Annotated in this window: 59 protein-coding genes (1 of these 59 only partly in view); 38 read left to right on the forward strand and 21 right to left on the reverse strand. The window is 69.0% G+C overall.

Features of this window, described 5'->3' with window-relative positions; all coding sequences use genetic code 11:
• The 4 genes from OG764_RS40955 to galE all read left to right on the forward strand — a co-directional run.
• Positions 1–77, forward strand: partial view of an AAA family ATPase gene (locus OG764_RS40955; protein ID WP_328973975.1) — the 3' end only. 1,129 nt of this gene lie to the left of the window's left edge; the window shows 77 of its 1,206 coding nt (coding positions 1,130–1,206); its start codon lies off the left edge, out of view; the stop codon is at positions 75–77.
• Positions 78–94: 17 nt separating this feature from the next.
• Positions 95–1,732 carry a VWA domain-containing protein gene (locus OG764_RS40960; RefSeq protein ID WP_328973976.1) on the forward strand — a complete coding sequence of 546 codons (1,638 nt, stop codon included), beginning with the start codon at positions 95–97 and terminating at the stop codon, positions 1,730–1,732.
• 63 nt (positions 1,733–1,795) lie between these two features.
• On the forward strand, positions 1,796–2,878 hold the full coding sequence (locus OG764_RS40965; RefSeq protein WP_328973977.1) for a DUF6744 family protein: 1,083 nt from the start codon (positions 1,796–1,798) through the stop codon (positions 2,876–2,878).
• Positions 2,879–3,125: 247 nt separating this feature from the next.
• A complete protein-coding gene (gene galE, locus OG764_RS40970) occupies positions 3,126–4,118 on the forward strand; it encodes a UDP-glucose 4-epimerase GalE (protein WP_328973982.1) in 993 nt (330 codons plus the stop codon).
• Positions 4,119–4,134: 16 nt separating this feature from the next.
• On the opposite strand, the gene OG764_RS40975 is transcribed toward galE, so the two are convergent.
• From OG764_RS40975 to OG764_RS41000, 6 genes are all read right to left on the reverse strand, one after another.
• Entirely contained in the window at positions 4,135–4,833 is a 699-nt protein-coding gene (locus OG764_RS40975) for a hypothetical protein (protein ID WP_266449102.1), read from the reverse strand.
• Positions 4,834–4,906: 73 nt separating this feature from the next.
• Positions 4,907–5,674, reverse strand: coding sequence for a sugar phosphate nucleotidyltransferase (locus tag OG764_RS40980; protein WP_328973978.1), 768 nt, complete (start codon positions 5,672–5,674; stop codon positions 4,907–4,909).
• Between the two features lie 12 nt (positions 5,675–5,686).
• Complete coding sequence (locus OG764_RS40985) at positions 5,687–6,751, reverse strand: DUF2332 domain-containing protein (RefSeq protein ID WP_328973979.1); 1,065 nt, start codon at positions 6,749–6,751, stop codon at positions 5,687–5,689.
• An 11-nt stretch (positions 6,752–6,762) separates the two neighbouring features.
• Complete coding sequence (locus OG764_RS40990; RefSeq protein WP_328973980.1) at positions 6,763–7,428, reverse strand: RraA family protein; 666 nt, start codon at positions 7,426–7,428, stop codon at positions 6,763–6,765.
• A 15-nt stretch (positions 7,429–7,443) separates the two neighbouring features.
• Positions 7,444–8,664: an SIS domain-containing protein gene (locus OG764_RS40995; RefSeq protein WP_266449092.1), complete on the reverse strand. Its 1,221-nt coding sequence runs from the start codon at positions 8,662–8,664 to the stop codon at positions 7,444–7,446.
• Complete coding sequence (locus OG764_RS41000) at positions 8,661–9,584, reverse strand: dTDP-4-dehydrorhamnose reductase family protein (RefSeq protein ID WP_328973981.1); 924 nt, start codon at positions 9,582–9,584, stop codon at positions 8,661–8,663. Before OG764_RS41000 ends, OG764_RS40995 begins: the two co-directional genes overlap by 4 nt.
• 220 nt (positions 9,585–9,804) lie before the next feature.
• Here OG764_RS41000 and OG764_RS41005 point away from each other — a divergent pair, with 220 nt between their 5' ends.
• Positions 9,805–11,118 carry an XRE family transcriptional regulator gene (locus OG764_RS41005; protein WP_266449086.1) on the forward strand — a complete coding sequence of 438 codons (1,314 nt, stop codon included), beginning with the start codon at positions 9,805–9,807 and terminating at the stop codon, positions 11,116–11,118.
• A gap of 262 nt (positions 11,119–11,380) precedes the next feature.
• On the opposite strand, the gene OG764_RS41010 is transcribed toward OG764_RS41005, so the two are convergent.
• The 4 genes from OG764_RS41010 to OG764_RS41025 all read right to left on the reverse strand — a co-directional run bounded on the left by OG764_RS41010 (position 11,381) and on the right by OG764_RS41025 (position 14,928).
• Positions 11,381–11,626: a hypothetical protein gene (locus tag OG764_RS41010; RefSeq protein WP_266449083.1), complete on the reverse strand. Its 246-nt coding sequence runs from the start codon at positions 11,624–11,626 to the stop codon at positions 11,381–11,383.
• A 253-nt stretch (positions 11,627–11,879) separates the two neighbouring features.
• Complete coding sequence (locus OG764_RS41015; protein WP_328973880.1) at positions 11,880–12,755, reverse strand: PhlD; 876 nt, start codon at positions 12,753–12,755, stop codon at positions 11,880–11,882.
• Positions 12,756–13,029: 274 nt separating this feature from the next.
• Positions 13,030–14,031, reverse strand: coding sequence for an MBL fold metallo-hydrolase (locus OG764_RS41020; RefSeq protein ID WP_328973881.1), 1,002 nt, complete (start codon positions 14,029–14,031; stop codon positions 13,030–13,032).
• 117 nt (positions 14,032–14,148) lie between these two features.
• Entirely contained in the window at positions 14,149–14,928 is a 780-nt protein-coding gene (locus OG764_RS41025) for an MmyB family transcriptional regulator (RefSeq protein WP_266449075.1), read from the reverse strand.
• Between the two features lie 538 nt (positions 14,929–15,466).
• Here OG764_RS41025 and fabG point away from each other — a divergent pair.
• The 10 genes from fabG (at position 15,467) to OG764_RS41075 (ending at position 23,989) form a co-directional block, all read left to right on the forward strand.
• Positions 15,467–16,177 carry a 3-oxoacyl-ACP reductase FabG gene (gene fabG / locus OG764_RS41030; protein ID WP_328973882.1) on the forward strand — a complete coding sequence of 237 codons (711 nt, stop codon included), beginning with the start codon at positions 15,467–15,469 and terminating at the stop codon, positions 16,175–16,177.
• A gap of 357 nt (positions 16,178–16,534) precedes the next feature.
• Complete coding sequence (locus OG764_RS41035) at positions 16,535–16,885, forward strand: hypothetical protein (RefSeq protein WP_266449070.1); 351 nt, start codon at positions 16,535–16,537, stop codon at positions 16,883–16,885.
• Between the two features lie 346 nt (positions 16,886–17,231).
• Positions 17,232–17,585, forward strand: coding sequence for an SH3 domain-containing protein (locus OG764_RS41040; RefSeq protein WP_328973883.1), 354 nt, complete (start codon positions 17,232–17,234; stop codon positions 17,583–17,585).
• A gap of 94 nt (positions 17,586–17,679) precedes the next feature.
• Positions 17,680–18,024, forward strand: a complete 345-nt coding sequence (locus OG764_RS41045; RefSeq protein ID WP_266449065.1) for an SH3 domain-containing protein — start codon at positions 17,680–17,682, stop codon at positions 18,022–18,024.
• Between the two features lie 275 nt (positions 18,025–18,299).
• Positions 18,300–19,562 (forward strand): MFS transporter, encoded by a 1,263-nt coding sequence (locus OG764_RS41050; RefSeq protein WP_266449062.1) that lies wholly within the window; start codon positions 18,300–18,302, stop codon positions 19,560–19,562.
• A 45-nt stretch (positions 19,563–19,607) separates the two neighbouring features.
• The gene (locus tag OG764_RS41055) at positions 19,608–20,888 is read left to right on the forward strand and encodes a glutathione synthetase (RefSeq protein ID WP_328973884.1); all 1,281 of its coding nucleotides are present in this window, start codon (positions 19,608–19,610) and stop codon (positions 20,886–20,888) included.
• A 5-nt stretch (positions 20,889–20,893) separates the two neighbouring features.
• Positions 20,894–22,126 carry an MFS transporter gene (locus tag OG764_RS41060; protein WP_328973885.1) on the forward strand — a complete coding sequence of 411 codons (1,233 nt, stop codon included), beginning with the start codon at positions 20,894–20,896 and terminating at the stop codon, positions 22,124–22,126.
• Positions 22,123–22,968: a tryptophan synthase subunit alpha gene (gene trpA, locus OG764_RS41065; RefSeq protein ID WP_328973886.1), complete on the forward strand. Its 846-nt coding sequence runs from the start codon at positions 22,123–22,125 to the stop codon at positions 22,966–22,968. Before OG764_RS41060 ends, trpA begins: the two co-directional genes overlap by 4 nt.
• 80 nt (positions 22,969–23,048) lie before the next feature.
• Positions 23,049–23,465 (forward strand): hypothetical protein, encoded by a 417-nt coding sequence (locus OG764_RS41070; RefSeq protein ID WP_328973887.1) that lies wholly within the window; start codon positions 23,049–23,051, stop codon positions 23,463–23,465.
• The gene (locus tag OG764_RS41075; protein WP_328973888.1) at positions 23,462–23,989 is read left to right on the forward strand and encodes a hypothetical protein; all 528 of its coding nucleotides are present in this window, start codon (positions 23,462–23,464) and stop codon (positions 23,987–23,989) included. Before OG764_RS41070 ends, OG764_RS41075 begins: the two co-directional genes overlap by 4 nt.
• Positions 23,990–23,999: 10 nt before the next feature.
• Here OG764_RS41075 and OG764_RS41080 read toward each other — a convergent pair whose 3' ends face one another.
• Positions 24,000–25,274, reverse strand: coding sequence for a DUF1173 family protein (locus OG764_RS41080; protein ID WP_328973889.1), 1,275 nt, complete (start codon positions 25,272–25,274; stop codon positions 24,000–24,002).
• Between the two features lie 146 nt (positions 25,275–25,420).
• Here OG764_RS41080 and OG764_RS41085 point away from each other — a divergent pair, with 146 nt between their 5' ends.
• On the forward strand, positions 25,421–25,765 hold the full coding sequence (locus OG764_RS41085; RefSeq protein ID WP_266449043.1) for a hypothetical protein: 345 nt from the start codon (positions 25,421–25,423) through the stop codon (positions 25,763–25,765).
• 109 nt (positions 25,766–25,874) lie between these two features.
• Here OG764_RS41085 and OG764_RS41090 read toward each other — a convergent pair whose 3' ends face one another.
• The gene (locus OG764_RS41090) at positions 25,875–26,378 is read right to left on the reverse strand and encodes a hypothetical protein (protein ID WP_266449040.1); all 504 of its coding nucleotides are present in this window, start codon (positions 26,376–26,378) and stop codon (positions 25,875–25,877) included.
• A 588-nt stretch (positions 26,379–26,966) separates the two neighbouring features.
• On the opposite strand from OG764_RS41090, the gene OG764_RS41095 reads away from it, so the two are divergent.
• The gene (locus OG764_RS41095) at positions 26,967–27,200 is read left to right on the forward strand and encodes a hypothetical protein (protein ID WP_266449037.1); all 234 of its coding nucleotides are present in this window, start codon (positions 26,967–26,969) and stop codon (positions 27,198–27,200) included.
• A 10-nt stretch (positions 27,201–27,210) separates the two neighbouring features.
• On the forward strand, positions 27,211–27,846 hold the full coding sequence (locus OG764_RS41100; protein ID WP_266449033.1) for a hypothetical protein: 636 nt from the start codon (positions 27,211–27,213) through the stop codon (positions 27,844–27,846).
• A 50-nt stretch (positions 27,847–27,896) separates the two neighbouring features.
• On the opposite strand, the gene OG764_RS41105 is transcribed toward OG764_RS41100, so the two are convergent.
• The 4 genes from OG764_RS41105 to OG764_RS41120 form a co-directional block, all read right to left on the reverse strand.
• On the reverse strand, positions 27,897–28,178 hold the full coding sequence (locus OG764_RS41105; protein WP_266449031.1) for a hypothetical protein: 282 nt from the start codon (positions 28,176–28,178) through the stop codon (positions 27,897–27,899).
• A gap of 179 nt (positions 28,179–28,357) precedes the next feature.
• Positions 28,358–28,546 (reverse strand): hypothetical protein, encoded by a 189-nt coding sequence (locus OG764_RS41110; protein ID WP_328973890.1) that lies wholly within the window; start codon positions 28,544–28,546, stop codon positions 28,358–28,360.
• Positions 28,547–29,132: 586 nt separating this feature from the next.
• Complete coding sequence (locus OG764_RS41115) at positions 29,133–30,413, reverse strand: integrase (RefSeq protein WP_328973891.1); 1,281 nt, start codon at positions 30,411–30,413, stop codon at positions 29,133–29,135.
• Entirely contained in the window at positions 30,410–30,841 is a 432-nt protein-coding gene (locus tag OG764_RS41120) for a hypothetical protein (protein ID WP_328973892.1), read from the reverse strand. The genes OG764_RS41115 and OG764_RS41120 overlap by 4 nt, the downstream gene beginning before the upstream one ends.
• Positions 30,842–31,328: 487 nt before the next feature.
• On the opposite strand from OG764_RS41120, the gene OG764_RS41125 reads away from it, so the two are divergent.
• From OG764_RS41125 to OG764_RS41135, 3 genes are all read left to right on the forward strand, one after another.
• The gene (locus OG764_RS41125; RefSeq protein ID WP_328973893.1) at positions 31,329–31,649 is read left to right on the forward strand and encodes a ribonuclease E inhibitor RraB; all 321 of its coding nucleotides are present in this window, start codon (positions 31,329–31,331) and stop codon (positions 31,647–31,649) included.
• A gap of 43 nt (positions 31,650–31,692) precedes the next feature.
• Entirely contained in the window at positions 31,693–33,954 is a 2,262-nt protein-coding gene (locus OG764_RS41130; protein WP_328973894.1) for a hypothetical protein, read from the forward strand.
• Between the two features lie 715 nt (positions 33,955–34,669).
• Positions 34,670–35,407, forward strand: coding sequence for a hypothetical protein (locus tag OG764_RS41135; RefSeq protein ID WP_328973895.1), 738 nt, complete (start codon positions 34,670–34,672; stop codon positions 35,405–35,407).
• A gap of 68 nt (positions 35,408–35,475) precedes the next feature.
• Here OG764_RS41135 and OG764_RS41140 read toward each other — a convergent pair whose 3' ends face one another.
• Positions 35,476–35,640: a hypothetical protein gene (locus tag OG764_RS41140; RefSeq protein WP_328973896.1), complete on the reverse strand. Its 165-nt coding sequence runs from the start codon at positions 35,638–35,640 to the stop codon at positions 35,476–35,478.
• A 76-nt stretch (positions 35,641–35,716) separates the two neighbouring features.
• On the opposite strand from OG764_RS41140, the gene OG764_RS41145 reads away from it, so the two are divergent.
• The 5 genes from OG764_RS41145 (at position 35,717) to OG764_RS41165 (ending at position 39,926) form a co-directional block, all read left to right on the forward strand.
• Entirely contained in the window at positions 35,717–35,986 is a 270-nt protein-coding gene (locus OG764_RS41145) for a hypothetical protein (RefSeq protein WP_328973897.1), read from the forward strand.
• Positions 35,983–36,378, forward strand: a complete 396-nt coding sequence (locus tag OG764_RS41150) for a hypothetical protein (RefSeq protein WP_328973898.1) — start codon at positions 35,983–35,985, stop codon at positions 36,376–36,378. Before OG764_RS41145 ends, OG764_RS41150 begins: the two co-directional genes overlap by 4 nt.
• Positions 36,379–36,565: 187 nt before the next feature.
• Entirely contained in the window at positions 36,566–37,381 is an 816-nt protein-coding gene (locus tag OG764_RS41155) for a ParA family protein (protein WP_328973899.1), read from the forward strand.
• A gap of 161 nt (positions 37,382–37,542) precedes the next feature.
• Positions 37,543–38,343 carry a hypothetical protein gene (locus OG764_RS41160; protein WP_328973900.1) on the forward strand — a complete coding sequence of 267 codons (801 nt, stop codon included), beginning with the start codon at positions 37,543–37,545 and terminating at the stop codon, positions 38,341–38,343.
• Positions 38,344–38,792: 449 nt separating this feature from the next.
• Positions 38,793–39,926 carry a DUF2637 domain-containing protein gene (locus OG764_RS41165; RefSeq protein ID WP_328973901.1) on the forward strand — a complete coding sequence of 378 codons (1,134 nt, stop codon included), beginning with the start codon at positions 38,793–38,795 and terminating at the stop codon, positions 39,924–39,926.
• A gap of 232 nt (positions 39,927–40,158) precedes the next feature.
• Here OG764_RS41165 and OG764_RS41170 read toward each other — a convergent pair whose 3' ends face one another.
• Positions 40,159–41,046, reverse strand: coding sequence for a phosphotransferase family protein (locus tag OG764_RS41170; RefSeq protein ID WP_328973902.1), 888 nt, complete (start codon positions 41,044–41,046; stop codon positions 40,159–40,161).
• Complete coding sequence (locus tag OG764_RS41175) at positions 41,043–42,434, reverse strand: helix-turn-helix domain-containing protein (protein ID WP_328973903.1); 1,392 nt, start codon at positions 42,432–42,434, stop codon at positions 41,043–41,045. Before OG764_RS41175 ends, OG764_RS41170 begins: the two co-directional genes overlap by 4 nt.
• Positions 42,435–42,687: 253 nt before the next feature.
• Here OG764_RS41175 and OG764_RS41180 point away from each other — a divergent pair, with 253 nt between their 5' ends.
• The 12 genes from OG764_RS41180 to OG764_RS41235 all read left to right on the forward strand — a co-directional run bounded on the left by OG764_RS41180 (position 42,688) and on the right by OG764_RS41235 (position 53,272).
• Positions 42,688–43,083, forward strand: coding sequence for an ATP-binding protein (locus OG764_RS41180; protein WP_328973904.1), 396 nt, complete (start codon positions 42,688–42,690; stop codon positions 43,081–43,083).
• A 38-nt stretch (positions 43,084–43,121) separates the two neighbouring features.
• Positions 43,122–43,574, forward strand: a complete 453-nt coding sequence (locus OG764_RS41185; RefSeq protein ID WP_328973905.1) for a DUF6415 family natural product biosynthesis protein — start codon at positions 43,122–43,124, stop codon at positions 43,572–43,574.
• A complete protein-coding gene (locus OG764_RS41190; protein ID WP_328973906.1) occupies positions 43,574–44,047 on the forward strand; it encodes a DUF6302 family protein in 474 nt (157 codons plus the stop codon). Before OG764_RS41185 ends, OG764_RS41190 begins: the two co-directional genes overlap by 1 nt.
• A gap of 44 nt (positions 44,048–44,091) precedes the next feature.
• Positions 44,092–44,313, forward strand: coding sequence for a DUF5999 family protein (locus OG764_RS41195; protein WP_328973907.1), 222 nt, complete (start codon positions 44,092–44,094; stop codon positions 44,311–44,313).
• A 54-nt stretch (positions 44,314–44,367) separates the two neighbouring features.
• Entirely contained in the window at positions 44,368–45,003 is a 636-nt protein-coding gene (locus OG764_RS41200; protein ID WP_328973908.1) for a hypothetical protein, read from the forward strand.
• The gene (locus OG764_RS41205) at positions 45,000–45,428 is read left to right on the forward strand and encodes a hypothetical protein (protein WP_328973909.1); all 429 of its coding nucleotides are present in this window, start codon (positions 45,000–45,002) and stop codon (positions 45,426–45,428) included. Before OG764_RS41200 ends, OG764_RS41205 begins: the two co-directional genes overlap by 4 nt.
• 218 nt (positions 45,429–45,646) lie before the next feature.
• Positions 45,647–46,849, forward strand: coding sequence for a methyltransferase, FxLD system (gene fxlM, locus OG764_RS41210; protein WP_328973910.1), 1,203 nt, complete (start codon positions 45,647–45,649; stop codon positions 46,847–46,849).
• 64 nt (positions 46,850–46,913) lie between these two features.
• On the forward strand, positions 46,914–47,093 hold the full coding sequence (locus OG764_RS41215; RefSeq protein ID WP_328973911.1) for an FxLD family lanthipeptide: 180 nt from the start codon (positions 46,914–46,916) through the stop codon (positions 47,091–47,093).
• Positions 47,094–47,172: 79 nt separating this feature from the next.
• Entirely contained in the window at positions 47,173–50,076 is a 2,904-nt protein-coding gene (locus OG764_RS41220; protein ID WP_328973912.1) for a lantibiotic dehydratase, read from the forward strand.
• The gene (locus OG764_RS41225; protein ID WP_328973913.1) at positions 50,073–51,317 is read left to right on the forward strand and encodes a lanthionine synthetase C family protein; all 1,245 of its coding nucleotides are present in this window, start codon (positions 50,073–50,075) and stop codon (positions 51,315–51,317) included. The genes OG764_RS41220 and OG764_RS41225 overlap by 4 nt, the downstream gene beginning before the upstream one ends.
• Before the next feature lie 22 nt (positions 51,318–51,339).
• The gene (locus OG764_RS41230; RefSeq protein ID WP_328973914.1) at positions 51,340–52,158 is read left to right on the forward strand and encodes a thiopeptide-type bacteriocin biosynthesis protein; all 819 of its coding nucleotides are present in this window, start codon (positions 51,340–51,342) and stop codon (positions 52,156–52,158) included.
• Complete coding sequence (locus tag OG764_RS41235) at positions 52,142–53,272, forward strand: hypothetical protein (RefSeq protein WP_328973915.1); 1,131 nt, start codon at positions 52,142–52,144, stop codon at positions 53,270–53,272. The genes OG764_RS41230 and OG764_RS41235 overlap by 17 nt, the downstream gene beginning before the upstream one ends.
• Positions 53,273–53,287: 15 nt before the next feature.
• Here OG764_RS41235 and OG764_RS41240 read toward each other — a convergent pair whose 3' ends face one another.
• Positions 53,288–53,977: a hypothetical protein gene (locus OG764_RS41240; RefSeq protein ID WP_328973916.1), complete on the reverse strand. Its 690-nt coding sequence runs from the start codon at positions 53,975–53,977 to the stop codon at positions 53,288–53,290.
• Between the two features lie 44 nt (positions 53,978–54,021).
• Positions 54,022–55,119, reverse strand: a complete 1,098-nt coding sequence (locus tag OG764_RS41245) for a peptidoglycan DD-metalloendopeptidase family protein (RefSeq protein ID WP_328973917.1) — start codon at positions 55,117–55,119, stop codon at positions 54,022–54,024.
• Between the last annotated feature and the right edge of the window lie 710 nt (positions 55,120–55,829).

Raw genomic sequence — 55,829 nt, forward strand, 5'->3', positions numbered from 1 at the left:
GCCAGCGAGCCGTCCACGCTCGCGTGCTGACTGAGGCGCTGGGTGTCGATGCGTCCATGGTCCAGGCAGAGCTGTGAGGGGGAAAGGCCCGAGCGTGGCCAAGTCCCTGAGCAAGCTGAAAGACCTGGCGAGCCGGGCCGGCAAGTGGCTGGGACTGGGAGGTGACACGCCACCAGTACCGAAGGCGACCGCCGCGGTGGTCGCCGACCGATTCGACACCATGGCCTGGCGCGAGACATACGGTCAGTCACCCCGTCTGGCAGAGCTGGCTGAGGAGCTGAACGAGAAGTACGACCACACCACCGACCTGTTGGGCGACGTTTTCCTGGCCGCCTACAAGGTCACCCCGCAGGTACGCGGGCGGAACGAGATGGACCCGTCCCGGCTCGTGAACCACCAGGTCGTCACGTCGATGGTCACCAGCCCAGAGTTCGAGGAGCTGCACCGCGAGACCGCCGGCGACCCTTACGCCGCAGCGATGGCCGTCCTGGCCCAGGCCGCCGCTCTGCGCCGAATGCTGGAGCAGTCCCGCCGCGCCGACGAACAGGCGCAGCAGGCAAAGGCTGCCCGAGCCGAGGCCGAAGAGGCTGCCCGGACTGTGGGCACGACGTTCCAGCGGGCTGCTGATGCCGCCGACGATGAGGGCACCGTCCCGGAAGCTCAGGCCAGCGCCGTTCACCAGGCAGTCGACCACGCCGAGACCGCCGATGAAGAGGCACAGCGGGCGGAGGAAGCGGTCGGTCAGGCTCTCGCCGCGGTCACTCCAGCCATCCGCGCGGCCGCTCGCCGGGCGCTTGCTGAGGCCGCCGAAGCTGCCCGTGAGGAAGCTGCCCTGATGAGGGCCTGGGGGGTCGAGCCGGGCCAACTGGAGCGCATGTCGTTCGAACAGCGCGCAGAGCTCGCTGAACGGCTGCGCAACGGGCGGCTCGGTCAGTTCGCCGAACTGATCGGCCGGTTCCGGCAGATGGCCACAGGAGAGCGGGCCCGCAAGGTCGAACACGCGCCTGGTGAACTGGTCGGGATCACCCTGGGCGACGATCTGGGCCGGGTAGTCCCCTCCGAGATCGCGCAGCTCGGTGTTCCAGCGCTGCGGGCCGTATTCGCCGCGAAGTTCGCGGAGTCCCGGCTGATGCTCTACGACAGCCGCGGCGAGCAACCCACGGGACGGGGAGCGATCATCGCCTGCGTGGACTGCTCCTTCTCCATGGCGACCCCGCCGGGCGGCAGCTCGTCGGACGGGATCACGGCGGAGGCATGGGCCAAGGCATGCGCCCTGGCGCTGCTCGACCAGGCACGGCAGGCAAAACGGGACTTCGTCGGCATCCTGTTCTCCTCAGCAGACCAGGTCAGCGTGCACGCCTTCCCCGCCTCCCAGCCCGCCCCCATCAGCCGCGTCATCGACTTCGCCGAGCACTTCTTCGCCGGCGGCACGGACTTCGAGGCGCCGCTGTCGGCGGCCGCCGAAGTTCTGGAGAGGGAGTTCAACACGGAGGGCCGCCCACGCGGAGACATCGTGCTGATCACCGACGGCGAGTGCGAAGTCAGCGAGGACTGGATGCACCAGTGGAACGACACCAAGCACCGCCTGGGGTACCGCACGTTCGGCATCGCCATCGGCCACGGCTCGGCCACCCATCGTGGCTCCGTCCTGGAGGCGCTGAGCGACAACCTCCGCAACCTCAACGACCTCACCGACCCGCGCGCCGTAGCCGACATCTTCCGCGTCATCTGACGGCCGCCCATGAGGGGTCAGCCCCCTGCTGTATCCAAAACGTCCGTTTTCGTTGGAGCCTCCATGTCCACGCAGTCCGTACCGCCGCAGCGCCCCGAAGTGAAGACCGGCGACGCCGTCTTCGACTCCTACAACGAGTCCATGAGCGACGAGACGCTCCTGCTCGGGCACATGGTCCTCTACTCCGTCTTCGACGGCCATGTAACGCGTGACGACCTCGCCCGGTGGTTCCGCGAGCTCGACCTGGACGAGGATCTCGTCCCCCCGCCCTTGCGCAACGTCGATGCCTTCGAGCGGGTCACCGGCCCCGACGGTGTCCGCGTCACGTACCCCCTGGACGACCCTGCCGCGACTGGCCCGGCCAGCCGTAGCGGGCGCCGCCGTCGCAAGGAACTGGAGGCGACTGCCACCCTGATGGTGCGGCCCGTACGCCGTGACGGTGGGCACATCGTGCGCCACGTCGTGCGGGAGGTCAGAGACGAGGAACGGTCAAACCTCAAGTACGACACCCGGATCGGTGTGTGTACCTTCCACCGCGACAACTCGGAGGGAAGCGCCGAAGGCGCCGGCACCCTGACAGTCGAACCCAACCACGCTGCCATCGCCAAGCTGCCCGAAGCAGAGCAGACCACCGTGCACCGAATGCTCGAAGCCCTCCAGGACAGCTACCGGCACCGTTGCACCTACCTGACCAGCGACAAACTGCGCTCGGTCGTCAGACGGTACGTCGAGCACCTCAGTGCCATCCGTGTCCGGCCTACCGGTGGCGTGTACTTCGTCCACCGACAGCACGCACAGACTCTCAGGACGCTGCGTGATCTTGTCGGCCGATTCGGGCAGGGCAGCCACCTCGTCGCCGTCCCTCTTCCGGACCAAGACGAGATGAGAGAGATGATCATCAACGCCTTCACGACCAAGGCGAAGGACGAACTCGACCAGCTTGCTCGTGACATCGCTGCCGCGCAGCACAGCAACCGGCACGACGACGCGGCCAAGCTCTACGAACGGTTCACGGCTGTCCAGCAGGCAACCAATGAACACTCCGAGCTGCTGTCCAACTCTCTGGATGACACCCGGGCCGCTCTCCAGCTCGTCAAGGTCCAGCTCGGCGGCCTCCTGGCCACCGCGGGGAGTGACGACGAGTAAGTCGGGGCCTGCCGGAGCGCTGCCTCCAGGAGCCGCCTCGGTCGTTAGATCGGTCAGTAGCGAGCTGAGGAACCGCGTCAAGGTCACTGCGGTCCCCCAGCTCTAGGTGTCGCGAGGTGCTGGCAGAAGGGCGTCCGGACGGGACGCCGGCGCAGCCGAGAGACCCGCCCTCCCCCGCCTGGTTTGTCCGATAGCCTTGATCGGTCGCCTACTGGGGCTGGAACGAGGCCGGGAGAGAAACATCGTGGTGAAGGTCCTTATCGCCGGAGGAGCCGGATACATCGGCAGCACCGTCGCCTCGGCCTGCCTGGACGCGGGCATCACCCCCGTGATCCTCGACAACCTCGTCCGGGGCCGCCGCGAGTTCACCGAGGGCCGCACCTTCTACAAGGGCGACATCGCCGACGGCGCACTGGTCGACCGGATCTTCTCGGAGCACCCGGACATCTCCGCCGTGGTGCACTGCGCGGCGCTGATCGTGGTGCCCGAGTCCGTCGCAGACCCGATCGGCTACTACGAGGCGAACGTGGCCAAGAGCCTGGCCTTCGTCAGCCACCTGCACCGCAATGGCTGCGACCGCATCATCTTCAGCAGCTCGGCCTCCATCTACCAGGCCGAGGACGGTTCGCCCGTCAACGAGGACTCGCCGCTGGCACCGCAGAGCCCCTACGCGCGGACCAAGGCCGTGTGCGAGGAGATGTTCGCCGACATTGCCGTGGCGGGGCCGCGAGTGCTGTCGTTGCGGTACTTCAACCCGGTCGGGGCCGACCCGAAGCTGCGTACCGGGCTTCAGCTCAAGCGGCCCAGCCACGCCCTGGGTGTGCTGATCCAGGCGCACCAGGAAGGCCGTCCGTTCCCGATCACGGGGACGAACTACCCGACGCGCGACGGCAGCGGTATCCGGGACTACGTGCACGTCTGGGATCTCGCCGCGGCCCACATCGCGGCGATCGAGCGCTTCGACTCCGTCCTCACGGGGTCGAAGCGCTCGATCGCGATCAACCTGGGCACCGGCTCCGGCACCACGGTCCGGGAGCTGTGCGAGGCGTTCAACAACGTCGTCAGCACTCCCCTGGCAACCGTCGACGCCGATCCGCGGCCCGGTGACGTGGCCGGCGGCTACACCAAGAGCGACCGGGCGGCCGAGCTGCTGGGGTGGACGCCGAAGCTGTCCCTGGAGGACGGCATCCGCTCCGCCCTGGACTGGATTCCGGTGCGCGACGGGCTGTTGAAGGACTGATCCGTCCTTCCCGCCTTCACTCCTCCCGGGCGCTGGAGTCCGGGAGGGAGCCGGCTTCGAGGGCGAGCAGGTGCCGGATGGCGGGAGCGAGCCACGCGGTGTCCCACCTGTGGTCTGCCGGGGCATCCGGGTAGGCGTCGTGGGGGATGTCGAGCGCTTCGAGGAGCTGGCGGCCGGCGGTCCAGTCGGCGCCTAGGGTGCCGATGCCGCCGAGCGCGATACGGCGGGCCCCTTGGAGGGCTTGGGCGTGGCGGCGCAGGTTCTGCCGTACGTCGTACTCGTCGAGCCGTGCGGTGCTGCCGGCGACCTCCACGAGCTGCGGGTGTGGCGGCCGGTCGCTGAGCAGTGAGGCGTCCCAGACGCTGGCGACAGCGAAGAGGCTGGGGTGCCGGGTCAGCAGGTTGAGGGCGGCGAAGCCTCCCTTGCTGAATCCCAGCAGGTGCACCGGCGGCCGCACCTGCGTGCCGAGCATGGCCAGGACGGTCGGTACGACCACGCGCACGAGGTGCTCCTCCTGCTGGCAGTCGGCCCGGAACGCGTGGTTGACCAGCCACGGCGACTCACTGAACGTCGGCGCGGCAAAGACGGTCCCCTCACGCAGGTGAGCCGGAAGCCGTCCGATCTCGGCGAGGCTGTGGCCGTACTTGCGCCCGTCGCCCTTCTCGACGGGCAAGGCGAGCACAACCCTGCGCACCCGCTGCTCGGGCCAGATCACGGTGACCTGCGTCCCGGACCTTTGGAACGGGCTCTCCAAAAGGACCTGGGCGCCTGCGGGCAGGGCGGGGCGTTCATGAGCGGAGGGCGGCGACGGCATCGTGGTACGTCTCCCAGTTGTCGCAGTTGAACCGGAGGTCGTCCGGCCGGAGCGGCAACGCCGTGAGTTCGTTGCCGGTGCTGATCCAGCGCCGGATGGCGTCGATGAGGTAGAGCTCGCCGCCCGGCCGGGGCGGGCATGCGCGCAGGGCCTCGAAGACGAACGGCCCGAGGACCCAGCGGGCGGCGCAGGCATGCACCCACTGGGCACCGGCGTGGTCCAGGAGGTCCCTGCTGAAGGCCACCGCGGCCGACCCGGGCCCTGGCGCGTCGGCCGCGCCCAGCAGGGTCTCGTGCGCAGGGATGCCGTCCGCGGGAAAGATGCGGGTCAGGACGGAGCAGTCCGGCGTGCCGGAGACGAGTCGCTGGAGCGGGATCTCGCTGTCGGCGGCGCCGCGGATCAGGTTGTCCCCGAACGCCAGGACGAACGGCTGGGCGGCGGTCCATGTCTCGGCGGCGAGGACGGGGGCGCCGGGGCCGGCGCCGTCGTCCTGGACGCGGTAGGAGAAGTCCATGCCGTACGCGGCGCCGCTGCCGAAGTAGGCCGGGATCTGCGGCTTGCGTGAGGAGATCACGAACAGGACGTCGGTGATCCTGGCCGCGCGCAGCTCGTGGACCAGGTGCTCCAGGATCGGCATCCGCCCGGCGGGCAGCATTTCCTTGGGGATGATGCGGGTGATCGGGGCCATCTTGGTCCCGGCTCCGCCGACGGCCACGACCGCCCTGGTGATGGTGCGCGACATGAGGTCCTCCCGTCAGGCGCTCGGCCGGGCGGGCGGGGTGGCCAGCCAGTCGAGCCAGGTGCCGTAGACGTCGCAGTGGGCGACGATGTCGGAGCGGCTCACGCCGCCGTCGTGGCTGGCCATGATCATGCGGGGGGTGTCGTGGCCGAAGTGGCCGATGGAGATCTCGTGTAGTGGGCGGCGCTGGCTCAGCTCGGCGAGGGTGTCGAGGAGTCGTTCCCGGCCGCCGGGCGAGCCGAAGATCTGGTAGATCGACCACGAGAAGACGAAGACCAGGTGCTGGTCGTCGGGGGTCTCGGCGACGACGTCGGAAAGGTGGTCCTGGGCCTTGCCGGCCAGGATCGTCGGCGGAGTGCGCGCGGCCAGGGCCAGGGCGGAGTTCAGGGTGTGCATCCGCTTGGTCTGCTCGGGCCAGGTGAGGCTGACCAGCCACTCGGTGGCCTCGGGGTCGGTGACGTCCACCGGGGTTGGCTCGATCCCGACCGGGCGTACGAACCGCGTGACGTCCAGAGACAGAGGCGGTGTTGCGCCCTTGATCTCGCAGTGCAGGACCGTGTCGGGGTCGCTGTCCGGCAGGGTGATCCGGTGCCCGTCGTAGTCGTAGGTGTAGCGGTCCCAGAGCAGGGTCAGCCCGGCGCTGGCGCCCACGTCCACGATCCTGATCGGCCGGCCGTCGTCAAGCTGCTGCTGGAGCGCGGCGAAGGCGGGCAGAAGGACGGTACAGCGGTTGACCTCGTTGGTCTGGACGGACCGAGTCCCGATGATCCGCCGGATCCCTCCGGCGTGGCGGCGGCAGAAGTCCGTCAGCAGGTCGGCGGCACGGTCTTCGGTCAGGTCCTCGTGCCCGGTGAAGTAGGGGGCGAGCGGGTGCTGGACGCCGCGGCGGAGAATGTGGTGGACGGCCGCGAGCAGCATGTTCGGCGCGGGCTGTCCCGGCTGGGTGTGGGCCGCGAGGTCGAGCAGCTCGGGGGTGCGCGCTGCCGCGCGGGACAGGGTGGCATACAGCGGGGACAGGCCGGTGGCCTGCTGGTCGGCAAACCGCCGGAAGATCTCGGCGAGCTGGGTGTGGTCGGTCATCGGGGATCTCCTCAGATGATCTTGTAGCCGGACTCGGTGAGCTGCTGCACGGCGCCGAGACTCTGGCCGCGGCGGGCCCACCACTTCTCCTCCTCGGCGGTCATGGACGCGTGGGCCTTGGCGATGACGGCTGTGACCTGGTCGCGGGGGACGATCACCGTGCCGTCCTCGTCGCAGACCACGACGTCCCCGGGATTGATGCGGACGCCGTCAATGTCCACGGGGACATTGACCGCGCCGTCCTGGCGGCCTGCGGGGTAGTCGAAGTTGAGCGGGGTCGTGCCGCGGGCGACCGTGGGGAAGGCAATGCGGCGCAGCTCGGCGAGGTCGCGGACCATGCCGTCGACCAGGACCCCGGCGATGCCCCGGGTCTGCATGTGCGCGGCGGTCACGCCCCCGAAGCACGAGCGCTCCTTGCCGCCGCCGGCCGCGACCACGACGACGTCGCCGGGCTGGGCGAGGTCGATCGCCGCGCGGCGCACGGTCACGTCCGGGCCCAGCGCGGTGACGGCGCTGCCGCACAGGACCAGGCCGGGGGTCTGGAGACGCAGGCAGTAGGAGAGGGCGCCGGTCTTGCCGAGCGCGTCCACGATCGAGGCGACCGGGATGCGCGACAGGGCGGCGGTCTCGCTCCGGGAGGGGCGGACGATTTCGGTGTGGATCTCACGTGCGGACATGGTGGAGCCCTTTCGTCACAGGAACGGGGTGTCGGAGAGTTCGCGGAGCGGTGCCAGGTCCTGCGCCATCAGGGCGTCGGGCGACAGCACGGCGGCCGGGCCGGACCGGTCCGCGGTCAGGGTGGCGCGGGTGGTTCGGCACAGCAGATGGGCGACTGACTGCACCAAGGCCGCGAGCGCGAAGTCGTCGACGCGCGGCAGCCGGAAGTCACGCGCCCTGGCACCGGAGCAGCCGGGGCCGTCCCGGTGCAGGAGGAACAGCCGGGTGCCCGCCACGGTGGCGACGTTGACGGCCTCGCGGGTCGTCCTGCTGGCCGAGTCATAGGCCAGCAGGAAAACCACGTCCTCGGGGCCGGCGCTGCTCAGCTGGTGGCGCACACCGTGGGCGGGGTCGGGATGGTCGTTGTAGACCGCGCTCATGTCGGCTAGCGAGGGGTCGCAGACGACGAGCGGGGGCTGCACCCCATCGACGCCGAGCGGCGCGTCCCAGGCCAGGTTGTGCGCGAAGTGCTCGCCAGCCAGGGCGAGGGGTCCGCCGTCCGGGCACAGCACGTAGATCCGGCGCCGGTTGCGGATCGCGTCCGCGACGGCCTCGGTCGCCTCCCGCAGGAAGGCTCCCAGCAGTTCGGCGTCCACCGCAGACACGGCGTGCAGGTGCCGCTCCGCACGGGTCAGCAGCGGCTCCGTGTCGGGGTCCGGCACGGTGGCGGCGGCCAGGGTCAGCACGGTCAGCATGGCGTCCTCGCTGATCTGCTGGTCCGTGGTCCCGGTCGCCCAGACCATGCCGTCGGCCGGCTCCATCTGGGTGCCGTCGCCGCCCACCAGCGCCAGCACCGGCACGCGGTGTTCGGCGCAGAGCCGGGTGGCCTCAAGGATGTTCGCCGACCGGCCGCTGACGCTGGCGACGACGACCAGGCGCACCCTGTCGATGTCCCGGGCGAGCGACCGCGCGAAGGCCGTGCGGAACTCGTCCCGCTGCGCGCTGTAGGCCAGGGTCGCCGGGCTCATCATCGAGTCGTTCACCGGCACTCCGGCTTGCGTGTGAAGCTGGAGGAGAGCCGAGCGGACGATCGCCGAGGATCCGCCGTTGCCGAAGGCGCGGATCTCACCGCCGTCGGCGGTGGCCCTGGCCAGCAGGTCGACGGCCTCGGTGCCGCGTGGAAGCATGCGGCGGATGGCTTCGCCCACCTCGGTCACGTAGGCGTGGGCGAAGTCCTCGTACAGAAGCGTGGTCACGATGGGTCCTTCCTTCGTCCCGCAGCGGGCCCGGTGAGGGACAGCCAGGGCTCCACGGCGGGCGGGAACTCGATGTCGAACAGGCGGCGGCGGGCCGGGCCCAGGGCTGCGGGAAGGTCCTGGCAGTCCAGGCGGCAGTCGACCGGCCGGTCCCCGGACGCCGCGTCCGCCTCCCCGGCGCGGACGTGATCGGCGGACAGACCGAACCTGCGCGCGATCAGGAGCGCCATCCGGTACTTGGTCAGGCCCTGCTCCGCACTCCAGTGAGCAACCGAGCCCAGACGCTGCCCTTGCAGGAGGGCCCCGGCGAGTCGTCGGCACACCTCGGCGGCCTCGTCCGCGTGCGTGGGGTAGCGGACACACACGTCGTCCAGCTCAACCGGGGCACCGGCACCGACTTGGCGGGCGATCTCGGTCAGATTCGTCTCGGCAGCGAACCGCACGGGCCGGTACAGCACGGGCAGCCGCAGGATCGCCGCGTCCGGGCAGGCGGCACGCGCGGCGTACTCGGCCAGCAGCTTCCACCGGCCGTAGGCGTTCAGCGGATTCGGGAGGCTGTCGGGCCGGTAGGGCGGCGCCGTCCCGTCGAAGACGTAGTCGCTGGAGATGTGCACCAGCCGGGCCCCGCACCGGCGAGCGCCTTCGGCGATCAGTCGGGCCGCATCCACGTTTCCCGCGCGGGCCCTCTCCGGTGCACCAGCCCACACGGCGGGGCGGCGCTCGCCCACGCAGTTCACGACGACGTCCGGCCGCACCCGGCCGAGCAGGCGCGCGATGGCGTCGGCTGACGTCGCGTCGACCGGAACCAGGGCGCTGCCGGCGGTCCGGCTGAACCCGGTGCCCGTCACGGTCATGTCGCCGAAGGCCCGCATCACGCTGCGGCCCAGAAGCCCGGACGCACCGAAGATCACTGCTCGCATCCCTCACCTCCATGGTCTTGCGAGGTGAGACAGACAAGCGGAGGCGGAGGCGTGATCGCGAGAGGTTACCGCGGTGTACCCGGTGCACACACCAACTCGGTGTACGGGCACCGATTTTGCTGCCCGGTGTACGTACACCAGGTCCCATTCGTCCCATCTTCTGGCGGTCCCCTGAGCGGTGGTACCTTCCGACCAGGACCTCGCCGGACTTGGAGTGCCCATGGAGCCAGCAGCGGTTGACGCCCCGCCGGCCAACGTGCTCGGCGCCCTGTTACAGCAGCTGGGTATGCGGCCGGAGCAGCTCATCGCCCGCATCAACCAGCGGCGGGCCCGCCGCGGCTGTTCCCCCCTCAGCACGAAGGCGGCCTACCCCTGGCTTCGCGCGACCCCCTCTCTCCCGCAGCCCGACAACCAGGCGGACGCCCTGGCCGTCCTCACCGCCAGGGCTGGACGGTGCATCACCGCGGTCGACGTCGGATGGAACCTGCCTCGCCCCCGGACCCGTCACCGTCACCTCGACGCGCCCGGCGACGCCCCCCTGGAGGCCCTGCTCCAGGAGATCAGCCAAGGAGACCTGATGGACCGCCGCAACCTGCTCATGCTCACCGGAGCCGCAGCCACCGCCCCCGCCCTCGCGCTGCTGCTCGGCCCGATAGCGGAAGCCTCCGCAGCCTCTTCCGGCCAGCTGAGCGAGCGGCTGGTCGGGTCGATCGAAAGGGCCGTTCGCGACCTGAGGGAGATTGACGACTCCACCGGCAGCGCCAGCGGTGACCTCACGTGGGGCGTCGGTATCTGGCAGAGCGCATCCCGGGTCGTGGCACAGGCACGGGGTCACGGGCCGCTCGCCGATCGCCTTCAGACGGCCTACATCGAGCTGAGCGAGCAGGTCGGTTGGATGTGCTTCGACGCCCGTCAGCACCCACAGGCACAGCGCATTTACCACACCGGCATGCGCCTGGCCCGCGAGACAGGCACCTCACTGACCACCCGTCACGCGACCGCCAACCTCGTGGCATCCACCGCGTACCAGGCCGCATGGCTGGGCCACCACAACGACGCTGCCGCACTCCTCGACATCGCCGCACGGACGCCAGACCTTCCGTCCGCAGCGGCCGCGGTCATCGCCGACCGGCGCGTCTACGCCGCAGGACGGCGGCACGACCCTGACGCGGTCCTCCGATTCCGCGACGAAGCGCTGCTCCACCTCGGCTCTCCGGACGAGCGCACACCGTGGTGGGCGACCTGGCTCACGAACGACTCCGTGGACGCCGCCACCGGCCGGGCCTGGCTCGCCTGCGACCAGCCATCCCGGGCCGTCCCCTTCCTTCGCAGCCGCGTTGAGGCGACTGCGCCCGACTACCCGCGCGACCAGCTCTACGCAGTGCTCGACCTGGCCGACACTGTCCACCAGTGCGGCGACGGCGACCAGGCACGGGAACTCCTCGATCAGGCCGAAGGGCTCATCGACACCGTCAGCTCGCAGCGCTTGGTCCACCGGTTCGACGCCCTGTCGTCGGCCGTCGCCGCCGCGTGAAGCCGGATTCGACACCGAAGCCGCAGACGAGTAAGTGACAACCGCTGCGACGCCTGCCGGACGCCCCTGCCGCACCGGGAGCCGCGCTGAGGCAGCGGCCCCCAAGCCCGAACACTGCCCCCCGCGCCCCGGATACGGTGCCCACCGCCTTCACCTTCAGAGCCTGTTCCGGACCTCGTATCAGCAGGTCACGCAGACCAGCCCGAGACGAGCGTGGGTAACGCGTTCGGGGAACGGCCACCGTGACTGTCTCTCGAACGGATCACGCGTCCTCGTACATCTCCCCGGTCAGAATGTCCCGCGCCATCTGCGTGATGACATCACGCCTGGTCATCTCACCGGTCGTCGGCTCGGGGTAGCCGATGGGCAACTCGCGCTCCACCGCGTCCGCAATGTCTTCGATCTTGAAGGTGATCTCCGTGTCGACCGCTAGGTGGGCCACGGTTTCGACGGCACGCTCCGTCCGAGCGATCAGGTCTCGCGTCAGCGACTCAGAGTCAATAGTCATTGAACAAACGGTAGTTGACGGCAGGCGTCGAAGGGTGGGGGTTCAGGAACAGGCTGGTTCTGCTCTCACCCTCCCGACAGGAGGTCCCCCCATGCGCAAATCCGCAGGGGCCACCAAAACGGCCGTTTTTACGGGATTCGCGCGGGAGTTTTCCAGACACTCCTCGCAAACTTTCACTGAGCAGTTGATCGGACCGCTACGGTCGAGTCTGACTGGTGCGGCGCCTCCCCCCGTGGGCGCCGCACCAGGTGCTTTACGCGGACCCAGCCCAGTGCGTACGCGCTGCGGCTGCGCTGAAGCCCGGTCCGACGCCGAAGAGCAGCCCTTGAGCGCCCCCGGGCGGCGGGTCGTCGTGTGTGCGGTCCAGGATCCGCAGCACGGCCGGCCCGCCGGTGTTCCCATCCTCCTCCAGACTCGTACGCGAGTGGCGGAGGGCCTTCTCCGAGCACGCACCTGCCTCGACGACCAGGTCAAGAATCTTGGGACTGCCGGGGTGGATCACTGCGAAGCCCGGCTCCCAGCGCTCCTCCTGCCCCCAGGGCAGCAGGGGCAGGACCTTCGACACCGCCTTGATCGCATCGCGGGTGGAGTCGAAGTGGTATCCGGCGCTGTCAGCGCGGAGCTTGTAGTAGTGGACGGTGTCCCGTCCCTCATCGCTGTGCAGGTAGGTCCACGTGTCCTCGATGAACAGGCCGGGTTGCCTCAGGGGCTCGGCACTGACGACGGCGGCCGCGCCGCCGTCGCCGAACAGCATCTTGTAGATCATGGCGGGCAGCGTGGCGTCGGCGTGCTGATAGACCGTGCTGAGAGCTTCCGCCCCGGCGACCAGGACGTGGTGGCCGGGGCGGACCAGCGCGGCAGCCAACCCGAGAGCGTGGGCGCCGCCGGCGCACGCGAGCTGGGTCATCGGGATGCGCCGCACGGTGGGGGGCAGTCCGAGGGCATGGACGAGGTGCACGTCCAGCCCCGGAATGGCCAGGCCCGTGGCATGGAAGGTGATCAGCGTTCCGATGTCACTGGGCCGGATGCCAGCTTGGTCCAGCGCCTGCCGAGCGGCCCGTTCACCGAGATTGCAGACCTCGGCGAAGGTGCGCTCATTGCGCTCCTGGAACCCCTCTGTACGGGACACCTCCTCAAGGGGTCGGACAAACCTGCGTCTCGCGACCCCCACCGTCTTTGCGATTCGCATGATGGAAGCCATCTGCGGATGTCCGGGATGCATCCTTTTAATGTCATCTGTTATCTGGTCGGTAGTGACGTCATAGGCGGCGTCAGCGATTCCCGGACGGTTGACGAATGCCACCGCTCCCCCTCTATTCCTAAAGCATCGGCCGTGCCCGAATTCGGCACTGAGGGCGGAGAATACCGGGTCAATATGTCGACCTGTTGATGTGAGGGGCGGCTCAAGGGTGCAGGACCGCGCCCTGCCGGGGTGCAGGAACCGGAGCGTCTCGGTTGTGCTCGAAGGCCCATCGGGCGGCCTGGTCGGCCAGGGCGATTAGGTCGGGGTCCGTCGGATCGTCGTTCAGGTGGCGGTACTCGACCGCCGTGAGAATGATGATCCGCTCAGGCAGGCCCAGGTGTCCGTGGAAGCCGGAACTGAGGATTTCCGCGGCGGTGGCCTCGGCGCTACGGCCGGCCCGGTGCCCCGCATGAATCCGTCCTTCGAGCTCCTGGAGGTAGTCGAGGTATGCCCGGACTTCTGACGGGCCGACGACAGGGCCGTGGCCTGGGAGGATGGTCTCGGGGTCAAGGCTGAGGATGGTCTCGCAGGCCTTCGACACTCCAGCAAGAGGGCCTTGCCAATGCACAGGGTGGTCGTCCAGGAAGACGACGTCTCCGGTGCACACGGTGCGCTGCTCCGGGAAGTGGACAATCAGGTCACCTGCGGTGTGGGCAGGACCGACCTCTATCAGCTCGACCTCCGTCATCCCCACGTTGAACCGGTGCCGTCCGGTGAACGTCCGTGTCGGCGGGAGCAGCTCGTCGCCGTCGTACTCGAAGCGGCCGAAGTGCCGTCGCATGTACCAGCCCAGCGGCTGGTCGGCGGCGGTTTCCGTGGTCAGGTGGTGCATCTGCTCGGGGGTCGGCTCGTTGCAGAGGTGGTCCGCGCTGGACTGGGTGGTGATGATGTCCGCGCCGGGGAAGAAGCGGTTGCCGAAGGTGTGGTCCCCGTTGGAGTGGGTGTTCACGATAGTGCTCACCCTGGTCCCGTCCGCCAGGAGCGGGGCCGCGGCGGATATGAGGGCCCGCGTCATGGGCTCGTCGTACGGGGTGTCGATCAGGGCCGCATCATGGCCTGAGCTGACCAGCAGGCAGTTGGCGAATCCCCAGGTTCCGCTGATCTGGGGTGTCCAGGCGTGGAGGCCGGCGGCAATGCGGGTGAGTTCCTTCGGGAGAGTCATGACCGCCATTGTCGAGCACAGCGCGGGCGCGCTCTGCGGTGGTTGTCACAGAGCGCGCCCGAAAGATGTCAGGTTCGAGCGCCGGGCTCGAACTGGCTCGAACCAGGCGGCATGCAGCTACGCGAGGTCGAAGAGCACGACCATGTGACGTGCGCCGGGAGAGCTGAGGGGCGCGGCCGCGATCATCGTCGCGAAGCCCATGCCGCGCTTGGCGTGGTGCAGCGGGCGCCGGTCCCCGTCAGGGTGGATGTAGGCCTTCTCGCCCTGCTCGTAGAGGCGCAGCGCCCGTTGGTCCTTGAGGATCCGTTCGTAGATCCTGTTCAGGACGGGGTCCTCGGGGTGGGCTGCGAAGGCGGCCCGGAACTGGGGAATCACCCTCGGACCCCATTCGGTGTCCCAGTCCACCAGGCAGAAGTCGCGGGCCTCGTCGGAGAGGATCATCCACTCCATGGTGTTGCAGGGCGGCTCACCGCTGGGAAACATCTCGGCGAAGGCCTGGTTGTAGAGGCGCAGGTCGTACCGGCGGTCATTGACGTAGGCCATCTCGCTCTGGCTGTTCAGCGCGCGCTGCCAAGAGTGCGGGATGGTGAGGCCGGCATCAGGGTTCAGCGGCAGTGCCGGCTCGGTGCCGAACAGTTCCAGGTGGACGTAGATGTACTCGCTGTCCTTGAACCGCAGCACCCGGGCGAGCTCCAGCAGGTACTCGGGCGAGGGGACCAGTCGACGCGACTCGACCTTGCCGAAGGTTCCCACGCCCTTCTGCATGATGTAGTCCACATCGGTCTGGGTCAGACCCTTGACCTTGGGCCCCCGGCGCTTGCCTGGCGGCCGGGGCGGAAGACCCACCTCATCCGGCTCGATGGCCCTCCGCCGAGCACGCAGTATCTGCTGGAACACGTCCCGCTGCACCTTCCCCTCCTGATAGCAGCAGTTGAACAGTAAATATCAGGACCTGAATTACCGGTATTTAAGCTCCCGTTGTGCCGTCTCGACTCATCGGTCAGGATGATCGTCGTCAGCGCAAAGCCGGTGATCCACATGGCGGCTGCAAACTGGTACGGGGGAAGACATGCGGAAGAACGAAGTGACGCGCGCGACGCGTCTCCGAGTAGGCGAACACCACGGTTCCACTCGAACCTGTGCGTCCACGCCTCCCGCCCTCCACCTTCACCGCACCGGTGTACGGCTCGCCGCCAGCATGGCCTGATTGACCCTTCGGAGCACTCAGCGGTCAACTGCCCGCTGAACAGGCCCGATAGCGGCTGGACAGGTAACCCTACAACCGGTTCACGCCAAATCGCATATGCATTCGGCTCGCGATGCTGAGCGATCGTCACGCAGCGAGCCACCACCTTGGCATAGACCAATCAGAAGCCGAGGCGGTGACGAGAGGAATCGCCGGGGGGACTGGCGGCTGCATAACGGGGAGAGGTACATGGCAGGGGAACAGGGCCGCTCAGTCCTGGTGACAGGCGGCAACCGAGGAATCGGGCTGGAAGTGGCACGCCGCTTCGTTCGTGAGGGCGACCGGGTGGCGGCGACCTACCGCACCAGCGCCCCCGAAGAGAACTTCCTCGCCGTGCAGTGCGATGTGACCAGCAGCGCGGACGTCGACCAGGCCTTCAAGGAAGTCGAAGCCGCACACGGCAACGTCGAAGTGCTCATCGTGAACGCTGGCATCAACGACGACCAGCTGCTGCTCCGCATGTCGGAGGAGAGCTTCACGTCCGTCCTCGACACCAACCTCACCGGCGCCTTCCGCGTCGTCAAGCGGTCCCTCAAGGGGATGCTGCGGGCCAAGCACGGCCGCATCATCCTGATCTCCAGCGCGGTCGCCCTCCGCGGCGAGGCTGGACAGGCCAACTACGCGGCCTCCAAGGCCGGCCTCATCGGCCTCGCCCGTTCGCTCGCCCGCGAGTACGGCTCGCGCGGCATCACCGTCAACGTCGTGGCCCCCGGGCTGACCGCGACGGACATGAGCCAAGCCCTTACCGAGGAACAGCGCGACGAACTCGTTCGGCAGATCCCTGTCGGCCGGCTCGGCAATCCGGCGGAGATCGCATCCGCCGTGCACTTCCTGGCAGGCCAGTCCTACATCACCGGCGCGGTCATCCCCGTCGACGGCGGCGCCGGAATGGGTCACTGACCAGGTACAAGATCCGCTGCGAGGACCGCTGCAACCGGCCTTCCGGCGACGTTCATCCCCGGCCGCACCATGAGCCTTGGACCGCTGCAACCGGCCCTCGGTGAAGACTGCGGCCAGCAGAGCACAAAAAAGTGGTGACCGCCCCTATTCGCGTAGGAGCGGCCACCGCTGACTCGCCCGAGTCAACGCACCACCAGCGATGGAACCCAACCCAACTCACTGGGGTGCTCTAGCAGGCGTGTGCAACCACGCCGTGCACAAGAATAGTCATGCCCAGTTTTCGAGGGATCACTTCCCCGGAAATCGGCAGACTGTTCCGAGCGTTAGGGCTCCCCACGTCACAGAGGGGAGCCCTCCGTGCTTTCTCTGCAACGTCCCGGCCTGTCCGCCGTCCTCGGCGTGGCCGCCACTGCACTCGCGCTGACCGCTGTCACCGCGCCCCCCGCCTCTGCCGCGGGATCCGCCAGCTGCACCTACAACATCAGCGACCACAACGCTGAGGTCGACGGCAGCGGCGTGAACTACAGGACCGGGCCCTCGACGGCCTACGCCAGCAAGGGCTTCCTCTACACCGGCGACGACCTGCGGATCTACTGCGGCAAGGGCTCCTGGTACTACACCAAGCTCACCGCCCGCTCGAAGAGCGGGCTGGCCGCGGGCACGTACGGATGGATCCGCAGCGACATGCTGCTCAGTCTCGCAGGCTGACGGGGCCCTATCGGCCTCGTCTCTCGGGAGAACGGTCCCTTGTCCGGCTCCGCGCTGCAATCTCGCATCCGTCGAACACGACATCGGTGCCGTCCATCGCGGTGCACCACCGACTGTCACAGACAGCCCTGACCCTGCCTTGAGCAAGACAGGACGCAGGGGCCAGGTCGACGGCACCGGCTTGTCCAAACGCTGCGCAACCACCACGACGGACGCCGGCAGTGCGCGAGACCTCCCACCTGCCTCACCCCAGAACCGCACCCGGCGGAAGCACGGCAGAGCTCTGCCCTCGTGCGACCGCGCCCGATGCCCCGTCCAGGGGCACCTCTAGCGAAAGGCGATTCCCATGAAACTCCTGCTCCGTAGGACTGCCACCGCAGCGACCGTAGGCACGCTGCTGCTCGGTGGAGTCCTCGTCACCGCCACGAGTGCATCCGCCGCCGGCTCCTCGACGTGCAACATCGACGACGCCAAGCCCGGAAGCGTTTGGGAGACCAGCACGAGCAACGTGAACCTCCGAAGCGGCCCGGGAACCGGCTACAGCTCCAAGGGCCAACTCAGGAGCGGCACCAACTTCACCTACCACTGCTCCTACCTGACCAGCGACGGCAAGAACCTCTGGTACTACGGCACCGTTCGCGAGGGTTACCACAAGGGTGTCAGCGGATGGGTCTCCTGGCGGTACGCGCACCTGGCGTAAGCGGTGCCGCACCAACCTCCATTTCCGCCCCGGATTTGAAGCCGCGGCGCCCGACGCCACACCCGGGCGCCGCAGATCCTAGGAAGAAGAGTCCATGCGACCTCTGATCCGTAAGACTGCCACTTCCGTCGCCTCCCTCGCTCTCGTGCTCGGTGGGGGTATAGCCATGGCGTCCCCGGCCGCGGCCGCCGTCGGCTCCAGCGCTTGCACCCAGAACATGGCCGACTACAACGGCTGGGCATCGACGACCATCAACCTCCGCTCCGGTCCCGGGACCGGCTACACCAGCCTGGGCCTTCTCCGCACGGACACGAGCCTGAGGGTCTACTGCTGGAAGGGCGACTCCTGGGCCTACACGAAGGTCATGAGCGGAGCGAACGCGGGGCGCACCGGCTGGGTGCACACGGCATACATCAACGTCCAGATGAACCTCTCGTGACCTTCCCATCCGCAGTCGTTTCTGCCCAGTGAAGCCTCTCGGTCACGGACTTCCCCCTGTGGCCGGGACCGGCCGAGACAGCAGCAGCTCACCCCCCTGAGCGTGCTCCCCAGGGCCCCACTTCTTCCTCGTGTGTGTGCCCCTCGGCCATCGGGGGTGCCGTCGTCCCCCGACGGCACCCCTTCTTTCGTTCTCCGCCTGATGACGCCCGGCGCCCGGGATCTATCAGCCGCCGCCGCACCACCGAAGACCTTCACCTCTTCCTGGAGCGCCTTGTGTCCATTACCGCCGTCCGCGACGAAGCCGCGATTCTTACGCCCGCTCCCCCGCTGCGCCGCGTGCCCACCGCGATCTGGGCGCTGCTCTGCGGCACCTTCCTGGTCCGGGCCGCCGGTTTCACCTACCCGTTTCTCTCCTATCGCCTGGAGCAGCTGGACCTCTCCACCAGCGTGGTCAGCCGCATCCTGGCGGCCTTCGGCGTCGGGTGGTTCGTCGGTCAGCTGGTGTGCGGCCAGCTGGCCGACCGCGTCGGCCGCCGAACCACGCTCATCGGTGCGATGAGCATCGCAGCCCTGGTCTTGCCGCTCCTTGCTCACCTCGGCTCCACGTCTGCGGTGTTCGTCTCCGCCGTCATCGCCGGGGCCGTCTATGACGCGCCCCGTCCGATCGTGTCTGCCAGCATCACCGAACTCATCGAGAGCGAAGAGGATCGGGCCAGAGTCAACGGCTGGCGGCACTTCGCGGTGAACGTTTCGGCAGCCATCACCGGGTTCGCCGGCGGCATGCTCGCCGGATCCATCGGAGTCGCCCCGCTGATCTGGGCCAACGCCGTGGCCTGCGCGGGCTTCGCTCTGATCGCCTGGCGGTACCTCGACGCCGACCGCCCGGCTCCCCGCATAGCCACCGCCCGGGCCGAGTACCGCGCAGCTCTCGGGGATGTCCGGCTGTGGCTGCTCACTCTCGCCAGCCTCGCCGCCTTGGTGTGCGCGGCGGGGATGTTTTGTGCGCTGCCCCTGCTCATGACAGATGACGGCCTGTCGGCCACGGCCTACGGATGGACCCAGCTCGCCAACGTCGCGGCGGTGGTAACCCTGTCCCCCATCCTTACGCCGTGGCTCAGCCGTCGTGCCGCCACCGCCCCGATGCTCGTTCCGTTCGCCGCCAGTTCGCTGATCCTCGGAGCGGGCATGACCGTCGCCGGACTTTCCTCGACCACGCTCGGGTACAGCCTCGCGGCCGCACTTCTCGTACCGGGGGAGATCATCATCTTCATCGCCGCCGGCAACATCCTCGACCACCTGGCTCCGGCCGACGCCCGAGGTCTCTACGCCGGAATCTGGGGCTCGACGCTGGCCATCGCGGTCATTCTCGCCCCTCTCGTGACCGGCTGGGCCCTCGACCAGGGTGGCGACGTCCTGGCGGCGGCGGCCGCGCTCACCTCCGGGCTTCTCGGCGCCGTGCTGATCCTTCCCCTGGCCGCCCTGATGCATCGCCAGCCCCCCGCGCTCCGCGAGCCGGTGACGCAGCCCGCTGGCTGACCCGGCTTCCTCCACTTTCCCCTCTCGTACTGGAGCTTCCTCATCATGGCTCTCGCCTCCACCTCCCTCGTGCTCTCCGACCGCTCCACGCGAGTCGGAGTTGTGGCTGTCGTCGCGCCGTACGGCGAAGGTGGCCGCCACGCTCAGGAATACACCCGGCACGGGTGGGGGACCATCGCGGTCACCCTTCCTTCGCACAGCCTGCCCGCGGAGCACCGTGGCGGAGCCGACCTCTCGGGCTACCAGGGCGTGATCGAGCACCTCGGTGGACTGCGCCGAACAGCCAGGCAGCTCCGCGAGCGTGGAGTGAGCGCCGTCGTCGCCAGCAGCGGGATCGGTGTGCCGTTGGCCGACCGGCTCACACAGGCTCTCGGCCTTGCCGGGAACGATCCGGGGACATCGTCGCTTCGGACCGACCGGGGCGCACAGGCGGCTGCCCTGGTGGACGCCGGGCTGGCCGCTCCGCGCAGCTTCCGCACGGCCAGCCTTTCCGACGCCCTGCGGTGGGCTGAGTTCTGCCGCATGCCCGCCTACGTCGTAGCCGCCGCCGACAGCTCGGTGACGGCGCCACCGGCCATATGCCGCAGCGCCACCGAGATCAGCAGCGCCTGGCGCTGGCTGCGCCGCGCGGCGCACCACCACACCGGCGCCCCCGACCTGGTGATCCAAGAGCACCTGCCGGGCCAGCAGTACATCGTCCACACGGTCAGTGGTCCGGGAACCCAGCATGTGGTCACGGGCGTGTGGGCTGAAGAGCGCACCTCCGACCATGTCCATGCACGGTCCGACCTGATGACCTCGCACAGCCTGCTGGTCCGGTCCATGTCCTTGTACGCCAGCCGCGCCTTGGACGTGCTCGGTGTGGAGATCGGTCCTTCCCGGTGCCGGATGGTCTTCAGCGCCGGCCGCGGGCCCACGCTGCTATCCGCCCGGGCGTTCGCGCAGCCTTCCTCGGCTGCGGAGCTCTCCGGACCCAACATCGGCATGGACCACGTCCGAGCGGCAGTGCAAGCAAGCACCGGGGGGCTTGATCGGCTGCCGGTCGCCAAACAGCCTGACGGCCGCTTCGTCTCCCGTGTCTCCCTGATCGCCCCGCACGACGGAATCCTCGACGCGCACCTGCTCCGCACTGTCACAACCCTGCCCACCGTCTACCGCACCATCGGCCCGCTGGTCGCTGGCGCCGCCGTACGCAAGACGGTCGACCGTTCGTCCTCCCCCGGCGAGCTCGTCCTGTCCGCCTCATCGCGACACGCGATCGAGGAGGACTACCGCGTGATCCGCGCGATCGAGACCCTCGGCCTGTACGACGGGGCCGCCCTGTGAGCCTCATGACCTCGACATCCCCCGGGCCGACCACGCCGATCGAAGCGGCCCCGCCTGTCGTAGTCGGGTGGCCGTCCGTTCTGCGGCTGCCGCACTGCACCCGGCTCCTCGGCGGCACCCTGCTGGGCCGGATCCCCCTCGGCATGGCTCCGGTCGTCCTCCTTCTCGCCGTACGGGAGCAGGGCGGCAGTTACACGCTGGGCGCCGCGCTGGCTGGTGCCTTCGGACTCGCTGTCGCAGCCGGTCAGCCCCTGCTGGGTCGCCTGGCCGACCGGATCGGCCAGACCATCCCCCTCGTGGCGGGTGCGCTGCTTTCCGCCATTGCCTTCACCGTGATCGCGGTCACCGGCACGGGCAACCTGCCCGCGGTGCTGACCGCCGCGGTGGTCGCCGGTGTCTCGGCCCCGCCCCTTGAGGCTTCCCTGCGCGCACTGTGGACCCACGTCGTACCCTCACCGTCCTACCTGCGAGCCGCCTACTCACTGGACTCCGGCAGCCAGGAACTCGTCTACGTCGCGGGCCCGCTGCTCGCTACCGCAGTAACCGCCGTGGCGGGCTCCACTGCGGCGCTCCTGGCCACCGGCCTCCTCGGCCTGATGGGAGCGGCGGCCGTCGCAACCTCGGTCCCTTCACGGACCTGGCGACCGACGGCGAGAAGCGGGAGCGGTGTCCTTGGCGCCCTGGGCTCGGCCGGCCTGCGGCTCCTGCTCCTGGCCCTGATCGCGGTGGGTGCGTCGCTCGGCGCTCTCAACGTCGCGGCCCTGGCGGCCGCCGAGCGCTCCGGCGCCACCTGGCTCTCGGGGGCGCTGCCCGCCGCACTCTCGATCGGAGCTCTGATCGGAAGCGCCCTCTACGCATCCCGCCCCTGGCAGGCGAGCCCCGGCACGCAACTGGTCACCACCGGTGCTGGCTTCACTGCCTCCTGGCTGCCGCTGTGCCTCGACATGGGGCCGTACACCAGCCTCGCCCTTGCCGTGATCCCGGGCATGTTCTTCGGTCCGCTGCTGACCTCCGCCTACCAGTGCCTCGACCTCTTGGCCCGCCCCGGGATGGTGACCGAAAGCTTCGGCTGGCTTGTCTCCGCCTTCGGCATCGGGACAGCCCTGGGTACCGCCGCAGCGGGCCCCGGGAACGGTTCCTGGGCCGTCCCCGCCCTCGCGGCCGCCGTGGCACTTCCCTTGCTTCAGGTCGTCCGTCGCCAGCTCGACCAGTCTCGCCCCTCAAGGACGACGTCATGAGCACCGCCGTCAGCCCGCCGCTCACCAAATCGGCGTCCCGCCTGGACCACGTCTTTGCCACCACACGGGCTCAGGGGCGCGCAGCACTCGCGGCCTACCTGCCCGTCGGCTTCCCAACGTTCTCGCAGAGCATGGACGCCCTGCATGCCGTCGCCGCGCACGCTGACGTTCTCGAACTCGGAGTGCCGTTCAGCGATCCAATGATGGACGGGCCGATCATCCAGCAGGCCACGGCGCAGTCGCTTGCCGGTGGCTTTCGGATGCAGCACCTCTTCGAGGCAGCACGTCAGCTGTCGGCCACCTCGGCCGCCGCCCTGCTGGTGATGACGTACTGGCAACCCGTGGCGCGATACGGTCCGCATCGCTTCGCCGATGAACTCGCCCGCTCGGGCGCCGCCGGAGTGATCTTGCCGGACCTGCCCGTGGAAGAAGCAGGAGAGTGGCTGGCCGCCGCCAAGGCGCGCGGCCTGCACACCGTCTTCGTCGTGGCACCCAACTCTTCCGACGCCAGGCTCACTCGTGTCTGCGCGGCCGGCAGCGGCATGATCTACGCCCCGGCCGTCGCGGGCGTCACCGGCGCCCAAGGGCCGCTGGCCTCAGGGCTACCGGCCTTCGTCCAGCGACTGCGCGCTGTGACCGCTGTGCCGGTAGGCGTCGGCATTGGCGTATCGACCCCAGATCAGGCGGCGATCGTCAGCACCTTCGCGGACGCCGTGATCGTGGGTTCGGCGCTGATTCGGCGGCTCCAGACCGCTCCCGGCCCGGCCGGGGTGAGGGCGGCGGCCTCCTTGGCCCGAGACCTCGCCGACGGTGTGCGGCGCCCGTTGAGCAGCGCAGCCTGACCTGCTGCCCCATCCCCGTCTTCCCCTCGCCTCGACCTCGCCGTGCGGCCGGGGCTCCCATCACCACATGAGGACGAGCAATGACCCTTCACTCCGTGCGGTCCCGAACTGTAGCCGCGCCCCCGGCCGACTCGTCGGGATCCGACGACCAGCGTCCGGTCCTCCCCCGTGTCTCGTCAGCCGTCACCGACGTACCGGTCATGGACCGCGCCCTGGCGGTCTTCCTGCGCAAGCGAATCGCAGAAGCGGATGCCTACGGCTGCGCAGCCGAGCAGAAGGCGCTCGCCGGCGTCGGGGAAGTCCTGGCCGAGTTCGAGGCCAAGCATCCGCGGCATGCACAGATGGCCCACGACGACTTCTTCACCGCGCAGATCGACACGCTGCGCTGGGTCCTGCGCTGCGTCGCCACCGGCGCGTTCTCAGCGCACCCCGAGTTCCAGCCCGTCTTCAACCCGTCCATACCCGTACTCAGCCAATCCACGGAGTTCTCCTCATGACCGCCCCCCAGCACCCCAACCAGCCTCTTCCCCCCTACGGAGCCGTGCACGTGCCGCCCGCTCCGATACAGGGGCAGCGCCCTCACATCGGATACGTCCAGGGCGGGGTCATCCCGCAGTTCCCCTACGCTCAGCCCGGCTGCCGAGTCTGCGGCGCGGCGCCAGCCGAACGCATGGCGATCCGTGCGCATCAGGGCGTGCTGGTGTTCATGCGCTTCCACAAGCTCGACGGCCCGTTCTGCCACACCTGCGGGCGGGCCATGGTCCGCGACATGACGACCAGGACCCTTGTTCAGGGGTGGTGGAGCCCGTTCTCCCTGGTGGCGTTCACTCCGTTCACTCTCGTGTGGAACTGGATCGCCTACCGGAAGTTCACCAAGCTCCCGTCGTCCGCGGCCGCGCCCGGACGACGGGCGCTCTCCGAGGGGACCGCCCTGCACCAGCGGCCGCTGGCGTACGTCGCCGTCATCCCCCTGGTGTGGGCCATCTGGGTCATCCACGGGCTGATCACCCACGCGGGCTGAACGGCTCTTCCTATCCGGGGGTCGGCCTCCCACCGGAGCCGACCCCTTCGGCATGTCGTCGCGGCCGGCCCACGCCGGGCAGGGACAGATCCGGCATCGGCTCGGCAACCTCCCATTCGATCAGGTGAGCCCCCCGGCGCTGGTAATACGCCTGTTTGACGCTCTTGCGCTGCTCGTAGGATTCGCGGCCGCGGATGCCGTACACCTCGACGTAGGCGTGGGGAGCGACATCGGTCAGCACGAAGTCGGGGAAGACGGCGTCCGTTCCGTCGTAGCGGACCGGCTTGACGAAGGCTCGCCCGCTGGCAGCGAGAGCGTTGCCCATCGCGACCTCGTGGCTGGAGTCCGCCGGAATGTAGAGCCGGTTCACCAACATGGCGGCCATGTCGACGATGTTCAGGTGTCCCTTGGGGCTGAGCTCGACGAGGAAGAGGCCTACCCGACGGGCATCCTGCGCGTCGGCGGCCTCGGCGAACGCCGACCGGTAGGAACGGACCACCCGCTGGTGCAGGGCGGTAGACGCGTAGAGCGGGGCGCGCTGATGGGCGAGCGCAAACCGCACGCCGTACTGAGTCGGTGTGACGGTCTTGATCTCCCCGAGCATCAGGCCGCGATGCTCCTTGAGTCCGTGCCGCCCCAGCCGGGCCTTGAACGCCTCGAACGCCGCAGTGGTGCGCTCGGCGGTGTCCGGGTGGAACGGCGGCACGATGTGCAGGGCCGTGCTCGCCGGATCCTGGTTGATGGAACACCCCTCGATCTGCTCACACAGCCGTGCGTGACAGATCCACCAGTTGCGGCGCCGCCAGCGCGGGTGCCACGCGGTGAGCTGGGATTCCTCCCAGAGCCAGTGCAGCAGGCCCAGCAGCCCCACGGTGCGCCGGGCCCGGCCTCCCTCCTGGTGCTCGCCAGAGGTCTTGGCGACTGGAGGCTCCGCGAGGCTCCGCGCGAGGACCGTGTCGAGTCGGATAGAAACGCCGTTGTCGCCCTCCCGGATGGCCTCGGCACTGTACGCCTCCCGGCCGCTGAGGCCGGGGGCCAGCTTGTGGAATGGGCATGCCGCCTCGTGCCGCTCTCCATCTCCCGGCCAGCCGGCCAGGTGATAGCGGCCGGCGCGGCTGCACCGGATGACGAGACGAAGGGTGGGGTTCTGGCACAAGCACTCGGCGTGGCCGACCTCGGCCTTGGCCCGGCTGAACAGGGCGGCGTAGTCGCTCGCGTGCTCACGCAACCGCGCCAGGGGTAAGGTTCGTCCGCCCATCCGTACGCGGCCCTCTGCCTCGGCCATCGCCGCCCCCTCCGACTTCCACGTGATCCACTTCTGATGACCGTACTGGAGAAGGCAGTCCCCCGTTTCTCGGCCCTAACCGCCGGTTGTCGGTTCGTCGGCGAGGATGGATAAGAACGATCATCCAACCTGGGGAGGAAACGCGTATGGCCGACACCTGGATCCTGGGCACCACCCTGCACGAAAACCGCAGCGGGCAGCTCGTCCGAGCCGACGACGTCAGCCACCTGCTGGCCACCGGGGACAGCGTCACCGCTTCGAGGATCGGCTCCGACGACGCTGTGACCTTGGCCCACAAGGACGCCGTTGGACTTGAAGCCCCGGCACCGAGTCTGCCGGAGGACTTCCACCTCGCCCTGTTGGTCACGCTCGGCAAGGCCCGCAAGCAGGCCCGCGACAGTGAAGAGGACCTGGTGGTCGTCCCCGGCATCGACGACAACAAGGAGTGGGACTGGACTATCGTGCCGATCTCGGAACTCTGGACGGGCTAATCCCCGCCACGTCAGGCCGTGCGAGGGCGCTTCGCCAGATGAGGGATGCGGCGCTGGCCACCGAAGAGACCTCGGCGAGGCCACCTGCGGTGGGATACGCCTGGCGGTTTCAGGCCCCTGAAGGCGCGGCGGGTGGAGCGCCGTGGCGTTCCTCCTCCGCCTGGCGTACAAGGGCAGCCATCATGCGCAGGTCGGCGGCGGACGTCTGCTTGATGATCGAGGTGGGGGAGCAACCCGGCACTATGCCCTCGGCCCGCATCTCGCTGAGCACGACGAGTGCCTCGATTTTGTCCAGTGCGTGGGCGCAGGCGGCGTCGTCCAGAGCATGGGCTGCCGCTATCCCCGCCAGGTGCTCGGTGAGTTCCCGCTGCTGAAGGGCGTCGAGACTGATGGTGTCGCCGGATCGTAGTATGGAGAACCACGCCGGCTCCGGGGTGCTGTGCTCGTCGAGGTCTAGCCCGGCCGCAAGCAGCGCAGCCCGCAGCCTGGCGACGCGGACGAGCAGCTCGGCGTTGACGACCGTCTCCTGAGCCGCTGCTTGCTCCGGCGCAGTGGAGCGGGAAGTGGTGGCAGGCACCGATGTGGTGCGACGTCGGCGGAGCAGATGGAACATCCCCCGATCATGCCGAGTGCTTGCCTCTGGTTCCTAACCTCGGAAGCCATTACCGGCTGTGACAAGCCCCACGTAAAGCGTCGGTCCCGTGGAGCGTGACCGCTGTCTACAAGGCCGACGGCCGTCTGGGCTCCATCCCGTCCGTTCAGATCGCCACGGACCCGCACCGTGCGAACGAGGCCGACCCCCAGCCCCACATTCGCCTGAGCAGCCCGATGTCAGGGCGGAGGCCGTACCGTCCACCAACGGGGCGGCCTTGCCCATTCTCCGAGCCTGCTCCCTCCGGCTGGGAGCGGATTCGTCGGCGGTTCATCCGGTCATTGTGGTTCTGGCACCATCCAGAGCGGGGCCCGCCTTCCCCGCGCACCGGAAGCCGTCGTTCCGCACACGGAGATCCCAGTTGTCCAGTGATCCTCTGTCGGAGGAGGCCGCTCCGGCGCCGTTGGAGTTTCGCAACCGTCCCTGTGCGGGACGGTGTCACCCCTGGGTCGTCGGTACGAATCTCGCCGACTTCAGTGATGCGGACTTCGCCAAACTCGGCCGCGCCAACGGCACGCGAGAATGCAGGCGGGCCCGGAAGCCCCGAGCATGGCATGCCACTTGGACCAGCCCGGTACGGCTCATCCACTGCGGCTGCGCGCCGGATGGCTCGCCATCGTCGGGCACCACCACCGGCTCATCCTGTCGATCCTCGCCGGACGTATCCCAGAGGCGGTACTCGAACCGGGCGACGGCTGGCCGGAGTTGCACGCCGACCTGGACGCCATGATCGCTGAGCGCGCCCTGCCGACTCTTGCCCGGCCGAGCAGCGCCGGGCCGTAGGCTCGACGCCGTGGCAGACATCAGGAACACCCAGGGCTTCAAGGCCCTCCTCTCGCAGACCGAGGCCGAACTACTCACCCGCGGCCTGGACGTCGTACCCATCGGGGTGCGCAACGTGCTCGCCCACGCGGTGACCACGGTCGCTGAGCGCATGGGTATCCAGCCCCGCTCTGCCATGCGCTACATCGACCCCTCAGTCATCGCTGACCAGATCGCCAAAGCCGGTGCCGAGTCCACCGACGGCGCCGAAGAGGCCCACGGCATCCGGCCCTTCCGCCTGGAAAACCGCGTGGTGCCCACCGACCGGGTAGTCACCGGCCGCCCCCTGATGGCCCTGGCCCAGGCCGCCAAGTACGCCACCGCCAACGGCGACTCACGTACCGCGCAGCACGCCATCGACCTCATCTGCGAGATCGGTTCCGCCATCGCAGACTCGGACAGCGAGCTCGCGCCCATCCAGGCCGCCGTGCTGGACGAGACCGCGCAGATCCTGGACCGCGTCGCGCAGAGGATCGAAAGGGACGGGTGGAGCGTCTGCCCCTGCGGCGAAGACCACGGCCAGGCCCGCGCCGACAGCGCGGTCCCCGCCGTCATGCGCGCCGACGCCGACCTCGTACGCACCGTACGGGCCAGCATCGACCGCTGACGATCTACGCGCCAGCGGTGGCGTGCACCTACGGTCTGCCCGAGGTTGGATTAGAACTCCCCAGGAACGCGCAGGGTCACCCGCCAACGACCCGGGGCAGCTTCCTCGGCCGCGGTCGCTGTCGCACCGCGAAGGTCATCCTCGTAGTCGTTGTCAATATAGGAAAGCAAGCGCAGCTCCGCCTGCCCGGCGGAGTCGGCGGTGAGGACGAAGTCGGCGACCGCGACCGGTCGGCCCTCGGCGGGCCGCTCGATCCCTCGGTCCGCGAGCTTCTCGGCGTCCCACCGATCTTCGGGGACGGTGGTCAGGCTGGTCGGATACGTGGTGGGCATGGTGCTCCTCGACGTGCGCTGCGGTCAGGCCGCTAGGCCCAGGGTTATCTCGGGTGCCTCTGAGGAGGCAGGCATGTGAGGCAAGTGCCCTGTTCGAAAGCGTGCCTCACTGGTATCAGAGGGTTGTGAGGCACGTTGGTCACGTCAGGCAGCGCCCCCATCGTCATGATCACTGTGGATCAGCGCAGTTCTTCTTCCTCAGCCTCCCGCAGGACCGCCTTGGCCCGCTCCTCAAGGTGCTCCGGTGACGCCCCGCCGAATGCCGCTGCGAGAAAGCCGGCCCGGATGGAAGAGTCGCCGGGGCAGGGGCCGAAATAGCGGCCCATCAGATCGGCCGCCGCCGCCTCGGCAGTCAGGTGGACCACCACCTCCCTACGCGGCCACATATCGAGATCGGCCCCCCACACCAGGGCAGGCCACCAGCCTGAAGGGGCGTCAGGGCTCTTCTGAATCGTCAGCCTGAGCCCGGGGGCGGCATGGACGTGCCAGACCATCGGGCAGTCGGGACGGGAGTGCTCAGACCGCTGGAACCTGTATTGCCCGTCGCCAAGGCTGATGAGGGGCGCGCGGTAGCGCCGCATAGGCAGCCCCACTGACCGCGCCATAGCGTGCGCGCGCAACCTGAGCAGCGGCGATACCCACCTGAACCTGAACATCACAACGTTGCATCCCCTCAAGATCAGTGGGTTGGGTGACGACACCCAAGCCGTGAACACATGCTGCCGCAAGGAGGGTCGACCAAACGCCGACTTCGCCCATCGGGCGGCCCACTACTTGCCTTACGTGCATGCCAGTTGCAGACGCGCGCCGACCTGCACAGAAGTCCCCGGAACCCTAGATAACGATGGCTGGATCGGGTTTCCTGCCGCCGTGGTTGACCGGCCCGGCATAGCCCCGACGTTCTGCGGTTCAGCGGCCTTGCGGACTGGGGGTAGCGCAGCCTCGTTGGGCTGATCAGGCGGCCAGGCCGAGGAAGCGGGTCGGGTTCTCCTTCCAGGGGAGCTTTTTGCGGCGGTAGGCGTCGAAGGCGGTGCTGCGCAGGGAGTGCCGTGAGTGCAGGGCGACCGTCTCGGGCGGGCTGCCGGCGGCCAGGGCCTGCTGGATCCAGCCGCGGCGGAAGCTGTGGCCGGTGATGCGGCGGACGGCGGCGCGGGCCGCGCGGCGGGCGGTGCGCCAGGTCTTGAGAACGGCGTTGGCCTCTTCGGCGGTGGGCGCGGCGTCGGCGGCCGCGAGCGCTTCCTGCCTCGCCTGGGTTGCGGCGGCGCGCTCCTCGGGGGGCGGAGTGGGGGTCAGCTCGGCGGCGCGGGCGGTGGCCTTGATGATGTCGTTGACGGTGTCGGCGGTGATGCCGCCGCGGCGGCGGTCGTCCTTGGACGGCCGTCCGGCGGCCTTGGCGCCGATGTTGCCGTGCCGGTCGATACGGCGCAGCAGCGGGCCGGGGGTGAGCTGGCCGTCGTCGGCGAGGACGTCGAGCCATTCACGCAGGGCGTGGATGGGGCACAGTTCCTGGTCGGCGGGGGCGAGGATGCGCACTTCCTGGCCGCGCGCGGCCTGGTCGGCCTTGGAGCGACGGATCTTGATGATCAGGGCCTGGTGGGGGCGCTTGCGGCCGTCCTCGTCCTCGATCTGCACGGTGCGGATCTTGGCGTCGTGCAGGTTGAGGCGGGCGGGCTCGGAGGCGCGGGCGGCCATCCACCAGGCGATGAGCAGGACGGCGGCGTCCCGCTTCCCGCGCGCCGTGGTGCGGTCCAGGGTGCGCACCATCAGGCGCAGTTCGTCCAGGTCGACGGCGTCGGCCTGGAGCGGGCCGGGCTCCACCAGCGGGTCGTCGGCCTCCTCGCCGGCGCGGTGGCGGATGACGAGCTGGCAGGCCTTGACCTCCTTGTCCGACAGCGGCTCGCCCTGGATGGCGCGCATCGCCCGCAGGGTGCTGAAGTGGGCCTCGATCGAGTTCGCGGGGTGGCCGCGGTCGCCGAGGTCGGAGAGGTAGGACAGCACCGCGTTGGGCTCGTCCTCGGCCCAGTCGTAGGTGGCGCACCACAGGGCGTACGAGCGCCAGCGGCTGGCCCGGGCGTTGCGGCTGCTGCGTGGGACGGCGTCGCTGAGCTTGCGGGCGGCCGAGGCGGAGATCCGCTCGCCGGCCGGGGAGACGATGTCCGGCTCGGCGCGGCGGCGGCGCCGTACGGCCGGAGTGCGGCCGGGGCCGACGGTGGGGACGAGCTCGGTCGACGTCATGACGCGGGCTGCTCCTCGTGCGCGCGGGCGGTGATCTCGGCGGAGGTGTCCAGGCAGGGTTCACTGCCTGGGAGCGGTGCCTGGCCGGCGGCTTGGCAGCGCTGCACGGTCACGGCGTGGGCCCGCAGGGCGGCGGCGGCCGGGTCGGCGGCGAGACGCAGCGCGCGGTCACAGGCCAGGCAGGCGGTACCGCACAGGGAGCGCTCGAAGTCGTGCGGGCTCACGGGCAGGGTGCCGCACGCCATGCGCCACCGACCGGGGCGCTCCTGGCGGGCGGTGTGGTCGAGGCGGCCGCCGTGGACGCGGACGAGCCTGGTCTCCGTCTCCACCCTGGCCAGCACTTCGGCCATCTCGTCGCGGATGACGACCGCGGGCCGACCGGGCCCGGTCGGGTGCGCCGGTAGGGGCTGCCACATGTCCACCGTCATCTGCTCCCCCGCTCCTCTCCGGCCTTCTCACAGAATTCGTTGCGTGAGCCGGATACCTGCGGACGCCGCTTGTCGTGTCCCGGTCGGTTTCTGATTCCGGCTAAGCAGAGAGTATCCGGAATCAGAACTAGAGAGCCCCCTCGACACGACACCGTCCACATTTCAACCGATCACCACGCGGCGGGGGCCGGTGAATCTGCATCACGGCGGCAGAAGCGCGTTTGAGCGCCTTGACCCACCAGCGATACAAGAGGGCTTGGAATACACATCGCGCCTCTGTGCGCCATGCAGCGAATAACCCCTGTTCAAAGTGGGTTACAACTCACGCGATTAGACTTCAACTCTTATCGTGTTTGAGTTGAGTTGTATTTGCCGGAGCAGTCCTCTACCGTGCGGGAGAACTCAGTGGCCAGCAGGCGGTGCCGGTGCACGGACCGCCGTACGCACCGGGAAATCTGCGACCCGGGGCCGAAAGACGGAGGCGACGATGAGCCGCACGATCCCCTATACGCACTGGGCGTACTTCCCGGACCGCGCTGGCGCCGAGACATGCGCCGCAGAGCTGGCGGACTACGTGACCCGTATCAGCGAGCCGGATCCAGACCTGACGCCGCAGTGGCTGCTCTTGGCCGCGCGGGACGTTGAGATCGCCGGCCTTCAGCAGCGGCACCGAGAGGTGGAGGCGATCGTGATCCGTCACGGCGGCGACTACGACGGTGGAGAGGCGACGTACGAGTCCGGGCGGCCCGTGACGGACCCGATGATCGTTCAGCGTGACCAGGGCTGGGGAAACGGAACCACTCGATGACCACCACGACCACCCGCCCCGGCCTGGCTGCCACCGACGACCCGTGGATGGCCCGGAAGATGATGGAGGCCGGATTCGGCGGCGCCGACTGCGACTTCCCGGACTGCACCAACGGCCGCGCGCCGCGCACAAAGGGCAAGCCGGGCCGCCGCCCAAGTTCTGCGTCCAGCACAACAACCCGCGCGACCGGCAGCTCGCCTACCGAGCCCGCAAGGCCCTGGAGAAGGAGCGCGCGGCCGCACCGGAGCCCGTGCCGGTCCAGCAGGCCGTAGCTCAGGGGGCCCGCGAGCAGCAGGTCCTCACGACGCTGCTGCCCAGGGTGCTGACCGCGCTGGAAGCCGTGCACCAGGGGCAGCAGGCCGGCGCCGACACCGCCGCGGTCGCCGCCCACATCGCCGAGGTCAACAGCGCCGCAGATGAGCGGGTCCGCCAGGCAGAGGAACAGCGCGAGGAAGCCGCACGGGACGCCGGGCAGGCCCGCGAGGAGGCAGCCCGCAGCGAGCAGGCTGCGGCCGACGCACACGCGGAGCAGCAGGCGGCGCAGATGGAGGCGGCCACCGCGCTGCGCGAGGCCGCCGACGCCGACGCACGTGCCACGGCGGCCGGCGTCGCGCTCGACGCGCTGTCCGACACGCACCGGCAGCTGCGCGACGCTCACCACGAACTCAGCGGAAAGCACGAGGAGCTGTCGAAGCGGCACCAGGAGCTCGAACGCACCCTCGCCGCCCTCGCGAGCGAGCACGGCACCCTTCGCACCGAGCACGGCCGACTTCAGGGAGAGGCCCAGGCGCTGCACGTGCGCGTGAAGGAGCTGTCAGGGGAGAAGGCCCGCATCGAGGAGTCACAGCGCAGCACGGCCGCCGATCTTGCCCGCGTACAGAGCGAGAACACCGGCCTGGCCGCCCGACTCGGCGAACTCGGAACACACCGCGAGGAACTCAGGGAGACGATCGGCCGACTGAACTCCCGGCTCGACGAGGACCGCGTCCGGCATCGTCGGGAGATGGCCGCCCTCCGCGCGCAGCTCGATGCGGCCCGGCGGGCGGAGGTCGAACCGACCTCGGCCGCCGGACACGGTGCCGGTCCGGCTCCGGCCGCCGGTCCGGAGTCGGGCGACGGCGACGGCGACGAGGACACGGAGAGCCTTGGGAACCGGGAGGTTCCGGTGGCCATCGTCGACCTGGGGATGCACGGCGGGGCGGGGTGGACGCTGGTGCGCTACGAGGACGATCACAGCGGCTGGCGGGTGCTGCGCGACGGCGAGATCGCGGGCAGCATCCAGCCCGAGCACTCCCTGCACGGCACCTCGCTCCTGGGTTGGTCCGCCCGGACCAGCCACGCCATGCCGCTACGGCCAACCCACGGCCAGAGGCACTTCGCCAACCGTGAGCAGGCCGCGGGCGCGGTCGTCCGAGACGGCCTGCGCCGGCCGTCCGGCACGGCGACGGCGGTGGCCGCCTCCTTCACTGCTCTTGGCGAGCCGGAACAGAATGCTCTGGTCGCCGCGGTGGTCCCCCTGGCCACCGCCACTCCGGAACGCGGCGGCAGGCTGGTCCGGCTTCCCCAGGCTGTCCGCGATGCCGCCCTGCGGACCGCGCTGCGCGTGCCCGGCGAACGGGACCTCCAGCAGCTGACCGCCCTCGACGCCGCGGAGCTCGGCCGCAGTAAGGACTCTCGGCAGCTGCTTCGCGCGCTTCAGGGCCTCGCCCCGGCTGATGCAGGGGAGAGCGGCCCGGTGGACCTGGGTACGTTCGGCGGCCGCACGTGGCGGCTGGAGCCCGACCTCGCCTATCGGGGCGGCTATCGCGTCCTTGCCGACGGCACCGAAGTCGGTGCTATCGCCCCGGTCCGACGCCGCAAGAGCGACATCGTCCGGTGGACGGCCGAACACCGGCGGCGGCCACTCGGTCGGGGCCCCTCCCACAGCGGCCGGAACACCGCTGCCCACGCCGTGATCGCGGCGGAGGGCGCGTGGGTGCCGCTGCCTGACCTGGACGACGAGACCTACCTGCGTATCCCGGCCGGGCTGCGCTCCAACCTTTTCGGCGCGGCCAGCCGCATCGACCTGCGGCGCGGCCGGCTCGCCCAGATTCAGCCCGGCGCCTACCGGCAGGAGCTCCACGCCGCACTCATCCAGGCAGGGCGTTCGGCCACCGGCCGGATCCGTGGCCAGCACCTGGCCGTCCTGCTCGACGCCGCCCGCGAGGACCTCGGTGCTGCTGGCAGCGCACCCGCCCAGCGGCTGTATGAGGCGCTCCAGCAGATCCGCGTCACCCTCCTGTCTGGCGAGGGATCCTTCACCTGAGAGCTGGCGTAGGGGGCCGTGCCCCAGCCTCGGGAGGTCTCCGATGAGCCTGAGCACGGTACTTGTCGTCTGAGCACGACATCTGTCGTACGAAGCCTTGACCTGGGTAAACGCCCTGTTCGGAGCGCCGCATGCCGCTCCTTCGGGAAGATTGACGACAAGTACGGTGCGAATCTGCCGACAGATGTCGTGCAACTTCGCGGGACGATCGCAGGTCGGACGGCCGGCGTACGACAAGTACCGTGCTCAGTCTCATCCGACCACCTTCAGCGGAGACATCAGACATCGCATCTGCTCTCGTGGGCGTGGGCGAATTTCCTACTAGGAAAAGATGCGTGAACAGCCGGTAGTCTGCTGCCCGTGACCACATGGGTGTCCCGACCCGTGAGCCTGAGCACGGTACTTGTCGTCTGAGCACGACATCTGTCGTACGAAGCCTTGACCTGGGTAAACGCCCTGTTCGGAGCGCCGCATGCCGCTCCTTCGGGAAGATTGACGACAAGTACGGTGCGAATCTGCCGACAGATGTCGTGCAACTTCGCGGGACGATCGCAGGTCGGACGGCCAGCGTACGACAAGTACCGTGCTCAGTCTCAACCCGCTAGCAGGAAAGCGCAGGTCAGCGACGACGATGCGACGCCTCCGCAAGACGCCGCCACCGACAGCCCGAGAAGCGCGCCCCGCGCGGCAGGCTCCCGAGGAGCCGCCGCGCGCATTGGCCGCCCGGCTGTATGAGCTGCACCGCGAGGCCAGCAGCGACGAGGGGTATCTGGAGCTCTGGCCCGGCGACCGCGAGCTGTTTGGCGTGCTCGGCTTCGCCCAGGAGCACGCCCACCGGCTCAAGGGTGAGGCGTATCGTGCGGCCGCGGTGTTGCGTATGCAGCTGGCCGAGTGGCTGCGCCTTGCCGCAGATCCATTCCAGCTCTCCGCGATCGACGATGCCCGCGCCAGCGGCACCTCGTGGAGGGAGCTGGCTCTCAAGCTCCGGTACCTCGATCGGCTCGGGGAGCCGAACGCCGGCAGCGCGATGAACCTTCGCAAGCGGCTGTACGTCGCCGTCAACGGCCAGCCCGGCGACCGGCGCCAGCCGCAGGTCGCCGACCTGATCGACCGGCGGGCCATGGAAGCGCGGCTGGCGGAAGCACGATTCATCAAGTCAGGGGAGACGCGCTATGCCGAGCTGGACGCGGCCGCGCGAACTCTGCTGAAGCACTACGCGGCAGGAGAGATCCGTTCCGACCCTGACGACGATGGGTTCTGGCTGGAGCAGCTCGCTGAGGTGGTCGACGACCGCCGAGATGCTTCAGAGCGCGCCAACCTGGTGGTGTACGTGCGGGGAGTGATCCGTGAGACGTCCGCGTACGCCAGGAGGAGCGAGCAGCCGCCGGCAACCACAGACCAGGCGCGGCAGGCCCTGGAGGCTGCCACCGCACTCGTTGATCCGTCCGGCTGAAGCTCCCCACAACCGCTGACGAAGGCCCGGATCAAGAGTCGATCCGGGCATCCCACAATTCGTCGAACTCAGCCGTAGGTCACCAGGAGGATGAAGGCCACCATGAAGACGGCCATGACCAGCAGCCCGGCGAGGCATGATTGCGCCCCGGCATCGGCTCGCTGGCGTTCGTGCTCCTGGAGCCCGCGCCTCACACCGCGCGCTACGGCGCGCTCAATCTCCCTTTCGTCCACTCTTCCCCCTCCGTGACGACAGGCCGACTTCCCTCAACAGCTGACAGGCGAGTATTACTCCCGTAATACTGGGGCCATGAGTGAAGACAACCCGAAGGTATCGCGCACCTCGATCTCCCTGCCGACGGAGCTCCTGGAAGCGCTCAACCGTCGCCAGCAGGCCAAGGACATCCCGAGCCTCTCGGGCCACATCACGGCCCTTCTCCAACGTGAGATTGAGGCCGCTGAGGTGGATGCCACCCTTCAGCGCCTGTTCCCTGGGAGCTCTCCCGATCCCGAACACTTCGCCTGGGCTGAGCGAGCTCTCGGCGGCGGCGCCAGCACGGACCAGAGCAGCGCAGCGTGATCGGCGGCCGGATCCTCGACACGAGCGCGTTGACCGCAGCCGCCCGCGGCAGCCTCTACATGCAAGCGCTGCTGTCTGTCGCCCACCAGCGGGTCATCCCGCTGCTGGTGCCTACGACTGCGCTCAGCGACGCCTACGCCGACCTCAAGCCGGACGCTCAGCAGGCATTGCACGCCATCGCGCAGTTCCCCATGCTGACGCTCGCTCCACTCTCCGAAGAGGACGCCCGCGGAGCGGGAGCCCTCCGTGCCGCTCACCCCCAGGTGAACTCCGACACAACCGCGGGCCACGTAGCCTTCCTCGCGGCTGCCCGCGAGTGGCCGGTGATCTCTGCGGACGGTGGCCGGCTCCGCGCTCTCTACCCCGACATAGAGGTGGAAGCTCTCCCGTAAGACGTACCAGGGCGACATGCGTCCATCCCGTTTCTCCGTTCTCCTCACAGTGTGAGGAGAACGCCCTCAAGTCGTCAGGTCGCCATACCGACGCGGCCGCGTCAGCACCGACTCGACGGTTCCATCCGCCAGCACTGGCAGAATACGAGCCGTCTGGGCCACCCCCAGAGCAAGTTAGGGAGCATCCGTGAGCACGATCGTCAGACAACGGAATCTAGAAGCAGCGAAGGGGGGCGACTTCCCGATCGCGCACACGCCGGCGGAGGGCTTTGAGCTTCCCAACGGTGAAACCAAGGTATTCGTCGTCGGGATGCTCAAGGGCGGGGTCGGCAAGACCCGCCTCTCGATGCTCATGGCCTTCTTCCTGGCGATGCTGGGGTTCCGCGTTGTCTTCATCGACGCCGACTCCACCAGCCAGTCCGCCCACCTCTGGAAGACGCGCGTGGAGGGGCAGGGCCAGAAGCTGCCCTTCGACATGATCCCCTACCCCCTCGACGACCTGGACCGCAAGATCGACGAGTACCGGAGTCGCGGAGACGTTGACTACGTCATCTGCGATATCGGGGGAGGCAATACGAACGCCTTCATGGCGGCAGTCCGTCGGGCTAGGAAGCTCATCATCCCCATCGGGGCGGACCAGTCTGAAGTCGACCGCCTCAACCCGACGCGCATGGCCGCACAGGGCGCGTCGACCATGAGCACCGTCGGCGGCTGCGAGATCTACGTGGCATTCAACAAGATCGACCGGCGCCGGAAGAAGAAGTCGAACCAGTTCCGTAGTGTGCTGGAAGGCGAGGCTCAGGAGGGTGGCGCCTACCCGCTGTGCTTCACCGAGATTCCGCAGCTGGCCGCCTACGCTGATGCCTACGGGCACCTGATCGACGACTTCGACTTTCAGGGGGAGTTCGAGATGCTGGACTACCTCCTGCACGAGACCGGGATCTGGGAGTTCAAGCGCCTAGTCGAAGAGTTCGAAGACGATGAAGAGAGGGTCGAGGTCTGATGTCCAAGCAGGCCCCAGCCGCCGAGTCAGGGCAGCGACGACGGCGGCGTGTTCAGCCTCAGGTGGCTGCTCCCCTCCCCGGCGGTGTACCGGAGTTGACTCCGGAGAACATCCACAACACAGCAGGAACTGGCGTACCCGTACCCGATGACTCCGCGGCAATGTCCCCGTCGGAGGTCGGCACGCAGACGCCTGTTGACGCACCGCAGGCTGATGACACTGCAACAGCGAGCACTGCCGGAGCGGCTCTTCCTGCGCAGGCCTCACCGAAGGGCACCGCTGGCAGCCAGCCTGCGGCGCTTGAAGGGACGGTCGTTCCGAATGACCCGGCGGAACAGTTGGACTTCTACGAGGCCCAGGTCTTCGCGGCTCGTCGAGACCTGATCGCCGATGTCCATCGGTACGAGGACCGGCTTCAGAAGCCCCTCCACGGCATCAAGTCCAACAAGCTCTGGCAAACCAAGGTGGCTGGCGACGGCAAGCCGTTCAGGTCCTGGTCGCAGTATGTCGAGGAGCGATTGCCGGACATCTCGCTGGCAACGGCTGACCGGATCATCGTGCACGTGCCGATCGAGCGGGCGCTGGGCACCAGGACATCGGTACGTCAGGACGAAGTCCTCTGGCCCATCTTCCGTGATCGCGGGGCGTCTGCGGTTCTTGAGACCTGGAACAAGGCGATGGAGCTTGGTCGCCCCACCCCTGAGAATCTGCGGATCGCCCGTGACCAGCTCGGGTTCGGGAAGGACGAGAAGCTGGAACTGGCGACGCCAGCACGGGCCGAGCTCGGGTCACCGGTGCAGAGGGCAGAGAAGCAACTGACGCAGCTGAAGAAGCTCCCCCTCGGTTCCATCCGCTCCTCGGCACCCGACGAAGCCAAGCGCTTGGCCGGCGAACTGCGTTCTCTGGCCGACCAGCTCGAATCCGACGTCGAGACGCCGTCTGAGAATGGCAGCACCGTGTAGCCGTTCTCCTCACACTGTGAGGAGACATCAGCCCCTGGTTTCCGCAGGATGGAGCCAGGGGCCTCGTCTTGCCCCTGGTACGGACCCGTTATCTCGTCCCGCGTATCTCGTGTGTCACTTCAGCGCCTCTTCGTCGTAGGTTGGCTCTTGTCGTTCGAAAGATCAGCGGACGGGGGCGCCACGCTTTACGCCCCCCAGCTCCGGGGCTGGAACGACGACTCGGCACAGTCTGGAGGAGGCGTCAGGTGGGGAATCTGGACGGGGTAGCAGCGCCCGTCGCGGCAGTGAGCCTTGTTCTTTTGATCATCGTGTCCGCTCTCGCTCTGCGCGGGGCCCGAACAAAGCGAACTGCGCCCTCCGGACCCGCTGAACGAGCCGAGCGTTCCAAAGCACGCCGCGACGCTTGGCGGCGCGGTCTGAGCATCACGGCCTTGGGCGCCGGTTGCGTGATGCTCTTCGCCATCGCCGGCACTGCGGGCTGGCTCAGCTTCGCCGCCCAGCGCGGGTACGCGTTCTCCCGCAATGGCCAGAACTGGGACGCGGCCACCGGCTTCGCGTTGCTGCTCGACGCGGGAACCCTCGGCCTGAGCCTCTTCCGATTCTTCGAAGCCCTGACTTTGCGGTCGAGCGCCCTGACACGCCTGCTCCTCGTGGCGTTCGTGGGCGCTTCGGCTCAGATGAACTACCTGCACGCGCCGGCCAGCGAGAGCGGCGTTGTGGACTTCGGAAGCCGATTCGTCGCCGTCATCCCTCCCTTGGTGTACGCGGTGCTCCTTGAGATGCTCCTGTTCAAGGTCGAGCAGGTCATCATGGGAAAGAGACCGAAGCGACGCAAGGACCGCGAGCGCGGCTACAGCTTGCTCCTCTGGATCCCGTTCGTCGGATACCCCCGCGAGATGTGGAAGGCGTGGCGTCAGGACCTGCACCGGACACTGGAAAACGTACGAGCCCCTGGATCGCTGAAGCCCCCTATAACTCAGCAGGTCTCCTCCCCGGCGCGAAGCGAAACCGAGCGGGCCGCTCCTCATCATGCGCAGCCGGAACTTCCCACACCGCGACGAGAGGTCTCGCCGCTTCCGGAGCCCGGTGAGCTCGTACATGCAGAGCCACCCACGTTGACCCCCAGCACGACTTCGAACCCTGCCATTTCGCATACTTCTGGCGGGACAGCGGCTTCCGAGCGGCTGACTCGACCTCTCCAGACGACTCCGACGTCGGATCAGGTAGCTCCTAAGAGGCCGTCACTCAAGCACCAGCTCTTCGAAGGCCTGGTGCAAGAGATGCGCAGCGGCGTATGGGACGCGGTCTCGGAGGACCCGATAGCGAGGACTGCTGCTTGGGTCCGAGTCAATGAGCGGCTTGGTCAGGAACGCGGCGAAGAGACGTTGCTCGCCTACAACTCTGCCCGCAACGCATTCCGCGACCTGACAGCAGACCTGCAAGCGGCGGCGGTAGCGATTCGTTCGGAACTACGCGACGCTGCTGTACACCAGCGTCCGATCGAGGGCCCGGCTGCTGATGCAACGGCGCTACGTGAGCGGAGCGAGGCCGGGAAGGAACAAACAGTGGGCCTGCCTGTTTGACCAGGCACATCAGCGGCCAGTTCATAGCCGACCGTGAACACCATGCTGCGCGAGCTGAGCTCCGATGACCAGCCACCTGCCAGTCTTCCGGGCTCTGACCCGGAAGGTTGACCTCCGGCGCCCCGCCCGCCAAGGTCCCGCTGTACGGCGGCTTCGCCCGAGCGGCGGTCACGGAGACCCAAGCCCAGCTGGCGCCGAATGACTCTGCGTCCACGGAGATCTGAGCAGGCGATCAGAGAATTCCGTTCCAAGACCACGGCTTCGGACCGGATCGACCGCGCAGGCAGTCGATCCGGTGCTGGGCCTCACCGATCCATGCCTCGTTGCTGGCCGCGTGCTGGGCCGCGTACGTCGTCATCCGCAGCTCTCGGGCGCCTGCGAGGACGGGATAGCCCTCCCACTCCGTTACGTCGTACCCGTACATCGCACAGAACTGGGCGTACTCGTGCTCGCTGACCGCGCCTGTGGTCCTCGCGCGCACCGCGGTGGAGACGAGATCCCACTCCGGAGGCCCTACGGAGAAGCGCTCCAGGTCCATCATCAGGACGCCGTCGACCGTGCGGACGATGTTGCCCGGCCAGGCGTCACCGTGCACAGCCCGGTCGGGGAGACCGGCCGGCCGTTCGGCCCAGGCTGCTGCGAGATCGCGGTGCAGGCCGTGCAGCCACTGCCTGTCATCGTCGCGGATCGTGGTGGCCGCTTCCAGCCGTTCCCTGATCCGGACGAAGGGATCGAGATACCCCAGTTCGATGTCCGGCGTCGGCAGGGAGTGGAGCTGCGCGAGGAGTTGGGCGACCTCCTGCGCGGAGCCGTGCTCCTGCGGAGGAAGCTCCACCCAGAAGGTCACCGGCCGGCCAGCCGCCTCGACCGGCTGCTCCACGTCGACCAGGCGGACAGCCGGGACGTTCTCCTGGGCGAGCCAACGTGCGACGCGCACCTCACGGGCCGCCGCAGCACTCTGTCCTTCCCGGGCGACCCGTACGATCACCCGCTGATGGGGCAGCCGCCATATCTGGTTCTCGGCCAGGCGCAGAGGTTCCGCTCCGTCGGAGTCGAATCCGGCCGCGGAACATGCCTGCTCCAAGACGTGACGCTCAGGTGCGTCTGCCGAAGAAGTCATGCGGAAACAGTAGCGGCGATCCGATCCCGCAGCGCCGAAGCCTCCTGAATCGTCCGGTGCTTCGAAGCGAAGCGGCCGAGCTGCCGCAGGTCGTCGGCAGCTCGCCGGGAGGTGAGTCGGCCAACCTCGTCCAGGGCGTCGTGGCCGAGCGCCGCCGCCTGGCGAGGGTCGCCCTTGGCCATGAGCAGGGAAGCCAGCTTGGTCCGCGAGATCGCGCGGGACCGCTTGTAGGCGTCCGTGTGTCCCTTCACCGCTGTGTCGAATCGCCGGGCCGCCCGGCCCGGGTCCTGCCCGGCCAGGATCGCGAGGTCGAACAGGGCGTGAGCCGTGTCCCCGTTGTGCTGCGCCTCGTCGTAGTAGGCCATCCACGGCGAGTCTTCGGCGGGCCGGGCCCGGGTGAACGCTTCATCCGCGGCGCCGACGGCCGCCATCGTGTCGCGGACGTTGCCCATCTTCCCGAAGGCTCTGGCCCTCGCCGTGTGAAGCATCGCCTGCTCGGTCGGCGTCAGACGGTCGGAACGTACGAGCCCCTTCTCGGCGTAGGTGAGGCCGTCATCGGGCGCTCCGATCCATACGGCTTGCCGCGCGAGGAACGAGTACGTCTTGGCCCGCAGATGCCAGTCTCCGGCCTCCTCGGCGCAGTCCGCTGCAAATCGGAACGTCTGGGTGGCTTCATCGTGGTGGTAGGCGTCGAAGGCAGAGGCGCCGACCACGATGCCGAGTCGCGATACGGCGGCGAACAGCTCGGTTCGTAGGTATTCGGGGAACTGGGCTTGCAGCAGGCCGGCCGACCACTGCATCGCGCGGGCGGCCACATCACGCACGACGCCACCGCCGCCCAGCTCATTGTCCATGCCGCTGATGGCGGTGGCCACGGCCAGGACCTGGTCGATGTGGGTCGGGTTGACATTTGTCGGGAGAGACAGCTCGGCGGGCGCGAAGACGTCGGTGAAGTTTAGAGGGGCTATGGCGGCGAGGCCGCCGATTTGGAGGAACGAGCGTCGAATCACGGGCTCATGGCTCCCAGGGCGAAGAGTTGGTTCGTCTCTGCCCAGGATGCGGCCTGTCGGCGCATGACCGTGCCCCTCCGCCCTGCGCGTGGAAGCCTTATCGGCATCAGCCCGGCTTTTATCGGCATCACGGTTACCGAAGGCCATCGGCCACGCCCGGTCAAGGAGCCCTCCCGTGCGAAGGACATCATCGAGCCGCTGAACCACGTCGCGACGACAGCTCGGGTACTTGCCCTTCTCAATCGACAAGATCATGTCGTCGCTGACCTGCACTAACCGCCCCAGCTCCTTGGCTGACAGCCCTTGCTCCAGGCGCAGTCTGCGCAGCTCGTTCCCGAACCACTCCTGCGGGGATGCCCCCGGATCGAGCTGCTTCATTGGCTGCGGCATGTTCTGCCCCCGAAGTCGTTGATGCCGAACTCTTCACCTCTCGGCATCAGGCTCTGCACGTTCTCGGTGCGCTCTGCCTAAATGGTTGCTGATCGGTTCTAGTCCAGTACACACCGCAACCCACCCCTGCTGAAGGGGTTCTGGCAGAACGGAGGAAGCAGCGATGGAACTACTCCTAGACACCCGCGAGCGGGCCGCTTCTGTTCGAACCACGTCCAGGAGCGTGGACGGTCAACTCGACATGAGTTTCAATGTCCGGGCTGAGGACCTGGGAACGGTGCGGGACATCGTCGCAGCGCACCTTTGCTGGTGGCACGTCGAGGAGAGCACCGCGTTCCGCATGCTGACCGTGGTCAACGAACTTCTCACCAACGTCTTGCAGCACACCCCAGCGGATGCCGACGGGTGCCGGATGGCCAGTCTGCTCCTCCAGAAGGTGGCGGACGGCGTCACCGCCATCGTCCGCGACCAGGATCCCTGCCCCCCTGTGTACTCGTCACCGGACCCCCTGGCCGAGGAGGGGCGCGGGCTGATGCTGCTGCGGGCCCTGGCCGACGACACGTCCGTCTCCGTGACCCCAGCTGGCAAGGACGTGTGGGTCTTCATAGAGACCCCGGAAGCGACCGAGCACTTCTAGCCCCCCCACGGCCGGCTTGGCCCTCTCCAGGAGTTCCGATGTCCCTCACCGTTCTGGTTCCGGAGAACGACGTGCTTCCTCCGCCAGCCGACGAGCCCAGCACACCGCAGTGGACCCCTCCACTCGATGCAGAGGGCTTGAGGTTCGTCCTGGAACGGATCGAGAAGTGGAAGCCGCTCGATGTGGAGGCGGTCTTTGACGACCTCGATACGGCGATCGGCAACCAGCCGCCGCCCGTCGCGACGACCGGCGCCCTGGTCGACCGCCTGCGCGGCCACTTGAAGCAGCTCAGCGATATCGCTGTCGCGGACGAGCGGTACCCGCCCACCGCGGAGATGGTCCAGCTCGTTGCACGCGGGGTCCCCGTGCGGGACGAGCGCACGCCGGCCGACTACCGGCAGGCCGTCGGCCTCGCTCGTCGTCTGGCTTTCGTGACCTCCGACTTGGTCGAAGAGCTGATCGAAGCGCGGTACATCAAGGGGGCGGAGTGATGCACGACCCCAGTTCCGCCCGGCACCCGGCCGTGACCGCCACGGCGATAGCCCTCCCGCAAGACGCGTACGACTTCGAGTTCTACGAGCGGCGGATCTCCGATTCCTGGCTCCTGGAGAAGAGCGTCGCTGTGCGCACCATGCGGATGCCGTTCCTCGCGGTTCCCGTCGGGGGCACGAGGCGCGGCGGGGACTACCCGGTGTCGTGTCTGTGCTTCGGGCTCGCGGTCCATGACCTTCTTCTTGAGCAGCCAGGCTTCCCTGACCTGCGCGTCCGGTGGTCGCCCTACCCGGAGACCTGCTTCGTTGTCGAGTGGGGAGAGAGATCACCGACGCTCTGGGGCGACCGAGACGCCACCACCCTGGGGCGCTTCTACGGCTACAGCGAAGCAGCCATCGCCGCCTTCATAGCGCGGCACCACAAGACTCCCTCTTCGGCCGTGCCCGAACCGTGTTCCCCCACGGCACCGTAGCTCGCCGAAGAGGGCCCAACTTCCCGCCCGAGAGGACGAGCACCATGTGTGCGCACAACCCGCCGTGCCCCACGGCTGAGGCTCCCGACAGGGAGGCCGCGCGGCCCCTCGCGCATCGGCCCGAGCAGGGCTGGAGCCTGCTGTGTAACGGCGTCCTGTTCTTCGAGGACACAGGCGAACTGCTGCCCGACGGCCGGATCATCGCCCCGCATCGACCGCTCACCACGGCGGCGCGCGGAGGCTGCAAGGCCACGGTCCTCACCTAGCAGTCCGGCTTCGCATCACACCCGCCCTCGACCTGCCCTGACCTGGAGACCTGCGTGAATCCCGTCCAAGCCCCGGCCGTCGCTCTCCGGGAAGGCCGGTTCCCCGACCACCCGACGATCGTCGTCACCGCCAGCGGGCTTCAGTACGACGGCGGCCACCGCGACGATCAGGCCGACCCGGACTTTCAGGTGCTGTGGGAACACTGGGGCGGTACCGGCGACGGTATACCGCTGTACGGCGAGTTCGACCCGGAGATCCAGCGGCAGGCCGCCGACCGGCTGCTGTGCGCCTACTGCCTCAAGAGGCCCGAGCGCTTGCCCGGCGAGGGCATGCTGTGGCTCCTGCGGGCGGAGGCCGGCGAACGCTCCTGGCCGGCCGACATAGAGACGACGACCCCACCGATCTGCGATCTGCACGCACGGCTCGCTCTCCAGCGGTGCGCGACCCTGCGCCGCGGCTACCTCGCGGTCCGCGTCAGCGAGGTCGAGCGTGTCGGGGTCCTCGGCACCGTCTTCACGGGAGGAGGTCCGAACGGTCCTGACGAACTCGTCCGCTTCACCGAAACTGACCGCCTGCCCTACGTCCTTGCCCGGTATCTCGTCCTTGGACTTCGCGGAGCCGAACCGGACCCCACCTTGCATCCGGCTCTGGCTCCGCCTTCCGACCTCCTGCTCATGGAGACGCCGTGACGCCGCTCCCGCCGCCCGACCCTGGGTTCATCTCGGGAATCGCGATCGACACCCGCTTCACCGCGAGTGGGACACCGGTCGTCACCCTGTACCCCCCGCATGCCCACGCGCTGAACGCCGGCGTGGGGAGCGCCATGCTGGCCATCGCTTCCCGTCTCGGCCTGCGCTACGGCCGACACCTTCCGAGGACCGGCGAGTACATCTACGACCTGTACGAGGGCTGGTTCCTGGACTACGGCCACCCCCGGGACGTCTTGCACTTCACGCCCGATTTCCTGTGGCCGCACGTGGTTCGGGGGGCCGGCGGGGCCGTGGTGGCCGTCAGCCTGGAGCACGAACCGCGGCCCGTCGAAGACGAACGCATCCTGACGGGTCGGCTTGCCCTGAGGCGGAGGGCCCCGCGGACCTGGCGGCCGGCGCGGTGAAGCATCTCCACTTCCGTAGAAGGGTTCCGGCCGATCTCCAGGGCTATCGCGCCCCGCCGCCAATACCCCGGCCGCGGGGGCGGCGGCCTGGCTAGCGTCACCGCACACCGTCCTGCGCGGCACGAAGTTCTCTCAGTACGGCGCCCGTCCGGCACACCCCGCCAGGTGTGCCGGACGGGCGCCTCGCAGCTCGACTACGACAAGGAACAGGTACCCGGATGACCCAGCTTGAGACCGCTGACCACGGGGCGCTGCGCGCCGACATGGTCCGCGCCCTGTACAAGGAGGACGCGATCGTCTCCGAGGCTGTCGCGGCAGCCTTTACCGCCGTGCCCCGGCACAGGTTCGCGCCCGAGGCGACCCTGGAGGCGGCCTACAACCTTCACGGCATCCTGCCGGTGAAGAAGGACGAGCACGGGCTCAACATGAGCGTGATCTCCGCGGCGCACCTGCAAGGGGTGATGCTGGAGCAGGCTGGCATCAAGCCCGGCATGAGGGTGCTGGAGATCGGCTCGGGCGGCTACAACGCCGCGCTCATTCAGGAACTCGTCGGGCCCGGCGGCGAGGTCATCAGCCTCGACATCGACCGCGACGTCATCGACCGTGCCCGGCAGAACCTGGACGACACCGGATACGGCCAGGTCAAGACGATCGTGGCCGACGCCGAGACCGTGGTGGCCGACCTCGGTCAGTTCGACCGCATCATCGCGACCGTCGCGACGTGGGACATCCCCCCGTCGTGGATCGCCGCCCTCGCTGAGGACGGGCGGCTCGTCACGCCGCTGACGGTGTGCGGCACGACCCGGTCGGTGGCGTTCGAGCGTGACGGCGAGGACCTGGTCAGCCTCTCGTACAAGCTGTGCCACTTCGTCCCGATGCAGGGTGAGGGCGCCGCACCGGACCGCAAGGTCATGCTGCGCGACGGCGTGGCCCTCCAGACCGACAACGATCAGGTCCCGCTGGACGCGAAGGCGTTGGGCCGGGCCCTGGCCGGTGAGCGACTGGAGAAGTGGTCGGGGGCGGCCTACGACCTGCCCGACGAGCTGGAGTGGTTCATGACGCTGAACCTCAAGAGCCCGGCCCGTCTGCACGCTGGCCAGGACGTGATCGACGCCGGTCTCGTGGAGCCCTCCGCGAAGCTGGGCGTGGCCGCCCTGGTCAGCGAGGACAGCTTCGCCTACCGCACCCGCCGCGCCAACCCGGACACCGGCACGGCCGGGTTCGAGAGCGGCGTCGTCGCCCACGGCCCGCAGGCCGAAGAGCTCGCGGAGCAGTACGCGGTGCTGCTGCGCGAGTGGGCGGCGGACTACCAGCGGCGCGGGGCGGCGATCATCCGGTACGTGCCGGGTGCCGCCCCCGCCCAGCTGCCCCAGGGCTCGGCGCGCAAGCGCCACGGCTACGTGACCGTGGCCTGGGTCTAGGACTCCGGGGCCAATCGGCTCCGGGACATCGCACCACCAACCCAACACTCCAAGGAGGGGACCGATGACGGTTCAAATGAAGCAGAAGGCCGCGCCGGAGGCGCCGGCCACGGAGCCGGACGACGCCAGCTTCGACCTCGACATCTCGATCGTGGAAGGCGGCGTCGCCGCGGACCTGCTGATCCAGCTCACGGGCGACGGCTGCGGGTCCACCTGCCAGTCCGCGTGCGTCAGCTGCCCGTAACGGCAGATCCCGCGTTCACCGCGGTGCCCGGTCGCGCCTTCGTGGCGCGGCCGGGCACCGCTCGGCCACTGGAGGGCATGTGTATCGCGCTGTCGACGCGGCGGCGGTCCGGGCGTCCGCGTGGAACGACCCTGGCCACCGGATGATCTGGCCGGACCTCACCGGCCCGGATACCGGATCAGAGGGGTGGCGGGCCTGGCTGCATCAGGTCTGGACGACGGACGGCTTCTCGGCAGCCGTCACAGCGGCGAGCCCCGATCTGGCGGACCGCGTACGGCAAATCAGGGAGGGCAGGCCCCTTCCTGCCGAGGACGTACGCCGCACAGTGCTTGCCGTCATGCGCTACCTCCTGCGCGCGAGCGGGCGCGCCACTCCCTTCGGGCTGTTCGCCGGCGTCAACACCGCCCGCTACGGCCCGATACCCGGCCTGGTCGTGGGCAGCGGGCACCGCGCCGTCGCCAAGCCGGAATCGGTGGCCGTCAACGCGCTGGTCGCGCGCTTCGAGGCCGATCCGCAGCTCCGTCCCCATCTCCTGCTGCTCACCTCCGCGCTCGCCGTCGAGTACGACGGGCAGGTGGTGATCGAGCACCGCCCACCTACCGGGTTGGACAGTGCACCGGACCACGTACGCATCCGCCTGACGGGCCCGGTCCGTGAAGCCCTGGCAGGCGCCCGGTCTCCGATCGGGTGGGACGCTCTCGCAGCACGGTTATCCGGCGCCTACCCGCGCGCCTCCACGGCTGCGGTGGACAAGCTCCTCGCGGGCCTGGTCGAGCAACGCGTCCTCCTCTCCAGCCTGCGCTCGCCGATGACGGCCGCCGATCCTTTCGCCGAGCTCTCCGCCCTCCCCACGGCGTACGTGCCGCCTCAGACCCCGGGGCTGGCCGAAACACCGCGGCCAGCATTCGACCTGCGCGTCGACTGGCACCTGACGATCCCTGAGGCGGTGGCCCGCGAGGCGGAGGCCGCAGCACGGGCCCTGTCCCGCCTGGCACCCCGGAATGCACTCCGTGGCTGGGCGGAGTGGCACGACCGGTTCCTGAACCGGTACGGGCCGCGCGCGGTCGTCCCCGTGTACGAGGCCATCGACGCGCTCGGCTATCCGCCCGGCTATCGCGGAACCACCGACCCCGTGCCCGCACCTCTGCCGGACCGGACGAGCGCCCTGCTCAAGCTCGCCTACCGGGCCGCGGTGGAGCGCAGCCGCGAGGTCGTACTCGATGACGCGATGATCGAAGAGCTGGCCGTCGTGGACTCCCGGCGGCCGGTGCAGCCGAGCGCGGAGCTGACCGTGCGGATTCACGCAGAAAGCCTGGCGGCCCTGGCGCAGCGCGACTTCGTACTGCACGTCACCGGGGTGTCGCGGTCGGCCGGCTCGACCACCGGGAAGTTCCTCAGCGTGCTGGCCGACGCAGACCGCCGCCGCATGAGCGAGGTCTATGCCACCCTGCCGGGCCTGCACCGTGGGGTGCTCGTCGCACAGATCAGCTCTCCTCCGTTGTCCGTCCAAGGACAGGACGTCGCGCGTACCCCGCAGGTGACCCAGGTGGTGATCCCCGTGGGCGACTTCGCCGGCCCGGACACCGATGTGCTGCCCGTCTCGGATCTGGCGGTCACCGCCGATGCCGACAGGCTGCACCTGGTCTCCCTCTCCCGGCGCTGCCCCGTGCACTCTGTGCTGCTCAACGCGGTCGACCTGACCCGGCACACCCACCCCCTGGCCCGGTTCCTTGCCGAGGCCCCCGTCGCACTTGCCGTCCCCTGCACTGGCTTCCAGTGGGGCACCACGGTGTCCGCGCTGCCGTTCCTCCCCGCGCTCCGCTACGGGCGCACCGTCCTCTCCCCTGCCCGCTGGCTCCTCACCGCCGCCGACCTCCCCGACGCCACGGCTCCGTCGAAGGCATGGGACAAGGCGCTGGAGGACTGGCGCAGGCAGGTCAACGTGCCGCGGCACGTCTACCTGAGCGAGGCAGACCAGACCCTTCCGCTGGACCTGGAGGAGCCCGCCCACCGAGCCTTGCTCCGTGCTCACCTGAACCGTCACCGCGCGGTGACGCTGCGCGCGGCACCCCGGCCTCAGGATCTGGGCTGGGCCGGGGGTCGTGCGCACGAGGTCGTCGTACCGCTCTCCGCGGACCAGCGCCTCCCGGCCATCACGACCGCGGGCACACACGTGGTGGACCGGGGGCACGGGCTGCTCCCCGGGTGCGACGACCGCCTGTACCTCCAGCTTCACGGACACCGCGACCGGCAGGACCCGATCCTGATCCGGCACCTGCCCGATCTCCTACACCGGCTCGACAGCCCCAGGTGGTGGTTCATCCGCTACGCGGACCCGGCCGAGCACCTGCGGCTGCGCCTGGCCTGTGCGCCCGGCACCGTCGGGAAAGCCATGGAGATGGCCGGCGCCTGGGCTCGGCAGCTCAGGGACCGTGGCCTCATCACGCACCTCACCGTCGCCACCCACCTGCCGGAGACTGCCCGCTTCGGTGGCCCGACGGCGATCGAGGCGGCCGAGGGCTGCTTCGCCGCCGACTCCGCTGCGGCAGTCGCCCAGCTCGCCATGCAGACGGCGGCCGGGCCGGACCCGCGCGCGCTGACCGCGGCGAGCATGGTGGACATCGCCGTCGGCCTTCTGGGGAGCACCGACGCAGCGATGCAGTGGCTCGTCGAACGCACCCGTACGCAGCCGGCCGCACCACCCCGACCCGTCTACCGGCAGGCCATCGAGCTGGCCACCGGCGATCTGGAAGACCTCGACGCGCACGTCAGCACCGCCTGGACCCAAAGGCGGGCGGCGCTCGCCGACTACCGGCGCGCCCTCGCGGGCACGGCTCTGCGACCTGAGGAAGTGCTGGCCGACCTGCTGCACCTGCACCACGTGCGGGTGCACGGCCTGGGCCTGGACGAGGAGCGCGTTCACCTTCACCTGGCGAGAGCCGCCGCCCTGAGCTGGACCGCCCGACCGCGGAGGACTTCATGACCGTGACCGTCACCGCGCCCGCCGTGCTGACGGCCGCCTGCACGCTGGCCCAGTCCCTCACCGACCCGGCCGCCGCGTGGCCCAAGGGCCGTCCGGATGGCTGGCGGGCCTGGCCACAGTCCCTCGCCGGAGGCGCCGCGGGCATCGCCCTGCTCCACATCGAGCGGGCCCGCACCGGGCACGGCGACTGGGACACGGCACACCGCTGGCTGGCCGAATCCGTCCGCGGCGACATCAGCGCCGCCTTCAACGCCAACCTGTACTTCGGCGCCCCGGCCCTGGCCTTCCTCGTACACCGGGCGGACAGTGCGACCGGCCGGTACCGGCGGATGCTGCAACGCCTGGACACGGCGACCGAGTCCCTGACCCGCGCCCGCCTGGCTCAGGCACACCAGCGCCTCGCCACCGGGGAACAACCGCCCATGGAGGAGTTCGACGTGATCCGCGGCCTGGCCGGGCTCGGTGCGCACCACCTCAGCCGGCACGGTGACGCCGAGATCACCGCCGCGGTCCTGGCGTACCTGGTCCGGCTGACTGAGCCGCTGCCCGACCCGGCCGGGCTCCCGCCGTGGTGGATGAACGTGGGGACCACCGGCGAGCTCCACCCCGACTACCCCCGTGGGCACGGGAACTTCGGGCTGGCCCACGGCGTCGGAGCGGTCCTGGCCGTCATGTCCCAGGCCCTGCTACGCGGCCTGGACGTGCCCGGTCTGACCGGCGCCGTCGAGCGGGTGTGCGCGTGGATGGACCAGTGGCGCCAGGGGGACGAGTCCTGCCCCTGGTGGCCCGGCCTGATCGACCACGAGCAAGTAGCGAACGGCACCGTCGAGCCTGACCTCCGTCCGCGGGCTTCGTGGTGCTACGGCGTCAGCGGGACCGCCCGAGCCCAGCAGCTCGCCGGTCTCGCCCTGCGCGATCCGGGCCGCGTCCGCACCGCCGAGCGGGCGGTCCTCGCCACCCTCCGCGACCCGTACCAACTCGGCCGCCTCCCCGAGATCGGCCTGTGCCACGGCATGGCCGGGCTGCTTCAAGCCGCGTGGCGCATGGCCGCCGAGACCGGCAACACGCGGATCGCCGCTGAACTGCCCCACCTCGCCAACCGACTGATCACCGCGGCGAAGCGGCCCAGCCAGGAGCCCGAACTCCTCGACGGCGCCGCTGGCGCGGCCCTCGCCCTGCACACCCTCGGCACGAACCACGCCCCCGCACCGCACTGGGACACCTTCCTCGCCCTGGCCTGACCACCTACCGGGAGCCCTCGCCATGCCCGCGCCCACCTGGCATCAGGCCAACGTCGCATTCGCCGACTGGAGCCTCGCCGAAACCTCCGCCCTGACGCACCTCGCCCCGCTCCTGCGCGCGGCAGAGGAGAACGGCGACCTCACCACCTGGTTCCACATCCGCAAGCGCCCGTGCTGGCGCATCCGCTATCAGACGGCCGAGGGCCGCCACGACCCCATCGCGCCGGCCCTGGAGGCTCTGGCGGCTGAGGGGCATATCAACGGATGGATGGCGGTCATCTACGAGCCCGAGGTCCACGCCTTCGGCGGGCCCGAGGGCATGGACGTAGCCCACCGTCTCTTTCACCGGGACAGCCGCGACCTGGTCAACTACCTCCTGAAGGAGGACGACCGCAGGCGGGAGATGTCCCTGCTGCTGTGCAGCCTGCTCATGCGGTCGGCCGGACTGGACTGGTACGAGCAGGGCGACGTCTGGGCCCGGGTCAGCGAGCACCGCGGCCAGCCGGAGACCGGCGGAAGTAGCCGTCACCGGGCCGCGGTGCTCCGGCTGATCTCCGTGGACGCCCAGGACATGCTGCGCGCGGGCGGCCAGCTCGCGCGCTTCTCCGACTGGGCCGCGGCCTACACCGCCGCCGGATCGGAGTTGACCAGCCTTTCGGCGGCGGGCGGCCTTCGCCGCGGTCTGCGCGACGTCGTTGCCCATCACGTTCTGTTCGCCTGGAACCGTGCTGGCCTCGCCCAGGACGACCAAGCCGCCCTGGCCGCCGCCGCGAAGACGGTCATCTTCGGACCCGACCCCACCACCGAGCGGAGCCCCCAGGACCGTGCCCACTCTGTCTGAGGCTGTCGCCCGATTCCCCCTCGTCCCCCGTCCACGGCCTACCTGCCGCCCCCTTCCCCAACGCACCCGCAACCTGACCGCCCTGGCGCAGTCAGCGGCGGACACCAAGAACCCGGTCACCGCTTCGAGCGTCTACAACCAGGCCGCCCTACTCGCCTCCGACGCGGGCCTCCCCCAGCTCGCAGCCGAGCTGTGTCACAAGCACGCCCACGCCTACCTGCACGCGGCCCCGCTCAGCGCCGAGACCGCGATCCGGGCCCTGGAACCGGTCGTCAACCTGGCCCGCCTCCAGCTCCGTGCCCAGCACGGCGACGTCGGCCTCGGCCTTCTCCTGGGCCTATTCGAGGCCGTCACCAGCAGCACCGCCCTCCGTTTCGCCGACGTAGTCGTCCCCGCCGACCTCGTCCGTACCGCTGCCGCCCGGCAGGAGGTCCGAGCGTGGCTCTGGCGAATTCTGCTCGCCGACGGCTCCCGAGCCCTCACCGCAGCCGGCCTGTGGAACGACGCCCTCGCACACGTCCGAGAACACCAGGGCATCGGCGCGCGGATGCTCGACGGCCGGCAGATCGCCGTCGTGGCATCGCTCACCAACGGCGAGACCGCCACCGCCGCCGAACTCATCGCCAGAACGGAACCCGGTGATCCCTGGGAGGCCGCCGTCACAGCCTGCCTCCACGCTTTGTGCCACCGCGCCACCGTGGGGCTGGACCAGTCGGAGAAGAACGAGCTGGCGAACACCGTCCTCGCCATCCCCAGCCAGCCGGGCACGGTGCTCTTCGGCGTTCGACTCGCTCTCGCGGCCCTGAACGCCGTCGACACCGGCCCGGCCGCCGATCGCATCGTGCATGCCCTGCACCGGCGCATCACCCTCGCTTCCGACGGTGTAGCGGCCCGGGAGGCACATGGCGATCCGCAATTCAGGGCCCTGGCCACCAAGAAGGAGTTGGAGAGCTGCCAAGATCTTGTCGAAGCATGCGGCTTGGGCTCCGGCGAACTCCCCGCCCCCCTTCGCCGAGGCCTCGTCGGCGCGGTTGAGATCAGCGACCAAGTCATCCGCAGGAGTCTTCGCGAGGGCGCCATGGCCCGGGCTGACACCCCACGACTGGGTAGCTAGCGCGGTAAGAGATCCTCAGGTACTGACGGATGTGGGCTGCTGTGTGCTGGCCTGTGCTGTGGCGGCCGGCCGGCTCGTACTCTCCATCCTCTGGTGCACCACCCGCACAGTGTCGCTCCCTTCACCATCGACGGCGACGGCCATCGCCAGCACGGTGGGGGCCAGCGGTTCGGCCTCTGAGGGATCGGTGATGGCGAGCCAGGTAGCTACTGCCCTTCGTGCTGAGTCGCGTGTGCGCTGGTCACCGTTCCCGAAGAGCGCCGAGAGCAACCCGACAGTGTGCAGGTACCAGCGGGTCGCGTCCGCATGCCGACCCGTCAGGTGCGCCAACCAACCGCTCATTTCACGGACGTTGATGGTGCGTGCGTCTCGCTCCCCGTACTCGGCCGTCATCGCCTGATTGAGCCGTTCAGCCTCGACAATGGCGCGCTGGAGCGTCTCAGGTTCCTTCGCTGTGAAGGCTGAGGTCACGAACAGGATGCCGTCCCGGTACGCCTCCGGTATCTCCGGCGCCGGGTTCGTAGCAGCCCGTTCTGTGGTGGTGGCGCTGCGCGGGGTTCGGGGCTCTGGCGCGGCCTTGGGCGCCGGTCCTGCCTTCGTCGGTCGGGGTGGACTGACCGGCTGGGTATCAGTGACGGTGTCGGGACGATCCCAGAAGGCGGAGCTGACTTTGCCCCACGGGCGGTACAGCGGGTCGTTCTCCATGGTGGTACTCCTCATGCTCAGTTCGGGTGCCCTTCGGGGCGAGGTCAGACGTTCACGCCCCTTGTACGGAGGTAGGCGATCGGACTGACGTCGGTGCCGTAGCCGGGGCCGGTGCGGATCTCGAAGTGCAGGTGTGGTCCGAAGGTGTTCCCGGTCTCGCCGGACACGCCGATCTGCTGCCCGCCCTCGACCTTCTGACCGGCCTGGACCGGAGGTGTGCCTGCCATGTGGGCGTACTGGCTGTACTTGCCGTCGTCGTGCTTGATGACGACCTCGTAGCCGTACGCGCCGGCCCAGCCCGCGGAGTGCACGACTCCCGGCCCGGCTGCCTTGATCACAGTTCCCGTCGGCACGGGGAAGTCAACGCCGGTGTGGTAGCCGCTCGACCAGGCGGAACCTTTCTGCCCGTAGGGAGTCCCGGCTGCGCCACTGACGGGCAGCGTCCAGCCCTCGGAGGAGAGCTTCCCCCCACCGGAGTCCGGCATGGTGAGGTTGGCGGCGTTCTTCATGATGTCCCGGACGTAGTTGTACGTCTGCCCTTCGGCGAAGCGCGCGGGCGGGACGCCCTTGAAGTAGTCGACCCAGCCCCACCCCGCGTTGTAGCCGGACAGAGCCAGCTCGATGGGGCTGCCGTTGTAGTGCCCGTACTTCTTTGCCTTCTTGACGAGGTCACACATCATGCGGCCTTGGGACGGGATCGCGTCCTCGGGGTCGCGTACGTCCTTCACCCCGTCGCCGTTGCCATCAATGCCTTGGGATGCCCAGGTGTCATCAATGAACTGGGAGATACCTTTCGCCAAGGGGATCTTTTTGATGATGTTGCCGTTCGCGTCCCTTACGTACTCGTAGGACGTGGCACTCGGATCGAAGTTGCTCTCCGCCTGGATCTGGGCCGCGAGGATGCCCGGAGACAGGCCCTGATCGCAGTCGGCAGCGGCCTTCTCTATGAGTGCGGCGTACTTGGCCGGCACAAAGCCCTTCCCTACCCTCAGCTTGCCGCCAGCCACGATCCCACCTCCGCCCCCGCCTCCGCCGGCTCCGTCGTCGTCGCCGGAGGCGGCGAACACGATGCCGACGCCGAAGACGAGCGGGACGCCGAACCCGACGCCCGCGGCGAGGGCTATGCCCTTCTTGAGACTCATCAGACTCACTCCCCCGTTCTGGTGTCGCCGACCTCTCCCCAGGTGGCGTTGCGCGTCGTTCCTCTCAGGCGAAGGTCGCTTCGACCGGTTGCGCCGCCAAAGAGGATCACAGCGGCCCGGCAACCAACAGCGTCCGTCGCAACTTCTGCCGATATCAAGTTAATTGGGGCGAAGTTTCACCAATCGGACTGCCATGATGGGAACTTACCTGGTATCACGCCCCATGAGCCTCAATAGAACCATGGAGGCAAGATTAGACTCACGTGTAAGCCAACGGACTTGAGCGTTAGCGTCCGTAAATTCAATTGCGTTACGGGGGATGAATGGCTAAGAGAGACCAGCCCGCCGTCCCGCCTCTGCCGGACGGCGCCCGCCTCGTGGTGCCGGTCATGGGGCCAGGGACTGGTGGCGGTGGCCGGTCCACCGTGGCAGGCCTGGTGGCCAGTGCCATGGCTTCGGCCGGACCAGCTGTGGTCCTGGACCTGGGGCCGCGGCTCGTCTCGCCGTGGCCGGCCTGGTGCGCCGAACACGGCCGCGGACTCGCTTCCATACCGCCGGACCGGCCCGTCCGACGCAGCGACGTGCTTGCCGCCGCCGCTCGCTTCGGCACTTCACCGGAGTCGGCTTGGCATGTCCTGACCGACCATCAAGACTGGGCCGCCCCGCCCCTCGACCTCCCGGGGGATCCAGCGGCGTGGTACCAGCTTGCG

The organism is Streptomyces sp. NBC_00239 (assembly GCF_036194065.1).
GTDB lineage: Bacteria > Actinomycetota > Actinomycetes > Streptomycetales > Streptomycetaceae > Streptomyces.

Excerpts from the sequence above, each read along its gene's own strand:
- OG764_RS40965 (WP_328973977.1), top strand. The coding sequence starts at position 1,796 with ATGTCCACGCAGTCCGTACCGCCGCAGCGCCCCGAAGTGAAGACCGGC.
- OG764_RS40980 (WP_328973978.1), bottom strand. The coding sequence starts at position 5,674 with ATGTCGCGCACCATCACCAGGGCGGTCGTGGCCGTCGGCGGAGCCGGG.
- OG764_RS40985 (WP_328973979.1), bottom strand. The coding sequence starts at position 6,751 with ATGACCGACCACACCCAGCTCGCCGAGATCTTCCGGCGGTTTGCCGAC.
- OG764_RS40990 (WP_328973980.1), bottom strand. The coding sequence starts at position 7,428 with ATGTCCGCACGTGAGATCCACACCGAAATCGTCCGCCCCTCCCGGAGC.
- OG764_RS41000 (WP_328973981.1), bottom strand. The coding sequence starts at position 9,584 with ATGCGAGCAGTGATCTTCGGTGCGTCCGGGCTTCTGGGCCGCAGCGTG.
- OG764_RS41005 (WP_266449086.1), top strand. The coding sequence starts at position 9,805 with ATGGAGCCAGCAGCGGTTGACGCCCCGCCGGCCAACGTGCTCGGCGCC.
- OG764_RS41010 (WP_266449083.1), bottom strand. The coding sequence starts at position 11,626 with ATGACTATTGACTCTGAGTCGCTGACGCGAGACCTGATCGCTCGGACG.
- OG764_RS41020 (WP_328973881.1), bottom strand. The coding sequence starts at position 14,031 with ATGACTCTCCCGAAGGAACTCACCCGCATTGCCGCCGGCCTCCACGCC.
- fabG (WP_328973882.1), top strand. The coding sequence starts at position 15,467 with ATGGCAGGGGAACAGGGCCGCTCAGTCCTGGTGACAGGCGGCAACCGA.
- OG764_RS41040 (WP_328973883.1), top strand. The coding sequence starts at position 17,232 with ATGAAACTCCTGCTCCGTAGGACTGCCACCGCAGCGACCGTAGGCACG.
- OG764_RS41045 (WP_266449065.1), top strand. The coding sequence starts at position 17,680 with ATGCGACCTCTGATCCGTAAGACTGCCACTTCCGTCGCCTCCCTCGCT.
- OG764_RS41055 (WP_328973884.1), top strand. The coding sequence starts at position 19,608 with ATGGCTCTCGCCTCCACCTCCCTCGTGCTCTCCGACCGCTCCACGCGA.
- OG764_RS41060 (WP_328973885.1), top strand. The coding sequence starts at position 20,894 with ATGACCTCGACATCCCCCGGGCCGACCACGCCGATCGAAGCGGCCCCG.
- trpA (WP_328973886.1), top strand. The coding sequence starts at position 22,123 with ATGAGCACCGCCGTCAGCCCGCCGCTCACCAAATCGGCGTCCCGCCTG.
- OG764_RS41070 (WP_328973887.1), top strand. The coding sequence starts at position 23,049 with ATGACCCTTCACTCCGTGCGGTCCCGAACTGTAGCCGCGCCCCCGGCC.
- OG764_RS41075 (WP_328973888.1), top strand. The coding sequence starts at position 23,462 with ATGACCGCCCCCCAGCACCCCAACCAGCCTCTTCCCCCCTACGGAGCC.
- OG764_RS41080 (WP_328973889.1), bottom strand. The coding sequence starts at position 25,274 with ATGGCCGAGGCAGAGGGCCGCGTACGGATGGGCGGACGAACCTTACCC.
- OG764_RS41085 (WP_266449043.1), top strand. The coding sequence starts at position 25,421 with ATGGCCGACACCTGGATCCTGGGCACCACCCTGCACGAAAACCGCAGC.
- OG764_RS41090 (WP_266449040.1), bottom strand. The coding sequence starts at position 26,378 with ATGTTCCATCTGCTCCGCCGACGTCGCACCACATCGGTGCCTGCCACC.
- OG764_RS41095 (WP_266449037.1), top strand. The coding sequence starts at position 26,967 with ATGGCATGCCACTTGGACCAGCCCGGTACGGCTCATCCACTGCGGCTG.
- OG764_RS41105 (WP_266449031.1), bottom strand. The coding sequence starts at position 28,178 with ATGCCCACCACGTATCCGACCAGCCTGACCACCGTCCCCGAAGATCGG.
- OG764_RS41115 (WP_328973891.1), bottom strand. The coding sequence starts at position 30,413 with ATGACGTCGACCGAGCTCGTCCCCACCGTCGGCCCCGGCCGCACTCCG.
- OG764_RS41120 (WP_328973892.1), bottom strand. The coding sequence starts at position 30,841 with ATGACGGTGGACATGTGGCAGCCCCTACCGGCGCACCCGACCGGGCCC.
- OG764_RS41125 (WP_328973893.1), top strand. The coding sequence starts at position 31,329 with ATGAGCCGCACGATCCCCTATACGCACTGGGCGTACTTCCCGGACCGC.
- OG764_RS41145 (WP_328973897.1), top strand. The coding sequence starts at position 35,717 with ATGAGTGAAGACAACCCGAAGGTATCGCGCACCTCGATCTCCCTGCCG.
- OG764_RS41160 (WP_328973900.1), top strand. The coding sequence starts at position 37,543 with ATGTCCCCGTCGGAGGTCGGCACGCAGACGCCTGTTGACGCACCGCAG.
- OG764_RS41165 (WP_328973901.1), top strand. The coding sequence starts at position 38,793 with ATGCTCTTCGCCATCGCCGGCACTGCGGGCTGGCTCAGCTTCGCCGCC.
- OG764_RS41170 (WP_328973902.1), bottom strand. The coding sequence starts at position 41,046 with ATGACTTCTTCGGCAGACGCACCTGAGCGTCACGTCTTGGAGCAGGCA.
- OG764_RS41175 (WP_328973903.1), bottom strand. The coding sequence starts at position 42,434 with ATGAAGCAGCTCGATCCGGGGGCATCCCCGCAGGAGTGGTTCGGGAAC.
- OG764_RS41180 (WP_328973904.1), top strand. The coding sequence starts at position 42,688 with ATGAGTTTCAATGTCCGGGCTGAGGACCTGGGAACGGTGCGGGACATC.
- OG764_RS41185 (WP_328973905.1), top strand. The coding sequence starts at position 43,122 with ATGTCCCTCACCGTTCTGGTTCCGGAGAACGACGTGCTTCCTCCGCCA.
- OG764_RS41190 (WP_328973906.1), top strand. The coding sequence starts at position 43,574 with ATGCACGACCCCAGTTCCGCCCGGCACCCGGCCGTGACCGCCACGGCG.
- OG764_RS41195 (WP_328973907.1), top strand. The coding sequence starts at position 44,092 with ATGTGTGCGCACAACCCGCCGTGCCCCACGGCTGAGGCTCCCGACAGG.
- fxlM (WP_328973910.1), top strand. The coding sequence starts at position 45,647 with ATGACCCAGCTTGAGACCGCTGACCACGGGGCGCTGCGCGCCGACATG.
- OG764_RS41215 (WP_328973911.1), top strand. The coding sequence starts at position 46,914 with ATGACGGTTCAAATGAAGCAGAAGGCCGCGCCGGAGGCGCCGGCCACG.
- OG764_RS41225 (WP_328973913.1), top strand. The coding sequence starts at position 50,073 with ATGACCGTGACCGTCACCGCGCCCGCCGTGCTGACGGCCGCCTGCACG.
- OG764_RS41230 (WP_328973914.1), top strand. The coding sequence starts at position 51,340 with ATGCCCGCGCCCACCTGGCATCAGGCCAACGTCGCATTCGCCGACTGG.
- OG764_RS41240 (WP_328973916.1), bottom strand. The coding sequence starts at position 53,977 with ATGGAGAACGACCCGCTGTACCGCCCGTGGGGCAAAGTCAGCTCCGCC.
- OG764_RS41245 (WP_328973917.1), bottom strand. The coding sequence starts at position 55,119 with ATGAGTCTCAAGAAGGGCATAGCCCTCGCCGCGGGCGTCGGGTTCGGC.